This window comes from Embleya sp. NBC_00888 (genome assembly GCF_045207655.1).
GTDB lineage: Bacteria > Actinomycetota > Actinomycetes > Streptomycetales > Streptomycetaceae > Embleya.
Map to the genome: position 1 here is coordinate 2,646,791 of NZ_CP108784.1, position 57,671 is coordinate 2,704,461.

Here is a 57,671-nt window from a genome sequence, read left to right on the forward strand (position 1 = left end):
ACAGGTCGCCGGTGTCGCCGTCCATCGGCGCGCCGTAGTCGGCGGACAGCGCGACGCCGGCGCCGATCCGGTCCGAGTGCAGCATCGCGAGCTTGGCCGCGCAATAGCCGCCGGTGGAGTCGCCGAGCATGCCCCAGCCGCGTGGTCCGGGGGCGACCCGGTAGGCCTGGCTGATCGCCTCGGGCAGGTCCTGGCTGAAGAACATGCCCACCTGCGGTCCACCGGGCACGTCGGTGCACTCGGTGTCGCGGGCGACGCCGACGCTCGGTTTCATCATCACGTAGATGGTGGGCTGGACCCGGCCGGCGGCGATCTCGTTGGCGGCGAACTTGGGCAGCTCCAGGCGGGTGACCAGGTTGCGCTCGTTGCCGGGGTAGCCGGTGAGCACGACCACGACCGGGAAGCGCCGGTCCTTGTACTGGGCCTGGAAGTACTGCGGCGGCAGGTAGACCAGCGCGGGTGTGCCCAGCCCGCTGCGTCGGCCCGCCACGTCCACCTGCGTGATCTGGCCCGCGGCCTGCGGGTTCTTGCCTTGCGGGACGTCTATCGTCTCGGTCCCGTTCTCCTTGACCAGCTTGGGCACGTCACCGGGGCCGTTGGTGCCGAAGTTCACCACCGGCTTGCCCGTGTGTCCGAGCAGGTCGTCCCAGGTCGTGTAGAAGACGAAGTAGCGGTTGCCGATCACCGCGACGGTGGCCATCACCAGCACCTGCGTGCTCAGCAGGATGCCGACCCGTCCCAGGATCGGCAGCACCCCCTGGCGGGACAACTTCGGCCAGAAGTACACGGCGGCCGCGGCCGCCGCGAAGGCGACGACGCCGAGCAGGATTATCAGTTTGAGGCTGGTCAGGCCCACAGCGGCGTCCTCGGTCCTATGGATCATGGGCAGGGCACGTCCGTGGAGACGAGACCGACCCGGGGTTTGGTTGCGGGTGCCGGCGACGCTCCGGCACGACCGGCGGGGAACGCCCGAAACAGGGTGACATGCGGGAAAGATCCGATCCAAGCCGAGCCGGGTGCGTCGCTCCTGATCGAATCGGGGTCCGCGACGGGGAATCCGGACCGTTCGACGTGCCTTGTACTTTCATTGGACAACCATCCTTCGAGAGCCCCGTTCGCGGCGGCCGGATTCCCGTGAAAGTGAGCCCCGTGGCGGACAAGGTCGTGCTGCGACAAGGACTGCGCGTCATCGGCGTGGCGATCCGCGAGGAACCGCGGATCTTCGCCGCCGCGGTGGGCGCGAGCGCGGTGTACGGCGTGATGACGGTCGGCTCGGCCCTGGTGCTGGGCCGGGTCACCGACGAGGTGATCATTCCCGCGTTCCGAGACGGACGGACCACGGCCGGTGCGCTGATCGGCGCGTTCGCGGCGGTCTTCGGCATCGCGCTGCTCAAGGCGTTCGGCGTGATCGGGCGCCGCCTGTGGGCGGGCGTGATGCAGTACCGCCTCCAGGCCACCTACCGGCGCCGGGTCACCCGGCAGTACCTGCGGCTGCCGCTCGCGTGGCACCACCGCCACCCCACCGGGACGCTGCTCTCCAACGCGAACGCCGACGTCGAGGCGGCCTGGAATCCGGTCGCGCCGCTGCCGATGGCCACCGGCGTGGTGGTGATGTTGTTCGTCGCGGCGATCTCGATGGTGCTCACGGACTGGGCGCTCGCGCTGGTCGGCTTCGTGATCTTCCCGGCGATCGCCCTGCTGAACGTGATCTATCAGCGCAGGCAGGGCCCGCTGGCGATGCGCGCGCAGGAGTTGCGCGCCGACGTCGCCGAGATCGCGCACGAGAGCTTCGACGGCGCGCTGGTGGTCAAGACGCTGGGCCGCGAGACCGAGGAGACCACCCGCTTCGCCGCCGCGTCGCGCGAGTTGGCCGACGCGAACATCGCGGTGGGCCGGGTGCGGGCGCTGTTCGACCCGATCCTGGAGGCGCTGCCCAGCTTCGGTGTGCTGCTGGTCCTGGTGGTCGGCACGGTGCGGGTCTCGCACGGGGACCTGGCCCCCGGCGACCTGGTCCAGGTGGCCTACCTGTTCACCCTGCTGGCCTTCCCGGTCCGGGCGATCGGCTGGTTGCTGGGCGACATGCCGCGCTCGGTGGTCGGCTTCGACCGGGTCAAGGGGGTGCTGGAGGCCGAGGGCGAGCACGCCTACGGGCCGATCGAGGGCGGCGACGCCTCGGCCGGTCCGGCCCGCCTGCAAGCCCGCGAGGTGCGCTTCGGCTACAGCGACGACACCGACGTGCTGCACGACGTGGCCTTCGACGTCGAGCCCGGGCGCACCATCGCGATCGTCGGCCCGACCGGGTCCGGCAAGTCCACGCTGGTCTCGCTCCTGGTGCGCCTGGTCGACCCGGTCGACGGCGGGATCCTGCTGGACGGCACCGACCTGCGCGACTATCGGCGCGGCGGGATCGCGGCCACCGCGGCGCTGGTGCCGCAGCAGGCGTTCCTGTTCGACGACAGCGTGCGCGACAACATCACCCTGGGCCTGGACCTGGACGACGCGGCGGTGCACGAGGCGCTGCGGATCGCCCAGGCCGACTTCGTCACCGCGCTGCCCGAGGGCCTGGACACCCAGGTGGGCGAGCGCGGGACCACCCTCTCCGGCGGCCAGCGCCAGCGCATCGCGCTGGCCCGGGCGCTGGTGCGGCGCCCGCGCCTGTTGGTCCTGGACGACGCCACCTCGGCGGTGGACCCGCGGGTGGAGGCGGCCATCCTGCACGGGCTGCGCGACGCGGGGCCCGCCACGGTGGTCGTGGTCGCCTACCGCAAGGCCACCATCGCGCTCGCCGACGAGGTGATCTACGTCGAGGGCGGCCGGGTGCTCGACCGCGGCCCGCACCACGAGTTGCTGGACCGCTCGGTGGGCTACCGCCGACTGGTCAACGCGTACGAGCGCGCCGCGCGCGAGGGCGCGGACGAGGATCTCGACATCGACGTCAGCGAGGCCGAGGAGGCCACGGCTTCATGAGTATCGCCACCGTCCCGGCCAAGGCGCCCGAACCCGAGCCGAAGGCCGCGTCGCGGATCGGCGCCGACCCCGCGTCAACCCGACCGACCGAGTCCGGGTGGAGCGTGCTGCGCCGGGGCCTGCGGTTGACCCCGGAGTTCACCGAGGGCTGGATCGTCACGCTGTTGCTGGCCGTGGTGGGCACGGCCGGCCGGATCGTGGTGCCGCTGGCCGTCCAGCAGACCATCGACCGGGGCCTGCGCGCCGACGCCGGCCCGGACCTGACCGTGGTGCGCACGATGGCCGCGCTCGCGGCGCTGGCGGTGGTGGTCACCGCGGTGTCCGCGTACGCGATGAACGTGCGCCTGTACCGCACCAGCGAGCGCGGGTTGTCCACCCTGCGGGTGGCCGCCTTCCGGCACATCCACGACCTGTCCACGCTGCACCAGCAGTCCGAGAAGCGCGGCTCGCTGGTCTCGCGGGTGACCGGCGACGTGGACACGATCAGCCGCTTCATCCAGTTCGGCGGTCTGCTGCTGATCGTCAGCGTCGGGCAGATCGCGCTGGTGACGGTGCTGATGTTCGTCTACTCGTGGCAGCTCACGCTGCTCGTGTGGGTGTGCTTCGCGCCGCTGTACTTCTTCATGCGCGCGGTGCAGAAGCGCATCGCCGCCGCCTATTCGCACGTGCGGGTGGCGATGGGCCGGATGCTCGGCGCGATCGCGGAGCCGGTGGTGGGCGCCGCGATCGTGCGCGCGCACGGCATCGAGGACCGCACCGCGCGCCGGATCGACGCGTCGGTGGACGCGCACCGGGACGCGCAGACCCGCGCCCAGTTGTTCGTCGCGTTGACCTTCCCGATGGGCGAGTTCGTGGTCGGTCTGGCCAACGGCCTCGTGGTGGTGGTGGGTGTGTGGCTGGGCATCGACGGGCAGCTCAGCGTCGGCGAACTGGTCGCCTTCCTGTTCCTGGTCACCCTGTTCGTGGGCCCGGTGCAGATGGGCGTGGAGATCCTCAACGAGGCGCAGAACGCGCTCGCGGGCTGGCGCCGGGTGCTGGAGGTGCTGGACGCGGAGCCGGACATCGCCGACCCGGGCGACGCGGGCGAGGAACTCCCGCGCGGCCCGGTCGAGGTCGCCTTCGAGCACGTCTCGTACGGGTATCCGGGCGGGCCGCGGATCCTGCACGACGTGGACGTCACGCTCGCGCCCAGGACGAGGATCGCGGTGGTCGGCGAGACCGGCTCGGGCAAGACCACGTTCGCCAAGCTGCTCACCCGCCTCGTCGACCCGGACGAGGGTCAGGTGCTGCTGGACGGCGTCGAACTGCCCCGGGTGCGCTTCTCGTCGCTGCGCGCCCGGGTGGTGATGGTGCCGCAGGAGGGCTTCCTGTTCGACGCCACGCTGCGCGAGAACGTGCGGTACGGCCGGCCGGACGCGGACGACGCGGCCATCCGCACCGCGTTCACCGACCTGGGGCTGGCCGATTGGCTCGCCGGGCTGGCCGCCGGCCTGGACACCCCGGTGGGTCAGCGCGGCGAGTCGTTGTCGGCGGGCGAGCGGCAACTGGTCGCGCTCGTGCGGGCCTACATCGCCGATCCCGACCTGCTGGTCCTGGACGAGGCGACGTCGGCCGTGGACCCGGCCACCGAGGTACGGATCGGGCGGGCCCTGGACGGGCTGACCCGGGGTCGCACCGCGGTGTTCATCGCACACCGGATGTCCACCGCCGAATCGGCCGACGAGGTGCTCGTGTTCGACGCGGGCAAGCTGGTCGAACGCGGGCCGCACACCCGCCTGGTCGGGGCCGGCGGGATCTACTCGCGGCTGCACGCCTCGTGGACGGCGCAGCAGAAGACGCCGCGCTGAAGCCGAGCCCGGTCTTCGACCGGTCGCTCCCGAGGGCCGGACGGGCCGTGCGGCCCCGTCCGGCCCTCGGGTCCGCTCGCGGTCCCCTGCGGTCCTAGCGCAGGGGCGCCGTCAGCTTCTTGGTCTCGTCCACGTAGGACACCAGGCACTGCACCTCGCGGTCGCCGCTGATCCAGCCCGATTCCTTCGGGTAGATGTAGAGCCAGGTCAACTGCTCCGCCTCGGGCTGCCGGGCGATCACGGGTTCGGCGATCGGCTTGCACACCGCGGACGCCTGGGTGTCCATCGCCGCGTCGCCGGGCCAGGTGCCGTCCGGCAGCGCGACGTTCTGGACGTGCTGCCCGTCGTGCGGCGCCGTGCAGGCGACCTTGTCCACGTCCGTGCCGACGGCCGCGAACGCGATGCAGTCGCCCGGGCTGAGCGGGACCTTCTTGACCGCGACGCTGCCGTTGGAGTTGGTCGCCTGGGGCGTGACGGCCCGGGTGCTCGGCGGCTCGCTCGACGGCGGCTCCGGGGTGTCCGTGGGCGGCGGCGTGCTCGCCGGCGCGCTCGTGCGCCCGGTCGCGCTGTCCGCCGGGCCGGCCTCGTCGCCCTTGTCGTCGTCCCCGCCCAGGCTCAGCACCAGGGCGATCACGCCGCCGGCGATCACCAGCGCGACGACCACCACGATCGCCACCACGCGCCCGCCGCCCCGCCCGCCGGAGGGGCCGCCGGGGCCGTAGGGCGGGCCACCTCCGTACGGTGGGCCGCCACCACCGTACGGAGGGCCGCCACCGTAGGGAGGGCCGCCGATCGTCGGACCGTCGTAGGGCGGCGGCGGGTTCGTGGGCGGCGGGCCCGCGGGGCCGCCGGGATAGCCGCCCGCACCGCCGCCGTACCCACCCCCGCCGTAGCCGCCGGAACCGTGGTTGCCGCCCGGATATCCGCCGGGAGTGCTCATCACGTCGATCCCTCCCCCAAGGGCCGGGCGCTCGGGTCAGCGCAGTGGCTTGGTGAGTGTCTGCCCCGACTTGTACTTCGCGATGCAGGTCACCTTGCGGCGACCGATGTCCCACCCCGGCTGCTTGGGGAAGGTGTAGGTGAAGGTGAACTGCGAAGCGTCGGACCGGCCGCTGAGCGCCGTGCTCATCGCGGGCGTGCACTTCGACTCGGTCTGGTCGGTGATCGACGCCTCACCCGGGTAGGTGCTGCCGGTCAGCTCGTAGGTCAGGAAGACCTCGCCGGTGTGCGTGCTGGTGCAGGACGTCTTGTCGATGGTGCCCGACGTGGCGTCCAGGGTGACGCAGTCGCCCTTGGACAGGTCCACGTACCGGACCTCCGAGGGCAGGTCCGGGTCGGACGTGCCGGACGTGGTCCGCGGCGGGGTCGGGCGGCTGGTGGTCGGGCGGCCGGTGGGGGTGCTCGGCGCGCTCGTGCTGCTCGTCGGCTGGGAACTGGACGAGGTGGTCGCGCTGTTCGTGGGCCCGGCCTTGTCGTCCTTCTTGTCGTCCCCACCCAGCACCACGACCAGCGTGGCGATGATGCCACCGACCACGACGATCGCGGCGATCACCACGGCGATCAGCGGGCCCTTGCCGGAGCCGCCCTGGTTGGGGCCGGGCGGCATGCCGCCGCCGTAGCCCCCGCCCCCGTAGTTTCCGGGGTACTGCGGTCCGCCGCCGGCCCCCGGATACTGCGGCGCGCCGCCGTACGGGTTTTGCGGCGGCGGATACTGCTGCCCACCCTGTGGGTACTGCTGCCCGGGGTACGGCTGGTTGCTCGGATAACCCTGGCCGGGTTGCTGCCCGTAGCCGGGGTAGCCACCCTGTCCGGGTGATGGCGGCATCGTCATGTGCCTAGCCTGCCCGATCGGGTGAACCCACCGCTCGGCCGGGCCCAACTACTTGACTCCGGGTCAGATGATCGTTGTGGGACCGGAATCCTTCCGTGACCCGATTCCGCGTCTGCCGACCGGAGTCCGCGCCGGCGACGCCTCACGGGCGGCGGCGAAACGCTCCGCTCGCGAGCGCCAGGAGCACCCCCAGGAGCATCGCGCCGCCACCGGCGGCGAACACGACCGAGGGGCCGTGGGCCGACGCGAGCATGCCGCCGACGGGGTACAGCAGCGGGATCAGACCGACCCCGAACAACATCTGGAGCGCGGTCACCCGGCCCAGCGCGCCGGGCGCGCACGTGGTCTGCACCAGGGCGCTCCCGGCGCCGCCGACCACACCGGTGCCCACGCCCAGCGCCGCCGCGCACGCCACGCCCGCCCCCAGGCCGGGCGCGTAGCCTAGGCCGACCAGGCTCGCGGCCATCACGACCATCCCCACCGGCAACACGAGCGCCGGGCGCGGCACCCGGCCCGCGACGGTCAGTGCCAGCGCGCCGATCGCCGCGCCGATCCCCCACGTGCCCAGCACCACGCCCATCCCGCCCGGCCCCCAGCCCGCGTCGTCGGCGAGCAGCACGATGCCGATGTTCATCGGGATGGTGAAGCCCAACTCCATCAGCGCGGTGACCGCCAGCAGCGGCCCCAGCACCCGATGCCGGGCCACGTACCGCAGGCCCGCGCGCAGGCCCAACTCCGGCTCCTCCTGTCCCGGTTCCGCCTCGGGCGCGGGTCCCGGGCGAAGCCGCCACAGCAGCGCGAGGGAGAGCGCGAACAGCGCCGCGTTCAGCGTGAACGCCGCCTGCGCGCCGCCCCAGGCCAGCGTCGCGCCGCCGATCGGCGCGGACACCACGGTGGCCACCCGCTGGGACAACGAGCGCATGCCCTGCACCCGGACCAGTTGCGTACGCGTGGTCAACCGCGCCGGCAACGCGCCGACGGCGGGCATGAACAACGCGTCCACCGCGCCGAACAGCAGCGCGATCACCACCAGCAGCCCGATCCCGGGGCTGCTCGCGAGCACCGCGAGCGCGGCGACCAGCATCACCGCGCAGCGCACCAGGTCGCTGCCGAGGACCACCCGGCGCGGTCCGTACCGGTCCGCGATCGCCCCGCCGGGCAACATCAGCAGGGCTCGGGGCAGCGACCCGGCGGCCAGCACCCACCCGGTCTGCGTCGCGTCGCCGCTGCGCACCGCCGTCCAGGACAGCGCCAGGAACCAGATCTGATCGCCGATCAGCGACGCGATGTAGGCGCCGAGCCAGGCCAGTACACGCGGGTCGCGATGGGCGAGCCGCGGTGTCGCGCCGGCGATCCCGGTGATGGCCATGGTCGTCCCCGTTCCGGTGTGTGCGGTGCGTGCGGTGCGTGCGGCGCCGAGGGCGCGTGCCGGGCGGGGTCCGCGGGCTCCCGCCCCGTCCGCGGATCACAGGCGGTAGGGAAAACCGCGGTAGTAGATCTCCACGTGTTCCGCGCCGGGTGTCTCACGGTCGCGGTAGCCGTCCACGAGGTCCTGGATGGCGCCCGCGAGTTCGCGCAGTTCGGCGGCGGTCAGCCGGAGCGTGGGGGCGCCGCTGAAGGCCGCGCCGGCCCACTCCGCCCCCCACGCCTGCATCTCGTCCAGGAAGCGCCGGTAGCGGTCCTCGGACTGCGAGCCCAGCACCCGCGCGATGCTCGCGGACAGGTCCCGGCCGACCCGGTCCTCGGCGAAGTCGCCGAACGAGAAGGTGAGGTCCTCGACCACCTTCCACCAGCGCTCGCGTCCGTCCTCGGCGTGCTCGGGGTCCTCGACCACGAAGCCGTGGCCGGCCAGCGTGCGCACGTGGTAGCTGACCAGCGCCGGCGTCGCGTCCACCCGCTTGGCCAGCATCGACGCGGTGGCCGGACCGCCGGCGTGCAACATCCGCAGCAGGCTGATCCGCAGCGGGTGGGTGAACACCTTGAGGGTCTGTACGTCCTTGATCATCCGGCGCGCCGGCGGCTGCTCGCTCATGAGCCCACCGTAGATCCGAAGGAATATTTTCGCAATGGATCTTTCGAAATAACCCCTTCGTATTCGCCCACGAAAAAGCCGACCGCGTGTGCGGTCGGCTCCTCGTGGCGTACGCGCGCTCAGCGGACCGAGTGGCCCGTCGCCCGCAGCACGTCCTTGACCTGCGGGATCCGCAACAGGCCGAAGTGGAACACGCTCGCCGCGAGCACCGCGTCCGCGCCCGCGTCCACGGCCGGCGCGAAGTGCTCCAGCGCGCCCGCGCCGCCGGAGGCGATCACCGGGATGCCCACCTCGGCCCGGACCAGTCGGGTCAACTCCAGGTCGTAGCCGTCCTTGGTGCCGTCCGCGTCCATCGAGTTGAGCAGGATCTCGCCCGCGCCGAGCTCGGTCGCCTTCGCGGCCCACCCCACCGCGTCGATGCCGGTGCCGGTGCGCCCGCCGTGCGTGGTCACCTCGAAGCCCGGCGTACCGTCCCGGCGCCGCCGCGCGTCCACCGAGAGCACCAGCACCTGCGAACCGAACCGGTCCGCGATCTCGGCGATCAGCTCGGGCCGTTGGATGGCCGCGGTGTTCACGCCCACCTTGTCCGCGCCCGCCCGCAGCAGCTTGTCCACGTCCTCGACCGCGCGCACCCCGCCGCCGACGGTGAGCGGGATGAACACCTGCTCGGCGGTGCGCCGCACCACGTCGTACGTGGTCTCCCGGTTGCCCGAGGACGCGGTGATGTCGAGGAAGACCAGTTCGTCCGCGCCCTCGGCGTCGTACACCCGGGCCATCTCGACCGGGTCGCCCGCGTCCCGCAGGTTTTGGAAGTTGACGCCCTTGACCACCCGGCCGGCGTCCACGTCCAGACACGGGATCACCCGTACGGCCAACGTCACGAGGCCCTCCCCCGGTACGCGTCCACCTCGACCTCGACCAGCATCCGCGAGTCGATCAGTCCGGCCACCACCACCATCGTCGCGGCGGGCCGGGTCTCGCCGAACAGCTCGCCGTGCGCGCGGCCCACGTCGTCCGAGTCGCGGGCGTGGGTGATGAACATCCGGGTGCGCACCACGTCCGCGGCGCCGAGCCCGAAGTGCGCCAGCGCGTCCAGCGCGATCGCGAACGCCGCGAGCGTCTGGTGGTGCGGGTCGCCCTCGTGCGCGAGGTTGCCCTCGACGACCGCGGTGCAGCCCGACACGTGCACGTAGTCGCCGACCGCGACGGCGCGCGAGTACCCGAAGGTCTCCTCCCACCGCCCGCCGGACGAATACCGCTCGATATTGCCCGAGTTGTCACTGCCCGAATTGTCACTGCCCGTCACCGGGACACCGCCTCCAACGCCTCTTCGAGGGTGAACGCCTGGGCGTACAGCGCCTTGCCGACGATCGAGCCTTCCACACCCAGCGGCACCAGTTCGGCGATGGCGCGCAGATCCGCCAACGAGGACACCCCGCCCGAGGCCACCACCGGGCGGTCCGTGGCCGCGCACACGTCCTTGAGGAGTTGCAGGTTCGGGCCGGTCAGGGTGCCGTCCTTGTTCACGTCGGTGACCACGTAGCGCGCGCAGCCGTCCGCGTCCAGGCGGGCCAGCGTCTCGAACAGCTCGCCGCCCTCGCGGGTCCAGCCGCGACCGGCCAGCGTGGTGCCGCGCACGTCCAGGCCGACCGCGATCCGGTCCCCGTGCCGGGCGATCGCCGAGCGCACCCAGTCCGGCGTCTCGAGCGCGGCGGTGCCCAGGTTGACCCGCCGGCAGCCGGTGGACAGCGCCGCCTCCAGCGACGCGTCGTCGCGGATGCCGCCGGACAGCTCGACCTGGACGTCGAGCCGGCCGACCACGTCGGCGAGCAGCTCGCGGTTGCTGCCCTTGCCGAACGCGGCGTCCAGGTCGACCAGGTGGATCCACTCGGCGCCGGCGCTCTGCCAGGCCAGCGCGGCGGTCAACGGGTCGCCGTAGGAGGTCTCCGACCCGGCCTCGCCCTTGACCAGGCGGACGGCCTGGCCGTCGGCGACGTCGACGGCGGGCAGCAGTTCGAGGCGGTGGGTCTGGGTCATGACGGTGGGGATCCTCAACAGTTCGTACGGACGATGCGTTCAGGGGCGCGGCGCGAACACGGCACGGCGGGGACTGCGAAAGAGCGGGCCTACAGGGTCGCGAGCCAGTTGCGCAGCAGTTGCGCGCCGGCCTCGCCGGACTTCTCCGGGTGGAACTGGGTGGCGCTGAGCGCACCGTTCTCGACGGCGGCCACGAACGGCGTGCCGTGCGTGCTCCAGGTGACGTCCGGCGGGATGTGCGGCCCGTCCTGGACCACCGGCATCTCCCACGTGCGCACCGCGTAGGAGTGCACGAAGTAGTACCGCGTGTCCGGCGTGACATCGCGGAAGAGCACGCTGTCCGCGGGCGCCTCGACGGTGTTCCAGCCCATGTGCGGCACCACCGGGGCGGCGAGGCGCTCGACCGTGCCGGGCCACTGCGCGCAGCCCTCGGTGGCCACGCCGTGCTCGACGCCGCGCGCGAACAGGATCTGCATCCCGACGCAGATGCCCAGCACCGGCCGGCCACCGGCGAGTCGCTTGTCCACGATGGTGTCGCCGCGGACCGACTTGAGGCCCTCCATGCACGCGGCGAACGCGCCCACGCCGGGCACGAGCAGCCCGTCGGCGTTCAGCGCCGCCTTGTGGTCGGCGCTGATCTCCACGTCGGCGCCCGCGTGCGCGAGCGCCCGCTCGGCCGAACGCACGTTCCCGAAGCCGTAGTCCAGGACGATGACCTTCTTGGGCACGCGGCTATCCGATCTTCAGGACGCCGGCCGCGATCGAGAAGAACGCGCCGACGGCGAGCAGGGCGATCACACTCTTGGGCAGGCCCTGCTTGACGAACGAGATGCATCCGCCGACCAGGAACAGCCCGAAGACGATCAGGACCATCGCGCCGGTGCTCACAGCGCGCCCTTGGTGGAGGGGATCACGCCGGCCCGGCGCGGGTCGAGCACGCACGCGTCGGACAGCGCCCGGGCCAGCGCCTTGAACTGCGCCTCGACGATGTGGTGCGCGTTGCGCCCGTACGGCACGTGCACGTGCAGGCAGATCTGCGCCTGGGCGACGAACGACTCCAGGATGTGCCGGGTCAGCGTGGTGTCGTAGTCCGGGCCGATCATCGGCGCGATGTTCTCCGGCTCCGAGTGCACCAGGTACGGCCGGCCGGAGAGGTCCACGGTGACTTGCGCGAGCGCCTCGTCCAGCGGCACCGACGCGTCGGCGAACCGGCGGATGCCCTTCTTGTCGCCGAGCGCCTGGCGGAACGCGGCGCCGAGCGCGAGCGCGGTGTCCTCGATCGTGTGGTGCGCGTCGATGTGCAGGTCGCCGCGGGTCTTGACGGTCAGGTCGAACAGGCCGTGCTTGCCGAGCTGATCGAGCATGTGGTCGAAGAAGCCGACGCCGGTCGCGACGTCGACCTTCCCCGAGCCGTCCAGATCGATCCCGACCTCGACGGAGGTTTCCTTGGTGGCGCGTTCGACGCGACCGATTCTTGCCATGGCGGTGATTCCGACTCTCTCTCAGTCCTTCAGGACGCGGCGCATCGCGTCCAGGAAGGCCGTGTTCTCGGCGTCCGTGCCGGCGCTCACACGCAGCATGCCGGGGACCCCGTTGTCGCGGACCAGGACCCCGTGTTCGAGGATCCGCGCCCAGACCGCGTGCGGGTCCTCGAATCGGCCGAACTGAACGAAGTTGGCGTCCGAGGCGGTCACCTCGCAGCCCAGCGCGCGCAGTTCGACGACCAGCCGGTCGCGCTGCTCCTTGAGTTCGCGGACGTAGCCCAGCAGCGTGTCCTCGAACTCCAGACAGGCCAGCGCGGTGGCCTGGTTGACCGCCGAGAGGTGGTACGGCAGCCGGACGAGCTGGACCGCGTCGACCACGGCGGCGTCCGCCGCGAGGTAGCCCAGGCGCAGGCCGGCCGCGCCGAACGCCTTGGACATGGTCCGGGTCACCACCAGGTGCGGCCGGCCCGCCAACAGCGGCAGCAGCGACTCGGTGTGCGCGAACTCGACGTACGCCTCGTCCACGATCACCAGCGAGGGCCGCGCGGCCTGCGCGGCGTCGTACACCTTCTCGACCACCTCGCCGGCCAGCGCGGTGCCGGTCGGGTTGTTCGGCGAACACAGGAACACCACGTTCGGGCGGTGTTCGGCGATCTGCGCCAGCGCGTGTTCCAGGTCGATCCGGTAGTCCGCGTCACGCGAGCCGGAGATCCACCCGGTGCCGGTGCCGCGCGCGATCAGCGCGTGCATCGAGTAGGACGGGTCGAAGCCCAGCGCGGTGCGCCCGGGGCCGCCGAAGGCCTGGAGCAGTTGTTGGATCACCTCGTTGGAGCCGTTGGCCGCCCACACCTGGGCGGGGCTCAGCGGGTGGCCGCCGGTCCGGGTCAGGTAGGACGCGAGCGCGGTGCGCAGCTCGACCGCGTCCCGATCCGGGTAGCGGTTCAGGCCGCGCGCGGCGACGGCGACCCGCTCGGCGATCCGGGCCACCAGGGCGTCCGGCAGCGGATACGGGTTCTCGTTCGTGTTGAGCCGGACCGCGACGTCCAACTGCGGGGCGCCGTACGGCGACTGACCGCGCAGTTCGTCGCGGATCGGCAGGCTGTCCAGGTCGGTCACCGGCCCTCCTCCCACGCCACGAGCCCGGCCACCTCGCCGGCCGCGAACCGGGCCCGCACCGCCGCGCCGTGCGCGGGCAGATCCTCCGCGTCGGCGAGCACGCTCACGTGCTCGGCGACGTCGGCCAGCGCCGCGCGCGAGTAGTCCACGACGTGGATGCCGCGCAGGAAGGACTGCACCGACAGGCCCGAGGAGTGGCACGCGCAGCCACCGGTGGGCAGCACGTGGTTGGACCCGGCGCAGTAGTCGCCGAGCGAGACCGGCGCGAACGCGCCGACGAAGATCGCCCCCGCGTTGTGCACCCGGGCCGCGACGTCGGCCGCGTCCGCGGTCTGGATCTCCAGGTGCTCGGCGCCGTACGCGTCCACCACCCGCAGGCCGTCGTCCACCGAGTCGACCAGCACGATGCCGGACTGCCGGCCGGCCAGCGCCTCGGTGACCCGCTCGCGGTGCCTGGTGGCGTCCACCCGCACCTTGAGCTCCTCGACCACCGCGTCGGCCAGCGACTCGGAGTCGGTGACCAGGATCGACGCGGCCAGCGTGTCGTGCTCGGCCTGGCTGATCAGGTCCGCCGCGACGTGCCCGGCGTCCGCCGTGTCGTCGGCGAGCACGGCGATCTCGGTCGGACCGGCCTCCGCGTCGATCCCGATCCGGCCCTTGAGCAGCCGCTTGGCGGCGGCGACGTAGATGTTGCCGGGACCGGTGACCAGGCGCACCGGGGCGCACGAGCCCGCGCCGTAGGCGAACATCGCCACCGCCTGGGCGCCGCCGACCGCGTACACCTCGTCCACCCCGAGCAGCGCGCACGCGGCCAGGATGGTGGGGTGCGGCAGGCCGCCGAAGTCGGCCTGCGGCGGCGAGGCGATCGCCATCGAGGCGACGCCGGCCTCCTGCGCGGGGACCACGTTCATGATCACCGACGACGGGTAGACGGCGTTGCCGCCCGGTACGTACAGGCCGACCCGCTCGACCGGGACCCACCGCTCGGTGACCGTGCCGCCGGCCACCACCTGCACGGTGACGTCCCGCCGGCGCTGTTCGCGGTGCACGATCCGGGCCCGGTGGATGGACTCCTCCAAGGCCGCGCGCACCTTGGGCGCGAGCGTGTCCAGCGCCGAGGCGATCGCCTCGGCGGGCACCCGGATGTCGCTCAGCCGCACACCGTCGAAGCGCTCGGTGATCTCCACCAGCGCCTCGACGCCGCGATGACGCACGTCCTCGCAGATCGGGCGCACCTTCTCCAGGGCCGCCTCGACGTCGAGTTCGGCTCGGGGCAACACGTCGCGCAGTGCGGCGGGGCTGTCCAGGACAGCCCGCGAGGCGGGACCGCGCAGGTCGATACGGGAGATCACCTGCCCCAGTGTAGAGACGGTGCTCAATCGAACGTCCCCGCGTGTCGGACAGTGAGACACGCGATCATGGGGGCACTCAGCAGCCTTCCAGTGTCGGGGGACCACGGATGAGCACACCGCCAGGACATCTGACCGCAACCGAGGCGCGCCTGTGGGAGGCGTACCGGCACGGCGAGCGGCTGGATCTGAGCACGGGTGTACCGGCCGACGACGACCCGCGCGCCGGCGCGGCCTGGGGCGCGGACCGCACCGTCCGGGCCCGGGTGCTCGCCCGGCTGCTGCTCCAGCCGCCGGACGCCGAGCCCGGCCACACCGCGGCGCTGCGGCTGAGCGGGGCCCGGATCGTGGGCGCGCTGGAGTTGGGCGGCGCGCGCCTGGACGTGTACTTCTCCTTGATCGACTGCCGAATCGAGGACAAAATCGTGCTGAACGTCGCCTCGACCCGCACGATCATCCTGCGCAACTGCGTGCTCGCCGCGCTGTCGGGGCGCAACATGCGGGTGGACGGCGACCTGTCGCTGCGCTCCTGCGAGGTGGCGGGCGGCGTGCGGATACTGGACGCGCGGGTGGACAACGACCTGCGGATCGACGACTGCGTGATCGGGCCGGATCGGCACGGCGGCGCGCTGTACGGCAACGGCATCCAGGTCGGCGCGGACACGTCGATGGACAACACGGACTTCACCGGTCAGGTGAGCCTGTACGGCGGTCGCTTCGGGGGCCGGGTGACGCTGTACGGCTCGACCGTCGACCGCCCGGGCGAGTTGGCGATGGATCTCGGGCGGATCAGGGTGGAGCACTCGCTGCACCTGAGCGTGGGGTTCGCGGTGCGCGGTTCGGTCCGGATGAACGACGCGCGCCTGGGCGGCGGCATCGTGCTCAGTCGGGCGGTGGTGTGCGCCGAGCCGGGCGAGGTGTTGACCATGTGGCGGGTGGCCGCGGAGGGCCTGCACATGGCCCTCGCGCAACCGCCGCGCGGGCGGATCGTGCTGGCCAACGCGACCTTCGGCACGCTGACCGACGCGCCGAACACCTGGCCGGCGCCCGGGGACCTGGACCTGTCCGGAACCCGGTACTCGGTGCTGCGTGCCGAGCAGCCGATGACCGTGGAACAGCGGGTGGACTGGGTCGAGCGCGGCACTCCGGAGTACACCCCGCAGCCGTACGACCAGCTCGCCGGCGTGTACCGGGCGGCGGGCGAGGACGAGGTGGCGCGGACCGTGCTGCTGGCCAAGCAGCGCCGGCGGCGCGCCGGACTGGGACCGGCGGGCCGGTTGTGGGGCCACGTGCAGGACGGCGCGATCGGTTACGGCTACCGGCCCGCGCGCGCCCTCGGCTGGCTGATCGCGCTGATCGCGGTCGGTACGGCGGTCTTCGCGGCCGACCCGCCCGCGCCGCTCAAGCCCGGCGAGGCGCCGCACTGGAACCCGTTCTGGTACACCCTGGACCTGCTCCTGCCGGTGGTCACCCTGGGTCAGGACGCCGCGTGGAAGCCGACCGGCGCCGGGCAGTGGCTCGCGTACACGCTCATCCTGCTCGGCTGGGTGCTCGCCGGGGCCGCCGCGGCGGGCGCCACACGGGTGCTCAATCGCGCCTGAGATCAATGATCGACGCGGTCCGGCGGTCAGGCCCTACTCTTGGTCACCGTGACCGACCGGCTTCCGCTCTTCCCGCTCAACTCGGTGCTCTATCCGGGTCTGGTGCTGCCCCTGCACATCTTCGAGGAGCGGTACCGCACGCTGGTCCGGGACCTGGAGGTGCTGCCCCAGGCGGAGCAGCGGTTCGGGGTGGTCGCGCTGCGTACCGGGCGCGAGGTGGGCGACATCCAGGGCGATCCGCTCGAGGTCCTGCACCCGGTGGGCTGTACGGCGGAGATCGCCACGATCAAGACGCACGAGGACGGCCGCTACGACCTGGTGGCCACCGGGGCGACCCGGTTCCGGCTGGTGTCCGTGGACGACTCGGGTCCGTACCTGTACGCCGAGGTGGAGTACCTGGAGGACCCGGTCGGCGAGCGGGCCGACGTGCTCGGTCTGGCCGCGACCCGGGCGTTCGCCGAGTACCAGCGTCGGTTGCTCTCGGCCCAGCAGCGCACCCCGATGAGCCTGCCGGAGTTGCCGGACGACCCGGTGGTGCTGTCCTACCTGGTGGCCGCAGCGGTGGTGCTCGATCCGCACGACAAGCAGCGGCTCCTGGAAGCCGAGGACGCGACCGCCCGGCTGACCGCCGAGGTGGAGCTGCTGCGCCGGGAGGCGGCACTGCTGGACCGGCTGCCGTCGTTGCCGGCGGTCGAGCTGTTGCGGCAGAGCATCGAACCCAACTGACCGATCGAGGGGTCGCCGACATGGCGAAGGGCAGGACCAAGGGCGGACAGGGCACGCCGGCGACGGTGGCGCTGACCCGCGAGGGCGTCACGTTCACGGTGCACGCGTACGAGCACGCCCCGGACGCGGCGTCCTACGGCGAGGAGGCCGCGTCCGTGCTCGGCGTCCCGGCCGAGCGGGTGTTCAAGACGCTGCTGGCGGACGTGGACGGCGCGCTGACGGTCGCGGTGGTGCCGGTGGCGGGCCGGCTCGACCTCAAGGCGCTCGCGGCGGCGGTCGGCGGCAAACGCGCGGCGATGGCGGACCCCGCCGCGGCCGAACGGGCCACCGGCTACGTACTGGGCGGCATCAGCCCCCTGGGCCAAAAACGCCGACACCCCACCGTGCTGGACGACTCCGCCCTCACCCTCCCCACGATCTACGTATCGGCCGGCCGCCGCGGCCTGGAAATCGAACTGGCCCCCACCGACCTGATCCGCCTCACCACCGCAACCACCGCAAGCGTGGGCCGAACCTGACGGGTGGCCTCGAGCGCCGGCCGGGCTGAAAGCAGGGCGGCCAACCCCGGCCCCGGGCATTTTCAGCCCTCGTCCGAGTCCCGCTTGGTCAAATCCACCGGCGGCGAAGGCGCAGCCGTGTGCGCCCAAGGGAAACCGCCGCCCGGCGGAGAAGGCGGCCACCCGTACGGCCCCGGACCCGCCACCGGCTCCTCCCGATCCGCCGGCGCGAACCCCGCCGACAGCCCCAGAAAGATCACCATCGACGCAATCGGCCACAACAGCAGCACGCCCTTGGCCTTGAGGTCGAGCGGCTGGTCGAACCGCTTGCCCAGCCCGATCCGCCGCACCTGCTCCATGATCCCGTCCGGCCCCAGCCGCACGCCGACCTTGAACGCCAGATAGGACCCGGCCAGCCCGCCGACGGTCAGCGCGAGCGCGGTGGCCACGCCCTGCCGGCGAAAGCGCCAGAACGCGAGCGGCGCCAGCACGATGCCCGCGATCACGCCGCACACCGCGAACCAGCCGTCCAGCGCGATCGAGGTCTCGGTCTCCGGTGAGGTCTGGAAGACCCCCTCCTGCGTCGCGAGCAGCGGTACGCGCGGCGTGATCTGCTCCCAGATCAGGCCCACGATCGCACCCACGACCAGGCACGCCGCGACCACGACGGCGAACGCCACCGCGTCGGCGCGATAGCGCCGCCACAGCGTGGGGGGCGCCTCGGGCCCGGGCGCGAAGCCCACATGCGCGCCCTCGGGCGAGGGGTAGGGGGCGAAATCCCCGGCAGACGTCATCTGGTCAGCGTCCCATGTGCGGATCGAGCCGGCGGGACGACCCCGCGCGGCGGTGTGTCTGGTGGTCGGGGCGACGAGGGCCGGAGCGCTACGCGCGGGTACTGCGCCGGAAGGACCACGTGGCCAACGAGAGCATCACCACGCCGACCGCCGCGCACACCGCGAGGTTGCCCGCCACCGCCGCCCAGTCCGGGTCGCCGTAACTGGCGATGAACGCGTCCACGCCGTAGGAGGACGGCAGCACATCGCGGGCGAGCACGATCACGTCGGGCATCCGGTCTTCGGGCAGCACGCCGAGCAGGAGCGCGGCGGACATGCCCAGTTGGCCGAGCAGGGTGGCCAGTTCGGGACGCGGCGCGAGCAGACCGAGCACCGCGCCGATGCCCGCCAGCGCCGCGCCGGACAGCGGCACGACCAGGAGCAGCACCCACAGGTTGGCCAGCGGCAGTTGGAACATCAGCGCGCCGATGACGGCGGTGACCACGGTGCCGGGCAGCGTGAAGGACGCGTACGCGGCGGCGATACCCAGCACCACCGCGGCCGGGCGTACCGGCAGGGTCAGGTAGTAGTCGAGCGCGTTGGCCGCGCGCAGGTTGCCGAAGTGCTGGGCGAGCAGGTTGAGCGCGACGAAGGCGACCACGAGCACACTGGAGCCGGCCACCACCGCCTGGCGCGCGCTGTCGCTGCCGGTGTCCACCACGCCGCGCATCAGGATCATGATGCCGACCGACTGGAACACCGCGACGAACAGCAGCGGGACCCGGGAGACCCGCACCCGGGACAACTGCGCGCGGTAGACGGTCAGCAGCCCCGCGCCGAGCGACGTGGCCGGGGCGGGTACCACCGCCTCGGCCGGATTCGCCGGCACGGCCTCGATGCTCGCTGCACTCACCGGTGTCGACACTCTCATCCCTTGACCAGTCCCTGGTGGCGCCCGCCGAGCGCGAGGTAGACGTCCTCCAGGCTCGGCGTGGACAGCGTGAAGTCGTCGAGCGCCTCGAACGCGGGCCCGGAGGTGACGCCGGCGAGCAGTTCGCGGGCCACCCCCGGCTCCATCCGGGTGCTCCAGCGCCGGCCGGTGCGCACCGCGGTCTGCGCGAGCATGCTCACCGCCGGGTCGTCCATCGGCGGGTCTGCCCGCCAGACCAGATCGAGCCGCACCTCGTCGCCGACCATGGCCTTGAGTCCGCCGGGCGTGTCGCACGCGATCACCCGGCCCTCGTCGAGCACCGCGACCCGGTCCAGCACCGTCTCCGCCTCGATCACGTTGTGCGTCACCAGGAGCACGGTGGCGCCCTGTTCGGCCCGGCGGCGATCCACCGCGGCCCACACCGCGCGGCGCGCGACCGGGTCCATGCCGGTGGTCGGCTCGTCCAGGACCAGCACCGGGCGGGCGCCGACCAGCGCGGTGGCAACGCACGCGAGTCGGCGCTGGCCGCCGGAGAGCTTCTTGAGCGGTCGGTCCGCGATCGCGCCCAGATCGAGTTCCTCGAGCACCGCGTCCCGCTCGGCCCGGGCCCGCGCGGCGTCCAGGGCGCGCAGCCGGGCGGTGGTCTCGATCGCCAGCGCGACGGTCAACTCGTCCAGCGCGCCGGACTCTTGACCGAGGTAGGCGACCAGCCGGGCGGCGATCTCGGGGCGGCGCACCAGGTCGTGGCCGAGCAGGTCGATCGTGCCGGTGTCCGGTCGCAGCAGGCCGGTGAGTTGGCGGACCAGGGTGGACTTGCCCGCGCCGTTGGGGCCGAGCAGGCCGAAGATCTCGCCGCGGCGCACGTCCAGGTCGATCGCGTCGTTCGCGGTCAGCACGTGCCGGCTCTTCCGACGCCCGGTGCGATATGTCCTGGTCAGCCCGCGCACCGTGAAGCACGGTTCGGCCCTCGCGCGCTCGCCGGGGATGGTCACGCTCCGCTCGTCCGTTCCGGGCAGCTTGTACATCCGACCCCGCGCGTCGTCCTGAAGGTGGTGAAGATGGCGTGCGACCCGCGTCGCGTGCGCGGCCGGGTGACACACGACGAGACGACTCTACGCGGTCCCCTCGCCCGCCCGGCCGCCCGCCTCCTTGGCGAGCAACACCCGGGCCCGCTGCCACTGCTCGCGCGGGATCACCGCACGCCAGTCGATCGCCGCGAACGCGGCCTCGCGCTCCGGGTCCAGGCGGCGGCCGACCCGGGCGGCGGCCACCTTGAGCAGCGCGAGCGGCCGGCTGGGCAGGCCCACCCGTTCGGCCTCCCGTTTGAGGTTGGGCCACCACACCGTCGCCGCGTCGGTCATCTCGTTCTCCGCCGCGCCCAGGCGGTGGAAGGCGGCGAGCCGGCCGATCCCGCGCGCGATCACCCACTGCACCAGCGCGGCGAGGCCGAACAGCACCAGCAGCACGATCCCCGCCGGCGGGAACAGGAACAGCAGCGGCAGGCCCGCCACGAGCAGCAGGTACTTGAGCAGGAACACGAACTCCAGCCGGCCCAGCACCACCTTGCCCGCCAGATAGCGGATCAGCAGCGCCGCCTGACGCGGGGTCAACCGGGTGTCCACGTCCGGGTCGAACGCGGTCGCACCACCGGCGGCGGAACGTTCCGCCGCCGCCCGGGACGCGCTGCGAAAGCGTTGTCCGCGCCGCACCGCGCCGAATCCGGCCTTGCCGATCCTGGTCCACTTGGACATCGCGGGTCCTCCGTACGGTCCACTGCCTGACCCGCACGTTAGCGCCCCGCGCGGGCTGCGGTGGCCGGTGCGCGCGGGACGGACGCGTGGGTGAGCCCGGCCCGCTCGGGTACCGTACGGGTTTGACCACAAGCCCCCTAGGAGGCTCTCGACGTGGACGTGTGGCACATACTTCGCCCCTTGATCGTGCTCGTCTCGGTGATCGCCTTCACGGGTCTGGTGACCTGGGGAATGGCTCGCCTGGCCCGCGAAGTACAGACCCGCAAGCCGCTGACAGGACCCCTCTGGTCGATGATGCGGCGCGGCCGTGCGTCGATCGTGGCGACGCTCGGCACCTCGGTCCTGCTGCTCGCCGAACCCGCGGCGGCCCTGCCCGACAAGAGTCGCGGGATGATCCGGCACATCCTGGTCCTCACGGTGATCGCCGCGTGCGCGTGGCTGATCGTGCACGCGGTCACCCTGCTGGTGAACACCTCGTTCGAGCGCTACGCGGCGAACGCGACGGACACCGGCCGGGTACGCCGGATCCAGACCCAGATCGCGTTGATCCGCCGGACCGCCGTGGCGATCGTGGGCATCATCACCTTCGCGGCGATGATCATGACCTTCCCGGGCATGAAGACCATCGGCACCAGCCTGCTGGCCTCCGCCGGTCTGCTCGGCGTGGTGGCCGGTCTGGCCGCGCAGAGCGCGCTGGCCAACCTGTTCGCGGGACTGCAGATCGCCTTCAGCGACATGGTCCGGATCGGCGACTCGGTCGTGGTCAACCAGGAGATGGGCACGATCGAGGAGATCACCCTGACCTACCTGGTGGTGAACACGTGGGACCAGCGCCGGATCGTCATGCCGGTCTCCTACTTCACCTCCCGGCCGTTCGAGAACTGGTCGCGCACCGACATCCGGATGACCGGCACCGTCTTCCTGCACCTGGACCACTCCGCGCCGGTCGCCGAGCTGCGCGAGGAACTGCACCGCATCCTCAAGGACACCGGCCTGTGGGACGGCCAGGGCTGGAGCCTGTACGTCACCGACACCACGCCGACCACGATCCTGGTCCGCGCCGTGGTGACCGCGCGCGACTCCGACGACCTGTGGACGCTGCGCTGCGAGGTGCGCGAGAAGCTGCTCGACTACCTGCGCTGCGAGCACCCGTACGCACTGCCCCGGATCGCCACCGCGCCCGCGCCGCTGGGCAACGAGGCGGTCGGCCCGTACAGCGGCAACGGACGCTTCGCCAAGGCCCAGCCCGCCGTGCAGGTGCCCGCGCAGACCGGCCCGCGCAAGTACGTCGACCTGGCCAAGAAGCCTCAGTCGTTGGCCGCCGCCGCGGCCGCGGCCGAGTCGATCTCGCTGAGGAAGTCCGAGGCGATCGCCCAGGCACGCGAGGCGGCCTCGCGGTCGTAGTCCGGCAGGTCCGGATCGGTGAACAGGTGGCCGGCGCCGCGGTAGCGGTGGATCTCCACGTCCGCGCCGGCCCGGCGCATGCCCAGGTACCACGTGCCGAGCCAGTCCTCGGTCTCGAACGGGTCCGGCTCGGCCACGTGCAACTGCACCGGAACCTCGGTCGTGGCGTCCTCGCGCAGGTCGGAGGTGCCGTGGAACATCAGCAGCCCGGCCGCCGAGGAGTCCGCGAACGCGGCGTTCTGGGCGATCGAGGCGCCGAGCGAGAAGCCCGCGTAGACCAGCCCGGGACCGAGCCCGGCGGCCACCTTCACGGCACGGCGGATCAACTCGTCCGCGCCGATCTCGTCCTTGATCTCCATGCCCTCCTCGACCGACTCGGTGCGGCGCCCGTCGTACAGGTCGGGCACGGTCACCTCGTGCCCGTCCGCGCGCAGCCGCTCGGCCGCGGCGTGTACGGCGGGGCGCAGCCCATAGGCCGAGTGGAACAGCACGATGCGGGCCACGTGGGGGTCCTTCCGGGGACAAGATGCGAGCAACGATCGGACAAAGCGTCAACGGTACCGGGCGCCGGCGCCGGGTTCAGCGCATGCTGCGCAGGTCCAGGCGGCGCAGCACCCGGTCGGCGGCGGCCGGGTCCACTCCGCGCCGGCCCCGGGCCGCGATCACCTCGCGGCGCGCGGCGGCGGTCATCTCCGCCTCGATCTCGTGCAGCAGCTTGATCCGTCGGGAGCGTTCGACGACCGCGTCGGCCAACTCCTCGGTCATGCCCTCCGGCCTGAGCTCGGCGAGCATCGCCTTCTGCCGGGCGCGCAACCGCTGCACCATCTCGTCCGGGAGGTCGCGCTCCTCGTCCAGTTCCCGCAACCGGCCCAGCGCCGCCTTGGTCGCCGCGGCCACGATGGCGCGTTCCTCGCGGCCCTCCGCCTCGTCCTCCTCGGAGACCCCGAGCCGGCGCACCAGCCAGGGCAGGCTGACCCCCTGGAGCAGCAGGGTCACCACGATCACGCAGAACGCGATCGCGATCAGCCGCTGCCGCTCGGGGAACGCCTCGCCGGCGTCGGTGGTCAGCGGCAGCGCGAGCGCCAGCGCGATGGTCACCACGCCGCGCATGCCGGCCCACCACACCACGACGGTCTCGCGCGGGTCCGGGGTCTGCGTCTCGCCGGTGGTCGGCAGCCGGTTGTGCAGCCGTCGGGCCAGCGCCGCGACCGGGAACAACCACAGCCCGCGGACCACGATCAGCACCAGGACCACCGCGCCGGCCTCCCAGAACAGCCGGACCCGGTCGCCGCGCAGGTCGTGGAAGATCTCCCACATCTCCAGGCCGATCACGCCGAACGCGACGCCGGTGACCACCAGGTCGACGACCTCCCAGAACGAGCGCCCGGTGAGCCGGCCGACCACGTTGTCCGCGTCCTCGGCGACCGAGCCCAGGTAGAACGCGGTGGTCAGGACCGCGAGCACGCCGGAGCCGTGCAGTTCGTCGGCGACCACGTAGGCCAGGAACGGCACCAGCAGGGTGAGCAGGGTCTGCAGGGTGGGCTCGTCGAGCCGGCCGAGCAGCAGTCGACCGGCCAGGCCGACCGCGAAGCCGATCCCGACGCCGACCACCGCGGACAGTGCGAACATCCCCACCGCCTCGGCCGGCGAGAACGTGCCGCCGACCACGGCCGCGACCGCGACCTGGTAGAGCACGAGCGAGGTGACGTCGTTGAAGAGCCCCTCGCCCTCCAGGATCGACACCAGGCGCCGGGGCAGTCGCAGGCTCCCGGCCACCGCCGTGGCGGCCACCGGGTCCGGTGGCGCCACCAGCGCGCCCAGCGCGACCGCGCCCGCGAACGGCAGTCCCGGCACCATCGCGTTCGCCACCGCCGCCACCGCCGCCGTGGTGACCAGAACGAGCGCGACCGCGAGCAGCAGGATCGGGCGGGCGTTGGCGGCGAATTCGCGCCAACTGGAGCGCTGCGCCGCCGCGTAGAGCAGCGGCGGCAACAACAGCGGCAACAGCAGGTCGGGGTCGATCCGCAGGGTCGGCACGAACGGCAGCCAGCCCAGCAGCACGCCGTACAGGGTGAGCAGCACCGGGAAGGGCAGCCGCAGTCGCCCCGCGAGCGGCACGACCACGACCGTGCCGAACATCAACAGGAACAGCAGTGTGAGCTGACCCACTCCGCCCCCAGACCGATCGACCGCGATTCGATCTTGGAGCGTTCCCCGAATCTCCGCCGATTCACCGATCCGCGGGCATCGGTGTCACGGGGAGTCGGCCCGGGGGTGAAGGGGGGATCAGCGGTCGGTGACCCGCTCCAGGGTCGCGGTCAGGTCGGCGGGGTAGCCGCTCTCGTACTGCACCCACGTGCCGTCGCCGGGGTGCTCGAAGGCCAGGCTCACCGCGTGCAGCCACTGCCGCTCCAGGCCCAGCCGCTTGGACAGCGTCGGGTCCGCGCCGTAGGTCAGGTCGCCCACGCACGGATGCCGCAGCGCCGCCATGTGCACCCGGATCTGGTGGGTGCGGCCGGTCTCCAGCTTGATCGACAGCAGGCTCGCGGCGCGGAACGCCTCGATCGTGTCGTAGTGCGTGACGCTGGGCTTGCCGCCCATCACCACGGCCCACTTGTAGTCGTGGGTCGGGTGCCGGTCGATCGGCGCGTCGATGGTGCCGGTGTGCGGGTCCGGGTGGCCCTGGACCAGCGCGTGGTAGCGCTTGTCCACGGTGCGGTCGCGGAACTGCTGCTTGAGCAGCGTGTAGGCGCGCTCGGACTTGGCGACCACCATCAGGCCGGAGGTGCCCACGTCCAGGCGGTGTACGACGCCCTGGCGCTCGGCCGCGCCGGAGGTGGAGATCCGGTAGCCGGCCGCGGCGAGGCCGCCGACCACGGTGGTGCCGGTCCAGCCGGGGCTGGGGTGCGCGGCGACGCCGATCGGCTTGTCGATCACCACGATGTGGTCGTCGTCGTGCACGATCCGCATGCCGGGCACGGGTTCGGCGACGAGTTGCACGGGCCTGGGCGCCCCGGGCATCTCGACCTCGATCCAGGCCCCGCCGTTCACGCGGTCGGACTTCCCCGCCGCCCGGCCGTCGAGCTGCACCTTCCCGGCGGCGGCCAGCTCGGCCGCCTTGGTGCGCGAGAAGCCGAACATCCGCGAGAGCGCGGCATCGACCCGCTCGCCTTCGAGGCCATCGGGAACGGGAAGAGTACGGATTTCGGGCGAGCCGGGATTGACAGTCACGATATACGAGTATGCCCGGCATCCGGGCCGGACTCGACGGCGTGGTCGGCGCCGGCCGGGTCGACGGGCCGCGCGGACTTCGCCCGGGCCGGCTCGACGACGGCCCTGGTGGCACCGGACGGCGCGTCGGCGACGCCCCTGCTCGCGCCGTTCACGGTCTCGGCCGACGCGTCGGTCGCGGTCTCGGCCGAGACCGCGGTCGAGCTCTCGCCGGCGGCGGTCGACTCGGCCGCGGCGTCGTCCTCGCCCGCCGCCCCGTCCGCCGGCTCGCCTGCCGCGTCGTCCCTCTCGTCGCCCTCCCGGGTGCCGTCCGGCTGTAGGCCCAGGAAGGACAGCAGCACGATCAGGCAGCCGCCGACCACGATCGCCGAGTCGGCCAGGTTGAAGATCGCGAAGTGCTTGGGCGCGATGAAGTCCACGACGTGTCCCTCGAACACGCTGGGCGCCCGGAAGATCCGGTCGGTGAGGTTGCCGAACGCGCCGCCGAGCAGCAGGCCGAGCGCGATCGCCCACGGCAGGCTGTTCAGCTTGCGCGCGAGCCGCAGGATCACCACGACCACGGCGCCGGCGATCACCGTCAGCACGATGGTCAGACCCTGCCCCATGCCGAACGCCGCGCCCGCGTTGCGGGTGGCCCGGAACTGGAGCCAGTCGCCGAAGATGTCGATCGGCGCGTGGTACTCGAGCTTGGCCACCACGATCAGCTTGGTGATCAGGTCGAGGGCGTACGCGAAGGTCGCCACGCCGAGCAGGACGAGGATGTATCGACGGGTGCGCGAACCGGCGGGCACGGTCGGCTCCTCGCCGCCCGCCCCGCTCTCGGTCGCCCCGGTGTCCGGCTCCTGTGCGAGGGCCTGCGACTCCGCGTCATCCCGTCGTTCCGCTCCGGTGCCGATGGCTCGCTCCAGTCCTTCGGCGCGCCGCCGGCCGCGTGGGCGGTTACCGGCGTTCTTCGCGCTGTTTGCAGGTCACACACAGGGTCGCACGCGGGAACGCCTGCAGGCGTGCCTTGCCGATGGCCGAACCACACGACTCGCAGGCCCCGTACGTGCCGTCGGCCAGGCGGCGCAACGCCTTCTCCGACTGGAGCAGCATGCCACGCGCGTTGTTGGTCAGGGACATCTCGTGCTCGCGCTCGAAGTTCTTGGTCCCGGTGTCCGCCTGGTCGTCGCCCGCGCCCTCGCCGGAGTCGCGCAGCAGATCGGCGATGCCGTTCTCGGAGACCGCGATCTCGGCCCGAAGCTCGTGCGCGGTCTCGATCAGCCCCTCGCGCACCTCGCGCAGTTCCGCGTGCTCCCACGGGTCCTCGCCGGGTCGCACCACGTAGACCGTCGGCTCATGGAACCCGTCGGGCGGCGTCGCCAGCGTGGTCCTGGCCGTTGCGGTCACGTGTGCAGGTGCCTTCACGGTGCGTCCCGTTCCTCCCCGTACCGAGGCTCGCGGCGTCGCCGTCGTGGTCGCACGACGCGTCCGCCCGCCAGTCGCCTTCTCTGTATCCGTCATGGTCACGGCCCCCTTGTTTCGCTTAGGGATGGGTCGCCCCGGACAACCGGACGCGCCGTCCCGTCACTGATTGCGCCGGGGCGGCGACGTAAATCGGTTGTGCCCAGACGCAACCACGCTTATCCCTCTTCTACGTGTCCCGTTCGTTACCGGTTCCCGAGCGGATCGTTATGCACCTGGGGGCGGCTGAAGTCGGAGGCACGACGACCCGTTCGGGTCGTACAATCCGCAGAGCGAGACGGTGTCGATGGGGACGAGTAGCGCCGCACGCAGCCATCAGCGATCCGGGGACGGTGTGAGCCCGGGGGTGTGCGCGACGTGAAGATCACCCCGGAGCTGTCGGAGGAAAGGTCGATGCGATCCCGGATCGGCCCGTAGAACCGGCCCTCGCACACACGAGTGGGTTGTGCCCGCCCTCGCGGCGCGCGGCCAAGAAGGGTGGTACCGCGGGACCGGCGCACGGCGGTCTCGTCCCTTCGGTAGGCACGCATCACAGCCCGCGGAAGGAAGCCACATGTACCGCCCGGTACCGGCGCAGGTCGACCTGCCCGCCATGGAGCACGAGGTCCTCGCGTTCTGGCGGGACAACGACATCTTCGAGCGCTCCCTCGAACAGAACGCCGACGGCCCGCGCTGGGTCTTCTACGAGGGCCCGCCGACGGCCAACGGCATGCCGGGCGCGCACCACATCGAGGCGCGCGTGTTCAAGGACGTGTTCCCGCGCTACCGCACCATGCGCGGCTACAACGTGCCGCGCAAGGCCGGGTGGGACTGCCACGGCCTGCCGGTCGAACTGGCCGTGGAGAAGCAGCTCGGCTTCTCCGGCAAGCCGGACATCGAGCGGTACGGGATCGCCGAGTTCAACGCGAAGTGCCGCGAGTCGGTGATGACCCACGTGGGCGCGTTCGAGGACCTGACCACCCGGATGGGCTACTGGGTCGACCTGTCCAAGGCGTACCGGACGATGGATCCCGAGTACGTCGAGTCGGTGTGGTGGTCGCTCAAGCAGATCTTCGACAAGGGCCTGCTCACCCAGGACTACCGGGTCGCGCCGTGGTGTCCGCGCTGCGGCACCGGGCTGTCCGACCACGAGCTCGCCCAGGGCTACGAGACGGTCGTGGACCCCTCGGTCTACGTGCGCTTCCCGCTCACCTCCGGGCCGCTGGCCGGGCAGGCCGCGCTGCTGGTGTGGACCACCACGCCGTGGACGCTGGTGTCCAACACCGCCGCCGCGGTGCACCCGGACGTGACCTACGTGGTGGCCACCGACGGCGAGGAGCGCCTGGTGGTCGCCGAGCCGCTGGTGGCGAAGGCGCTCGGCGAGGGCTGGGTGGCCACCGGCGAGCGCTTCACCGGCCGGGAGATGGAACGTTGGGCCTACCGGCGTCCGTTCGACCTGCTGCCGCTGGAGGACGCCAACTTCGTCGTACTCGCCGACTACGTCACCACCGAGGACGGCTCGGGTGTCGTGCACCAGGCGCCCGCCTTCGGCGAGGACGACCTCAGGACCTGCCGGGCGTACGGCCTGCCGGTGGTCAACCCGGTCCGCCCGGACGGCACCTTCGAACCGGACCTGCCACTGGTGGGCGGGCAGTTCTTCAAGAAGGCCGACGAGGCGCTGGTCGCCGACCTGCGCGAGCGCGGGCTGCTGTTCCGGCACCTGGAGTACGAGCACAGCTACCCGCACTGCTGGCGCTGCCACACCGCGCTGCTGTACTACGCGCAGCCGTCCTGGTACATCCGCACCACCGCGGTCAAGGACGCCCTGCTGCGCGAGAACGAGCGCACCAACTGGCACCCGGACACGGTCAAGTGGGGCCGCTACGGCGACTGGCTGAACAACAACATCGACTGGGCGCTGTCCCGGAACCGCTACTGGGGCACGCCGCTGCCGATCTGGCGGTGCGACGAGGATCACCTCACCTGCGTCGGCTCACTGGGCGAACTGTCCGAATTGACCGGGCGTGACCTATCCGGCCTGGACCCGCACCGGCCGTTCATCGACGAGGTGGTCTTCGACTGCCGGGCCAAGAGCGGCGACGGCGCGACGTGCGGCGGGCGGGCCGTCCGGGTGCCCGAGGTGATCGACGCCTGGTACGACTCGGGCTCGATGCCGTTCGCCCAGTTCGGCTACCCGTACCGCAACCGCGAGTTGTTCGAGCAGTCCTACCCGGCGCAGTTCATCTCCGAGGCGATCGACCAGACCCGCGGCTGGTTCTACACGCTGATGGCGGTCGGCACGCTCGTGTTCGACCGGTCCTCCTACGAGAACGTCGTGTGCCTGGGGCACATCCTGGCCGAGGACGGCCGGAAGATGTCCAAGCACCTGGGCAACACGCTCGAACCGATCCCGCTGATGGACCGGCACGGCGCGGACGCGGTGCGCTGGTTCATGGCCGCCGGCGGCTCGCCCTGGTCGGCCCGCCGGGTCGGGCACGGCACCATCCAGGAGGTGGTCCGCAAGACGCTGCTGACCTACTGGAACACGGTCAGCTTCCAGGCCCTGTACGCGCGCACCGGCGGCTGGACGCCGAGCGCGAGCGACCCGGCCCCGGCCGAGCGCCCGCTGCTGGACCGGTGGTTGCTCTCCGAGCTGAACACCCTCGTGGGCGACGTGGACGCGGCCCTGGAGGCCTACGACACGCAGCGCGCGGGCAAGGCGCTCACCGCGTTCGTGGACGACCTGTCGAACTGGTACGTGCGCCGGTCCCGGCGGCGGTTCTGGAACGCGGAGCCGGCCGCCCTGGCCACGCTGCACGAGGCGCTGGAGACGGTCACCCGGTTGATGGCGCCGCTGGTGCCGTTCATCACCGAGCGGGTCTGGCAGGACGTGGTCCGTCCGGTCACCGCGGACGCGCCCGAGTCGGTGCACATGGCCGCGTGGCCGACGGCGGATCCGGCGCTGGTGCACCCGGAGTTGGGCCGGCGGATGACGCTGGTGCGGCGCCTGGTCGAGCTGGGCCGGGCCACCCGCGCGGACTCCGGGGTCAAGACCCGGCAGCCGCTGGGCCGCGCGCTGATCGGCGCGGCGGGCTGGGAGGAGTTGTCCGGGGAGCTGCGCGAGCAGATCGCCGAGGAGCTCAACGTGGTGTCCGTCGCGGCGCTGTCCGAGGCGGGCGGCGACCTGGTCGAGTACAGCGCCAAGGGCAACTTCCGCGCGCTGGGCAAGCGGTTCGCCAAGCGCACCCCGGTGGTGGCCGCGGCGATCGCCGCCGCCGACGCCGGGACGCTGGCCGCGGCGCTGCGCGCGTCCGGCAGCGCCGTCGTCGTGGTCGAGGGCGAGGAGGTCGAGGTGGTGGCCGAGGAGGTCATCGTCACCGAGACCCCGCGCGAGGGTTGGACGGTGGCCGGCCAGGACGGCGCCACCGTCGCGCTCGACCTGACCATCACGCCCGAACTGCGGCTCGCGGGCCTGGCCCGCGACGTGGTCCGGCTGATCCAGGAGGCGCGCAAGAACAGCGGCCTGGAGGTGTCCGACCGGATCCTGGTGTGGTGGGCCGCGGACGAGTCGGAGGAGACCACGTCGGCGCTGCTCGCGCACGGCGTCCAGGTCGCCGACGAGGTGCTGGCGACGCAGTTCACCCAGGGCTCGCCGGAGGACGAGGAGTTGTTCGAGCACGGCGACCCCGCGCTCGGCCTGCGGTTCTGGTTGCGCAAGGTGTGAGCCGACGGGTGGGGCGGCCCCGGCCGCCCCACCCGAACCATCCCGCCCGAACCATCCCGAGTCACCCGAAATGCCCCGAAAACCCGAGAAGCGCCCGTCCCCCCGGAGGGGGCGGGCGCTTCTCGGATGTGCCGACCGACGCTCAGTGGCCGGTCAGTTGTCGGGGTCCTCGTCGATCAGGAACCCGCGCATCGGCGACGGCTGCTGCATCTGCTGCGGCTGCGGGGCCTGAGGACGCACCGGCGACATCTGCTGCGTCATGGCCGGGCTCATCTGCTGCCCGATCGACGGCGTCATGGCCGGCGACATCGACGAAGGCTGGGACATCGACTGCGACATCGGTACCGGCGCGGACGACATGGCCGGCGGCAACGAGGCCGTGGCCGGCGTACGCGGCGGCGCGAGCGAGTCGTCGGCCTGGGACTCCAACTGGCGAAGCTGGCTCTCCAGGTACGACTTCAGGCGCGTGCGGTACTCGCGCTCGAACGCCCGCAGGTCGTCGACCTTGCGCTCGAGCGTGGCGCGGGCGCTCTCCAGCGAGCCCATCGCGACGCGGTGCTTCTCCTGCGCGTCCCGCTCGAGGGCGTCCGCCTTGGAACGCGCGTCGCGCTCCATGCCCTCTGCGCGGGTGCGCGCCTCGCCCACTATCTTGTTCGCCTCGGAGCGGGCCTCGGCGATCGCCTGGTCCGCCGTCTGCTGCGCCAGCGCGAGCACCCGGGCGGCGCTGTCGCCACCGGGGTTGCCCATCTGCTGCTGCGGTCCACCTGGACCGAGCTGCGGCGGGCCGCCCTGCAACTGGTGCTGCTGAAGCTGCTGTTGGTGCTGCGGCGGGCCCTGGAGCTGGTGTTGCCCGCTCATGCCGGAATTGCCCATCCCGGGGCCGCCCTGCAGCTGGTGCTGGCCGCCCTGGAGCTGGTGCTGCTGCTGACCGGGCAGCTGGTGCTGACCGCTCTGCATGCCGGGGCCGCCCTGGAGCTGGTGCTGCGGCGGGCCCTGGAGCTGGTGCTGACCGCTCATGCCGGGACCGAGCTGCTGCGGTCCCCCCATGGGGTGCTGCTGCGGTCCACCGGGACCGAGCTGCTGCGGGCCGCCCTGCATCTGGTGCTGGCCGCCCTGCATCCCCTGCGGTCCACCCATCTGGGGCGGCGGGGGAACCGGGGTCGGCCCGGATATGGCTGCCGGGACGGGTGCGTCGGGGCGCTCGCGCTCCTTGCGCTGTTGAGCCTGCTGCTGACTCTGCGCGGCGGCACGGGTCGCCGCCGCGAGTTTCGCTCGCAGGTCCTCGTTTTCCCGGAGAAGTCGGGTCAGTTCGCCCTCGACCTCATCGAGGAACGCATCGACCTCGTCCTCGTCATAGCCCTCACGGAGACGGACGGTCGTGAACTGCTTGTTACGCACGTCTTCGGGGGTCAACGGCATCTCTTCACCTCAGCGTGATCGTCGGCATCGGACAGACGGTACCGCTTACAGCCTGCCCACGACGGAGATCAGGATGTAGACGATGATCATCAGTACGAAGAAGGACAGGTCGAGTGCTACACCCCCGAGGCGCAGCGGAGGAATGAACCTGCGCAGCAACTTCAACGGTGGATCGGTGATGGAGTACGTCGCCTCCAGCAATACCACCATGGCCCCGCGCGGCTCGTACGACCGCGCGAACTGGAACACGTAGTCCATCACCAAGCGGAAGAACAACACGATCAAAAAGCAGTAGAGCACGATGCGGATGATCTCCAGCGCGATGCTCATGTACCTGCCCCCTCGCGTGCCGTCCTTCTGGTCAGGACCGCACCTAGCCTCAGTTTTCGCACACCTCAGCTCTGATTGAAGAACCCGCCCTCGGCGATGCGGGCCTTGTCCTCGGCTGTCACATCGACGTTAGCAGGCGACAGGAGGAAGACTTTTTGGGTGACCCGCTCGATGCTGCCGTGCAGACCGAACACGAGACCGGCGGCGAAGTCCACCAGGCGCTTGGCGTCGGTGTCCTCCATTTCGGTCAGGTTCATGATCACGGGCGTGCTCTCGCGAAAGTGCTCGCCGATCGTGCGGGCTTCGTTGTAGGTACGCGGGTGCAGCGTCGTGATGCGGTAGGGCTCACGTTCGCTGACGACTTTGTGTACGGTCACCGGTGTGCTGCTCTCGGGACGGCGTTCGGGCATGGCGGACACTGTTGCGCGGTGTTCTTCAAGGCGGCCTTCGTCGCGAAGGGCCCCCGCTTCGCGAAGGGCAGTAGCTCCACGAACGAGATCCTCGCGACGTTCCCGCGATTCCCCACGCGGTTCGCGTACTTCACGTGGCTCCTCACGACGCTCGTCCCGCCGCTCCTCGCGACGATCGGTGCGCTCGACCCGGTCGCGGCCGTCCTGGCCGATGTCGTCCTCATCGTAATCGTCATACTCGTAGACATCGTCCTCCACGAGGCCGAGGTAGACCGCCATCTTGCGCATTGCGCCGGCCATGTTCCGCTTCCTCCGGTCTCACGGTGGATCGGCTGAGGTCACCGTGGGTCGTGCGATCCACTTCACGGCGACGCTACCGGAGGGAAGGCCGGACTCCGAGCACCGCAGTACCGATGCGTACATGTGTCGCCCCGGCCTCGATGGCCGCTTCGAGGTCGTTGCTCATCCCCGCGGAAACCATGTTCGCAGTCGGATGGGCTTCGCGTAGGCGGGTTGCGATTTCTCGCAACCCGGCGAACGCGCGGGCGGGTTCCACGCCCAGCGGGGCCACCGCCATCACCCCGCCCAGGGTCAGGTTCGGCGCCCGGGCCACCACGTCCGCGAGTTCCGCCACATCGGTCGGCGACACCCCGCCGCGCGCCGGGTCTTCGTCCAGGCTGACCTGCAACAGTGCGGTGATCGTGCGGTGTTGCCGAACCGCCGCGGCGGACAGCGCGTGGGCGAGTCGGACCCGGTCCAGCGAGTGCACCACATCGGCGTAACCGGCCACCGATTTGGCCTTGTTGGTCTGGAGTTGCCCGACGTAGTGCCACGTCAGGTCGAGATCCCCGGTGGCCAGCGCCTTGGGCGCGGCCTCCTGGTCGCGGTTCTCGCCCACGTCGCGGACGCCGAGTCCGGCGAGCAGTCGCACGTCGCTCGCCGGGTGGGTCTTGGTCACCACGACGAGGGTGACGTCCTCGCGCGGGCGACCGGCCGCGGCGCACGCGGCGGCGATGCGATCGCGGACGGCGGCCAGGTTGGCGGCGAGTTCGGCGCCTCGCCCGGCGGGGTCTGCGCTCGGATGAACGTGCGTTTCCATTCGCCCATCGTCGCCGACGGCGGCCGAACGCGCCCGGGCGGGGTCAGCCCTCGGCGAGCCACACGTAGCCGGCGATCCGACCGGTGGCCCGGTCCCGCCGGTAGGAGAAATGGTCCGCCGACTCGCGTGTGCAGATGTGCGATTTCTCACCCGACCCGACCCCCTGCGCGGCGAGTTGCGCCCACACGCCGGCCGGGATATCGAGCCCCGGAGTGCCCTCACGGGTGCGTGCGCGGGCCGCCGGGACAACTGCGGACACTTCGTCGCACATCGCCTCGGGAACCTCGTAGCAGGCGCCACAGACCGCCGGGCCGGTCTCCGCGACGATCCGGGCCGGGTCGGCGCCGAGGGCGCGCATCGCCTCGATCGCGGCGGGCACGACGCCCGCGGCCAGTCCGGGCCGCCCGGCGTGCGCGGCGGCCACGACGCCGGCGTGCGGATCGGCGAGCAGTACCGGGGTGCAGTCGGCGACCAGGACCACGAGTGCCAGGCCCGGGGTCGCGGTGACCACGGCGTCGGTGGCGGGCAGCGGCTCGGCCGAGGGACCGTCGACGACGGTGACCGTGTTGCCGTGCACCTGGTTCATCCACACCACCCGTTCGGGCGGCAGGCCCAGCGCCTCGGCGGTGCGCGCGCGGTTCGCGGCGACCACGCGCGGATCGTCGCCCACATGGTCGCCGAGGTTCAGTTCGTCATACGGCGCGGCGCCCGTGCCGCCCCACCGGTCGGTGAAGGCGAAACGGGCGCCGCCGGCGGCGGCCCTTCGCGTGAACACGTCGGGCTCACCCCTTGTCCGAATTTTTTCGCTACTGCTGCAACCTGCCGATTGTCTTCTACTTCATGAACGGCGGGATGTCGAGATCCAGATCGTCCTTGATCGGTTCCGGCACCAGCGGCGTGCGCGGGCCCGGGGTGGTCGGCGCCGGGTAGCTGGTCGGCGCCGGGGTCGGGTCGTGCAGCACACCCGGGCCCGGGTTGGACGCGGGTCGACCCACCGGCTCGGGCCGCGACGCCTGGGTCGTGGTCGCCGGCTTGCCCAACTCGCTCTTGGACGGCGGCTGCCCACCGTCGAAGCCGGCCGCGATCACGGTGACCCGCACCTCGTCGCCGAGCGCGTCGTCGATGACCGCGCCGAAGATGATGTTGGCCTCGGGGTGCGCGGCCTCGCTGACCAGTTGCGCGGCCTCGTTGATCTCGAACAGGCCGAGGTCGGAGCCGCCGGAGATGGACAACAGCACGCCCCGGGCGCCGTCGATGGACGCCTCCAGGAGCGGGCTGGAGATGGCCATCTCGGCCGCCGCCACCGCACGGTCGTCGCCGCGCGCCGAGCCGATCCCCATCAGCGCCGAACCCGCCTCGGACATCACCGACTTGACGTCGGCGAAGTCCAGGTTGATCAGGCCGGGCGTGGTGATCAGATCGGTGATGCCCTGCACACCGGACAGCAGCACCTGGTCGGCCGAGCGGAACGCGTCCAGGACGCTGACCTGCCGGTCGGAGATGGAGAGCAGCCGGTCGTTGGGGATGACGATCAGGGTGTCGACCTCGTCGCGCAACTGCGCGATGCCGTCCTCGGCCTGGTTCGCGCGCCGCCGTCCCTCGAAGGTGAACGGGCGCGTGACCACGCCGATGGTGAGCGCGCCGAGCGAACGGGCGATGTTGGCGACCACGGGGGCGCCACCGGTGCCGGTGCCGCCGCCCTCACCCGCCGTGACGAAGACCATGTCGGCCCCCTTGAGGACCTCCTCGATCTCCTCGCGGTGGTCCTCGGCGGCCTTGCGACCGACGTCGGGGTTGGCGCCGGCGCCGAGGCCGCGGGTCAATTCCCGGCCGACGTCGAGCTTGACGTCGGCGTCGCTCATGAGGAGGGCTTGGGCGTCGGTGTTGATCGCGATGAACTCGACGCCCTTGAGACCGACCTCGATCATCCGGTTGATGGCGTTGACACCGCCACCGCCGATACCGACCACCTTGATGACTGCGAGGTAGTTCTGGGGTGCTGCCACGTCGAAGGCCTCTCGCCTCGAGTTCCGGTCGGCACGCCGTGGTTCCGGCATGCCGACATTTGCCGACTTGGGGAGGTCGGGACGCGATTTCCGCGAGCCACCAAAACCCTCACCCTCAGGTATAGAGTTACACCGATTCGCGTCGAACGCCGCCGATGCGAACGGTGCGGATTACTGCTTTGTCAACCTGGGGCTAGGCCGACACTAGGTCCCCATCGGACACGGTTCAACGAACACGCCGAACCTGTCCCTATTGTTTTATCGCAGTGACGGGGTGCTTTCGCTCCACGTCACACGGCGGGCGAGGTCGAAACCGCCGCCGCGGGTGCGACCGGGGGTAACGACTGCACGGGCGCCGGCGGCGCGAGCGAGGGAAACGGCTGGGTTCGGGTCACCGGCGCGTCGGGCGCGCTGACGTCGTAGAACTTGGCGGGCCGCGGCAACAGCGCCGCGAGTACGAGGGCCTTGCGGTCGGACGCGTCGGCCCCGCCCCACAGCACGGTCTCGCCCTTGTCGAGCACGAGCACGATGTCGTCGCGCGTTCGGGCGGTGATGTCGCGTACACGTTGGGCGACCGGCGGCGGCAAGGCCGATACCACCTGCACCACCCCCCGTAGCGTCTGCGTACTCACCGTGTTGGCGTCGGCCTTGACGACCGGCACCCCCGGCGGCGCGGCGTCCACCGTACCGAACCGTACGCCGTCCTTGTCGATCTCCGCATAGCGGCCCGCGTCCGGCATCACCAGTGCGGTCACCCGTTCGCGCACCGAGATCCGCACCGTGTGCGGCCAGTCCCGCTCGACGCGGACCGAGGCCACTCGCGGGATCGCGGCCACCCTGGCCCGGATCGCGTCCAGGTCGACGGAGGCCAGCGGCTCGCCGATCGGCACCGCCGCCACGTGCGCGACCTGGTCCCGGGGCAGCGTGCCCAGGCCGCCGACGGCCACCTTGCGAGTGTCCAGCAACGGCGAGTGGTAGACGACCGCCCAACCGGTGACCGCGACCAGCACGAGCAGCACCAGGACCAGGAGCGGGCGCAGGTTGGTCCAGCGCCGGCGCGGCGGTCGCCCGGCCTTCGCCGGACGCCCCGGCGCACGCTCCCTCGTGACGGGCAAGAACGCTCCCCCGGCCCGCGCTACTGGGGCAACCGCGCGGCGGCGATCGCCTCGTGGACCATCCGGACCAACTCCTCGTCCGCGTCCCGCCGGCCGAACTCGGCCGCCGCCTTGCCCATGTCGTGCAGCCTGCGCGCGTCGGTGAGCACCGGCAGCACGGAGGAGCGGATCCAGTCCGGGGTCAGGTCCGCGTCGTCGACCAGCAGACCGCCGCCCGCCTTGACCACGGGCTGCGCGTTCAGCCGCTGCTCGCCGTTGCCGATCGGCAGCGGTACGTAGGCCGCGGGCAGGCCGACCGCGGCCAGTTCGGCGCAGGTCATCGCGCCGGCCCGGCACAGCACCATGTCGGCCGCCGCGTAGGCCAGGTCCATCCGGTCCAGGTAGGGCACCACGACGTAGGCGGGTCCGCCGGGCGGCGAGGTGATCTTCAACTCGTTGTTGGGGCCGGCCGCGTGCAGCACCTGCACGCCCTCGGCGAGCAGTTGTTGCGCGGTGGCGGCGAGCGTCTCGTTCAGCCGCCGGGCGCCCTGCGAGCCGCCGAACACCAGCAGCGTGGGCCGCATCGGGTCCAGGCCGAACATCGCCCGGGCCTCGTCGCGCAGCGCGTTGCGGTCCAGCGTGGCGATCGCGCGGCGCAGCGGGATGCCGATGTAGCGGGCGCCGCGCAGCTTGCTGTCGGGCGTGCTCACCGCGACGAATCGGGTGTACCGGGCACCGATCTTGTTGGCCAGGCCCGGTCGGGCGTTGGCCTCGTGCACCACCGTGGGCACGCCCTGGCGCTTGGCCGCGAGGTAGCCGGGCAGCGCGACGTAGCCGCCGAAGCCGACCAGGCAGGACGCGTTGGTCCGCTCCAGGACGGCCGCGGCCTCGCGGATGGTGCCGCGCAGTCGACCGGGGACGGTCATCAGCTCGGGCGTGGGCTTGCGCGGCAACGGCACGGCCGGGATGAGAGCGAGTTCGTAGCCGCGAGCGGGAACGAGCTTGGTCTCCAGGCCCTTGGCCGTGCCGAGCGCCGTGATACCCACATTGGGGTTCTGGCGGCGCAGCGCGTCCGCCAATGCCAGAGCGGGCTCGATGTGCCCGGCGGTTCCTCCGCCGGCAAGGACGACATGCACCTGATTCACCCATCCCTGCGCGGCAGGATCCGCGCGAACGCTCGACGAACCGCCCCGGGCCCGCGTGCGGCGAGCGCCGCCTCGGCCTTTGGCTCACCTCGGGCGAAGGACAACAGCATGCCCACGGCGAACATGGTCGGAAGCAGGGCGGAACCTCCGTAGGACACCAATGGCAACGGCACTCCGGCGATCGGCAGCAGGCCGAGCACCGCTCCGACGTTGATCATGACCTGGGCCATGATCCACGCGGTCGCGCCACCCGCGGCGAGCCGTACGAACTGGTCTTTCGTCCGACTCGCGACGCGGATACCTGCATAGCCTAGGGCCGCGAAGAGGGTGAGTACGGACAGCGTCCCCACGAGACCCAATTCCTCGCCGATGACGGCGAAGATGAAGTCTGTATGCGCCTCGGGCAAAGTGCCCCATTTGCCGTAACTCGTCCCGATTCCACTGCCGAACCAGCCGCCCGTGGCCAGCGAGTAGATGCCCTGCGCGGCCTGCAGCGTGCTGCCGTTGGGGTCGGAGAACGGGTCCAGGAAACCCGCGAAGCGGGCGGCCCGGTGCGGCTTGAGCACGATCAGCACGGTGGTCAGCACGGCCACCACGGCGATCGCCATGGCGAACAACCGACCCGGCGCGCCGGCGATCCACAACAGCGCCAACACCAGCACGGTGATGATCATCGCGGTGCCCATGTCGCCGCCGAGCAGCACCAGGAACAGGATCACCAGGGCGCCGGGCAGCAGCGGGACGAACATGTGCCGCCACTGGCCGAGCAGCCGGCGCTTGCGGGTGAGCACGTCGGCCCCCCACAACACCAGGCCCAGCTTGGCGAACTCGGAGGGCTGGATCTGGAACGAGCCAAAGCCGATCCAGTTCCGGTTGCCGTTCACCTCGATGCCCAGGCCGGGCACCAGGACCAGGCACAACGCGCCGACGCAGCCGATCAGGAACGGGTACGCCAGCCGGCGATACCAGCGCAGCGGCAGACGTGACGCGATCCACATCAGCGGGAACCCCATGGCGACCGCGATCAACTGCTTGGTGAAGATCTCGTCGAAGGAGCCGTAGATCGTCCGAGAGGTGATCTGCGACGCGGAGAGCACCATCACCAGACCCAGCACGGTCAGCAGCAGGCCCGAGCCGAGCAGCAGGTAGTACGCGGTCAGCGGGCTGTCCAGGGCCCGGCGCAGTTCGCGGCGCGCCGTGCCGGCCGGACGCGGCGCGGGCCTCGCGCGCGGTTTGGGCAACCGCGAACCGCCCCACGGCCGCCGCTTGTCGGCGGTGGGCGTGGGGCGTGCCTCGCGCGTCTGCGGACCGGCGGCCATCGCTCGCCCGGTCAGCCGGCCGCTGTGTCGAGCCCGCGGACCGCGTCGGCGAACGCGTCGCCACGTTTGCCGTAGTTGGCGTACATGTCCATCGACGCGCACGCGGGCGCGAGCAGCACGGTGTCCCCCGGCCGCGCCAGCGCCGCCGCCTCGCCCACGACCTGTTCCATGGCCCCAGTGTCGGTCGCGGCGACCTCCACCACGGGGACATCGGGGGCGTGTCGCGCGAGCGCGTCCCTGATCACCGCGCGGTCGGCGCCCATCAGCACCACCGCGCGCAGCCGGTTCTTCGCGCCGGAGACCAGGTCGTCGAAGGACGCGCCCTTGGCCAGGCCGCCGGCGATCCACACGATGTCCCGGTAGGCGGCCAGCGAGGCCGCCGCGGCGTGCCCGTTGGTGGCCTTGGAGTCGTCCACGTAGTCGACGCCCGCCACCGTGGCCACGTGCGCGATGCGGTGCGCGTCCGGCCGGAACGCGCGCAGCCCGTCGCGCACCGCCACCGGTCGCACGCCGTAGGCGCGCGCCAGCGCGGCGGCGGCCAGCGCGTTCGCCACGTTGTGCGGCGCGGGCGGGTTCACGTCGCCCACGCCGGCCAGTTCGGCCGCGGTGCTGTGCCGGTCGGGCACGAACGCCCGGTCCACGAGCAGGTCGTCGACCACCCCGAAGTCGGACAGCCCCGGCGGGCCGAGCCCGAAGCCGACCGCGCGGCAGCCCTCCTCGACCTCGGCCTCGTGCACGAGCTGCTCGGTCTGCGGGTCGGCGAGGTTGTACACGCAGGCGATCTGGCAACCGCCGTAGATCCGGCCCTTGTCCGCCGCGTACGCCTCCGGCGAGCCGTGCCAGTCCAGGTGGTCCGGCGCGATGTTGAGCACCGCCGCGGCCAGCATCCGCGGCGCGCCGGCGTCGTCCTTGGGGCTTTCCTCCCAGGTCGGCAACCAGTGCAGTTGGAAGCTGGACAGCTCCAACGCGAGAACGTCGTAGGCCGGTTCGCCGTCACCGTCGCGGGCGAGCACCGCGTCCACCACCGGCGTGCCCACGTTGCCGGCCGCCGCGACCCGCTTGCCGGACGCCTCCAGGATCGAGGCGAGCATGCGCACGGTCGTGGTCTTGCCGTTGGTGCCGGTGATCGCCAGCCACGGCGCGGGGTTCTCCCGCGGGCGCAGCCGCCACGCCAGCTCCACATCGCCCCACACCGGCACGCCGGCCGCGCGCGCGGCGGCGAACAGCGGCTTGGTGGGCCGCAGCCCGGGCGAGGCGATCAGCACGTCCACCCGCTCCGGCAGGCTCTCGTCGTCGCCCAGGCGCACGTCGACGCCCAGCGCGCCCAACTCCTCGGCGCGCCGCCGGGCGTTGTCGTCGGCGGAGCCGTCGATCGCCACGACGCGTGCGCCGAGGCCGTGCAGCGCCCGGACCGCGGACGCGCCGGTGACCCCGGTGCCCGCGACACAGAACGACAACTCGGCCCACGGCGCACCGTGATGGGTGAAGGTGCTCAGGTCTTTCGTACTCACGTCTCTTACTGTCCCGTAACCCAGCCCGCGTAGAAGATGCCGATCCCGAGAATGGCGCACAGGCCGGCGATGATCCAGAACCGAACCACGATGAGTACTTCGGTCCACCCCTTGAGTTCGAAATGGTGCTGGAGCGGCGCCATTTTGAACACCCGTTTGCCGGTCATCTTGAAGTAGCCCACCTGGATGATCACCGACAGCGAGATGATCAGGAACAGGCCGCCGATGAGCGCGGACAGCAGTTCGGTACGGGTCAGGATGGCCAGGCCCGCGAGCGCGCCGCCGAGCGCGAGCGATCCGGTGTCGCCCATGAAGATCTTCGCCGGTGACGTGTTCCACCACAGGAAGCCGAAACACGAGCCCATCATCGCCGCGGACACGATCGCCAGGTCCAGCGGATCGCGCACGTCGTAGCAGCCCACGCCGGGGGCGTTCAGGCAGGACTGGCCGTACTGCCAGACCCCGATGAAGGTGTAGGCGCCGAAGACGATCACCGACGCGCCGGTGGCGAGGCCGTCCAGGCCGTCGGTGAGGTTGACGCCGTTGGAGTGCCCGGCGATCAGGATGTAGGCCCAGATCACGAAGAACACCGGCGTCAGGTCCAGCGCGGTGTCCTGCACGAAGGACAGGTGGGTGGACGCCGGGGTGAACCCGCGCGCGTCCTTGAACTGGATGGCCAGCAGCGCGAACGAGATGCCCACGAAGGACTGTCCGGCCAGCTTGGCCTTGGCCCGCAGACCCAGGCTGCGCTGCTTGACGATCTTGATGAAGTCGTCGACGAAGCCGACCAGGCCCAGGCCCGCCATCAGATACAGCACCAACAGCGCGGACGCGCTCGGGGTCTCCAGCGTGATCGCCTTGGCACCGCCGTAGCCCGCGAGCGCCGCCAGGATGATCACCGCGCCGCCCATGGTGGGCGTACCGCGCTTGCTGTGGTGTCCGGCCGGACCGTCGTCCCGGATGAGCTGGCCGTAGCCACGCTTGACCAGGATTCGGATCGCGAGCGGCGTACCGATCAGCGACAGCACCAGGGCGATGCCGCCGGCGATGAGGATGGCCCTCACCCGTGCACCTCCGAGTTGCTCACGTCGTCCCCGGCCGCGTCCGCCAACAGCGCGTCCGCGAGCCGTTCCAGGGCCACCCCTCGGGAAGCCTTCACCAGTACGACGTCGCCCGGGGCCAGCTCGCCCCGGAGTAGTTCGACGGCCGCCTCTACGTCGGGCACCAGCACCGACTCCTCACCCCACGAACCCTCGTTCTTCGCGCCCATGTCGATCCAGGCGGCCTCCCTGCCGCCCACGGCCACCAGCCGGTGGATGTTCAGGCGTACCGCGAGCCGCCCGATCGCGTCGTGCTCGGTCAGCGACTCCTCGCCCAACTCCCGCATCGCACCCAGCACGGCGAACGTACGCTTGCCGCCCGCCATCGCGACGAGCGCCTTGAGCGCGGCTCGCATCGACTCCGGGTTGGCGTTGTACGCGTCGTTCACGACGGTCACCCCGTCGTCCCTGCGGGTGACTTCCATCCGCCAGCGGGAGATCGTACCGGCCGCGCCGAGGGCCGCCGCGATGTCCTCGACGGTCATGCCCACTTCGCGTGCCACCGCGGCGCACGCGAGTGCGTTGGCCACGTGGTGCTCACCGTACAGGCGCAAGATCACCGGCGCACTGCCCTCCGGCACGCACAGCGTGAAGGAGGCCCGGCCCTGCTCGTCGAGTGTCACGTTCTCGGCCCGTACGTCGGCCTTCGCGCTCTCGCCGAAGGTCACCACGCGGGCCTTGGTGCGCGAGGCCATCGCCCGCACCAGCGGGTCGTCCTGGTTGAGCACGGCCACGCCGTCGGCGGGCAGCGCCTCGACGAGTTCGCCCTTGGCCCGGGCGATGCCCTCGCGTCCGCCGAACTCGCCCATGTGCGCGGAGCCGACGTTGAGCACCAGGCCGATCCGGGGCGGGGTGAGCTCGCACAGGTAGGCGATGTCGCCCACGTGGCGCGCGCCCATCTCGGCGACCAGGTACCGGGTTTCCTCGGTCACGCCGAGGACGGTCAGCGGCAGGCCGATCTCGGTGTTGAAGTTGCCGCTCGGGGCGATCGTCGGGCCCGCGGTGGCGAGCACCTGGCCGATCAGGTCCTTGGTGCTCGTCTTGCCGGAGGACCCGGTCAGCGCGATCACCGTGGTGTCGGGATGCCGCTCGGTGATCGACCGGGCGAGTCGGCCGAGTGCCGCGACCACGTCCTCGACGAGGATCGCCGGGGTGCCGGTGTCGCGCTCCGCGAGGACCGCGACGGCGCCCGCCTCGATCGCGGCGCGCGCGTAGTCGTGCCCGTCGACGCGCTCGCCGCGCACGGCCACGAACAGCGTGCCGGGGCCGACCTTGCGGGAGTCCACGACCACCTCGGCGGTGATGCGCGCCTGCGGATCCGCGCCGCCCGAAAGCCGCCCTCCGAGAGCGGTTGCGATCTCGGCAAGAGTGGTGGAAATCACTGGTTCGTCTCCTCGGCACGCGAGGTGCCGGTCGCCGGGACGCCTGGGGTCGGGGTCTCGGACGTCGGGGTGTGCGTTGATGGTGCGGGAGTGTCGATCCTCGCATCGTCGGACTGCTCCGGGGACGCGGGGCCGCCTCGCATGGTTCTGGTCAGCGCGCGACGCAGTTCGACACGGTCGTCGAAGGGGTGTTTGACCGCGTTCGCGAACTCCTGGCCCTGTTCGTGCCCTTTGCCCGCGATCACGACCGTGTCGCCCGCGCGGGCCCGCTCGACCGCGAGCGCGATGGCCGCGGCCCGGTCCGGCTCGACCAGCACGGTGCCGTGCGGTTCGGCCGGCCCCCGGGTGCCCGCGAGCATGTCGTCCAGGATCGCGAGCGGGTCCTCCGAACGCGGGTTGTCGCTGGTGAGCACGACCCGGTCGGCGAGTCGGGCGGCCGCACCGGCCATCAGCGGGCGCTTGGCCCGGTCCCGGTCGCCGCCCGCGCCCAGCACGATGGTCAGCGTGCCGGTGGTCACCGGACGCAGTGCCTCGAGCAGCGTCTGGACCGCGTCCGGGGTGTGCGCGAAGTCGACCAGGGCCAGGAACGGCTGACCCGCGTCCACCCGCTCCATCCGCCCGGGCACGCCCGGGGTCCGGCCCACACCCTCGACCGCGTCCGCGAGCGACACGCCGCCCGCGGTCAGCGCGACGATCGCCAACAGCGCGTTGCTCACGTTGAACGGACCGGCCAGCCGCACGCTCGCGTCGGCCTTGTGCCCGTCCGGGCCCACCACGGTGAAGCGGCTGCCGTCCGGACCGAAGTCGACGTTCTCGGCCCGCCAGTCGGCGTCCGGGGCCCCCGTCGCCGAGACGGTCAGCACCGGCACGCTCGCCAGCGCCGCCAGTCGGCGACCGTAGGCGTCGTCCACGTCGATCACGCCGATCCGCGAGCGCCGCGGGGTGAACAGGTCCGCCTTGGTGGCGAAGTACTCCTCCATGGATCCGTGGAAGTCCAGGTGGTCCTGCGACAGGTTGGTGAACAACGCGACGTCGTACACGGTGCCGTCGACCCGGCCCAGCGCGAGCGCGTGGCTGGAGACCTCCATCACCGCGGCGGTGACGCCGTTCTCCAGCATCGACGCGAGCAGCGCCTGGACGTCGGTGGCCTCGGGCGTGGTGCGCACGCTGGGCACCACCTCCTCGCCGATCCGGGTCTCGACGGTGCCGATCACCCCGGTCGTGCCGCCGCCGGCGCGCAGCCCGCCGTCGAGCAGGTAGGCGGTGGTGGTCTTGCCGTTGGTGCCGGTGACGCCGAACATCACCAGGTCCTCCGCGGGCCGCCCGTAGACCCAGGCCGCGATCTCACCCAGTCGGCCGCGCGGATCCTCGACCACCAGGGTCGGCAGGCCGCTGTCGGTGGCGAGTTCGGCGCCCGCCGCGTCGGTGAGCAGGGCCACCGCGCCGGCCGCGGCGGCCTGCCCGGCGAACACGGCACCGTGGAAGTTCTCACCGGGCAGCCCGGCGTACAGATCCCCCGGGCGCACGGCCCGCGAGTCGTGGGTGACGCCCGTCAGCGTCGCCTCCGGGTCGCTCGGGGCCCCGGTCAACGGAACACGGACGAACCCGGCCAGGCCGGTCAGCGGTTGGGGGCGCACCTCGGCTGGGCGGCGCAGATCACGGTTGGGCACGGCGGGCAGGCTACCGCGCTTTGGGCCGTCGGCTCGTCCTCGCCCCGGTGCCGCGACCGGCCGCGAAGCCGCGGACGCGGCCGGTCACCGTGCCGGTCACCACTCGATCGGCAGGTCTACCGGGGCGGTGCCGCTCGGGGCGATCCGGCGGCTCTGCAACGCGAAGGTCATCACCTGCTGGAACACCGGCGCGCACAGGCTGCCGCCGCCGCCGTCGATGCCCGGGGCCTGGAGCGTGACCGACACCACGACCTGCGGGTTGTCCGCCGGGGCGAAGCCGATGAACGAGGTCGTGTAGCCGTTGTAGCGGCCGGTCTTGGGATCGACCCGGTTGGCGGTGCCGGTCTTGCCCGCGACCCGGTAGCCGGGGATCCGGCCGTTCTTGCCGGTACCGCCGTCGTCGGCGACCACCGTCTCCAGCATGTCGGCCACCTGGCGGGCGGTCTCCGGGCTGACCACGACGTTCGACCTGGGCGCTGCGGCGGGCTTGAACTTCCCGTCCGGGCCGGTGCTGCCCTTGACCAGGCTCGGCTCGATCCGCACGCCGCCGTTGGCGATCGTCTGGAACACCGAGGTGGCCTGCACCGAGTTGACCGACAGGCCCTGACCGAAGGGGATCGTGTACTGCTGGGAGCCGTTCCACTTCGGCGCCGGGGCCAGGATGCCGGGCGTCTCGCCCGGGAACTTCAGCCCGGTGGGTTGTCCGACGCCGAACCGGGTCAGGTAGTCGTGCAGCTTGGCGTTGGCCTCGGCGCGGTTGGGCGATAGTTGTTCCGAGGCCAGGATCGTGCCGATGTTGCTGGACTTGGCCAGTACGCCGGCCAGGGTCAGCTGCTGGGTGGGGTGGTCGTGCTCGTCCTTGAACATCTGGTCGGCGCGGGCGAGTCGGTTCGGCACGGTCACGTGGGTGCCCGGGGCGGCCTTGCCCTCCTGGATGACCGCGGCCATGGTCATCACCTTGCCGGTGCTGCCCGGCTCGTACGCCTCCTCGACGGCCCGGTTGCCCAGATTGTGCACGTCGCCGGGGCCGATCCGGTTGGGGTCGTAGCCGGGCGCGGTGGCCATCGCCAGTATCTGTCCGCTGCGCACGTCCTGGACCACCACGGTGCCCGACTCGGACTTGGTCTCGGCGACCTTGGCGCCGATCAACTGCTCTGCGTACCACTGGAGGTCGCGCGAGACGGTCAGTTGCACGTCGGCACCGGGCACCGCCTCCCTGCCGGTGAGGTCGGAGGTGGGCACCCGGCGGCCGTAGACCATCTCCTGGGTGGTCCGGCCGTCCTTGCCCGCCAGTTGGCCGTCCAGGGTCATCTCCAGGCCGCCGCCGCCGTGTCCGGTGGCGTTGACGAAGCCGACCAGGTTCGCGCCGACCGGTCCGGCCGGGTAGACCCGCTTGCTGTGCTTGGTCGAGTAGATGCCGACCAGGTCGTTGCGGCGCACCTTGCCCAGGTCCTTCTGCACCTGGCGGATGTTGTTCCACACCGCGGGCTCGACCTGCTGGGCGAGCACCACGTAGCGGGACTTGGGGGTGCGCAGCTTCTCCTCGAGGGCGACCGGGTCGCCGTTCACCAGCGGGGCCAGCGCCAGCGCGGTGGCGTGCGGGTCGTACTTCTGCACCTGGGTCGGGTCGGCGGTGACGTCGTACGCGTCCACCGACTTGGCCAGGCTCACCCCGAACGCGTCGGTGAGCGCGCCGCGTTCGGCCGGGACGTTGACGGTCTGGGTGCGCTTGGCGGCGGCCTGCGCGGCGTACGCGGGGGCGTCCAGCGCCTGCAACTGGAGCAGTCGGCCGGCGAACAGGGTCAGCACCACGCCGAGCGCGATCAGCCCGATCCGCAGCCGCTTGCGCGGGTCGCCCATCCGGGCGGCGCTCCGGGGCCGCCGGGCGGGCCGGGGACGCCCGGCGGCGTGCGCGTCGCGGGTACGCCCGGGCCGGGCCGCGCCCGGACGCGGTCGGGCCGGGCGCGCCGGGCGTGCGCCGGCATGGTCGGCCCGCACGGCGTCCCGGGCGCCGCGCGCGGAACCGTCACCGGTGACCGGGCGCGGACGCCGGGTCCGCTCCGGACGGCCGGGCACATCGACGCCCCGCGCGTCCGGCCGCGGACGCGGGCGTACACCGGGGCGCGCACCGGCAGCACCCTCGACCGACGCCTCCGCCGACCTCGGCCGACGCGCGCCCGAACGCTCCTCGCGGGAGCGCGTGCCCTCACCCGTGCGCCGCCCGGACCCGGCCGAACCCGCACCGGACCCGTCGGCCGACCGGCCGGCCGACCCGGCATCGCCGCGCGGGCGCGGCGGGCGCCCGCCGGGGGCCCCGTCACCGGCGCGGGCCGAACGCTCGCCCGAGCCGGCGTCCCCCGCCCGCAACCGGGACCAGAGCCCACCCGAGGCGCCGCCGTCGGGACGCGGCCGGCCCGGCCGCTCACCGGACGACGCGGCACCGCCACGCGGGCGGCCCCACCGCCCTCCGGAGGCACCCGACCGGGCCGAGTCCTCGCCGCCCGACGCGCCGGCACCGGATCGGGGCCGAGTCGGGCGCCCGTCGGCCGCCGCGTCGCCGCGGGGCCGGGCCGTGCGCTCACCGGACGGGCCGCCGGCCGTGCCCGGGCGGGCCGACCGGGGCGCGTCGGGATCCCCGGGGCGGGCGCTCCGGCGTGCCGCGGGAGCCTCCCCGTCGCCCGGCCGACGCGGACGGCCGGAACGCGGGGTCCGCGCACCGGGCTCGTCCCGCTGCCCGGCACCCGCCCGTGGGCGACCCGCACCGGGCTCGGCCCGCTCCGCGTCGCCCGCACGCGGGCGGCGCGGGCCACGTGGCCCTGCCGGTTCCTCGCCCGCTCCCGGGCGCGGGCGTCGGCCCTCCGTCGCCCCGGAGCCGTCGGCCGGCCGGGGTCGGCGCTGCGAAGACGCGGCCGGGTCGGCACCGCGCTCCCGGCGGGCCCGCCCGGCCGAACGCGGCTCGTCGGGATCACGCGGATCACGGGGGTCACGGCGTCCGTCGGTCAACGCGAGGTCCCTTCACCTGGATTCGGCGGCGCGCCGCGCGCGGCGACACGTACGTACAACGAGCGGGCCGATGATCGGAGCCGACCCGCGCGCCCTCGGCGGACCGCTCGGCGCCCACCCGCCCGACGCCCGACATCACCCGGGCGATCCCGCCGCGGGCCGGCGCGCGGCGCCGGACCGGCCGCCGGCGGCCCGACGCGTCGGGATCGATCGAACGGTCCCGGGTGCGGGCCGACCCGCCGAGCCGAGGGGACCGGTCGCCGGGGTGGGCGAACCGGTCGGCGAAGGCATGCGTCAAGGGGTCGCTTCCGGCGACGTGGGGCCTGCCGAGGCGGCCGGCGCGTCGGAGGCCGGCGGCACCGCCGTCGGGACCGGGACGGCCGAGGCGGCGCCGTCGGGCCCGGCGGAGGCACCGGGCCCGGCAGGCACGGGAGGCACGGCCGGCGTCCCGGTGCCCGCCGCCGCTCCCGCCGGGTCGGACCCGGCGGCGACCGGTACGCCCGGACCTCCACCGCCCGCGGGCGGTGCGACGGGCGTCGTGGCCGCGGCGGTCGCCGGGGCCTCGGGGACCAGCGGCGGCTTGGACGTGGCCGGCTTCGGCACGCCGAGCACCTGCCCGGTCGCCGGGTCGATGAACACCGGGCTGCCACCCGGGACCAGGCCCAACTCCTGGGCACGTCGGGCGAGTTCACCCGGCGCGGCCTTGGCGTCCAGTTCGCGCTGGAGCGCCTCCCGGTCGTCGGTGAGCTGGTCCTGGCGCTTTTGCAGCCGGCTCAGTTCGAACGAGCCCTGGTTGAGCGCGGTGTTGAGCAGGAGCAGCGACAGCAGGCCGCCGCCGAGCAGGCCGACCACGAGCACCACGAACGGCGTCCGGGTCGAGCCCTTCGCCTGGTGCGCGGCCAGCCGGATGCGGGTCATCGTCCTCGCCGCGCCGCTCATCCCCGGCTCCCCCGTCCGCCGCGTCGATTCACAGGTCTTCCCGCACCCGCTCCGCCGCTCGCAGCCGCACCGAGGCCGCGCGCGGGTTCTCCGCGTTCTCCCGCTCGCTCGCCTTCTCCGAGCCGCGCGTGAGCAGCTTGAACCTGGGCTGGAGGTCCTCCGGGACCACCGGCAGGTCCGGCGGCGCCTTGCTCTCGGCGCCGGCCGCGAGCACGCGCTTGGTCATCCGGTCCTCCAGCGAGTGGTAGGACATCACCACGATCCGGCCGTGCAGCGCCAGTGCCCGCACCGCCGCCGGCAACGCGCGCTCCAAGACCGCGAGTTCGCCGTTGACCTCGATCCGCAGCGCCTGGAAGGTGCGCTTGGACGGGTTGCCGCCGGTGCGCCGGGTGGCGGCCGGGATCGCGGTGCGCACGATGTCGACCAGGCGCGCGCTGTTGGTGAAGGGTTCCTTCTCCCGTTCGCGCACGATCGCGTCGGCGACCCGGCGGGCGAACCGCTCCTCGCCGAAGTCGCGCAGGATCCGGGCCAGATCGCCCGCGGTGTAGCTGTTCAGGATGTCGGCTGCGGTGATGCCCACCGTCGGGTCCATCCGCATGTCCAGCGGCGCGTCCTGCGCGTAGGCGAAGCCGCGGTCGGCCCGGTCCAGTTGCAGCGAGGAGACCCCGAGGTCGAACAGGATGCCGTCGATCCGGTCGATGCCGAGCCGGTCCAGCACCTCGGGCAGTTCGTCGTAGACCGCGTGCACGAGCGTGGCGCGCTCGCCGAAGCCCGCCAACCGGGCCCCGGAGCGCTCCAGCGCCTCGGGGTCGCGGTCCAGACCGATCAGCCGCGCCCGGGGGAAGGCCGTCAACAGGGCTTCGCTGTGCCCGCCCATCCCGAGCGTCGCGTCCACCACGACCGCCCCGGGCGCCCGCAGCGCGGGGGCGAGCAATTCGACGCACCGTTCCAGCAGGACCGGAATGTGGGCGGGCGCCGTCACGGCCCCTCCACCATCGTCGCGTTCACTCCGGGCCCTTCGTCGTGCGGAAACCCGCAGTCTAGAGGCTGAGTCGCGACCGGCCGGGAGAACATGCCGCCAGGTCCCCGCCCGCTCGTCTGGGGAAGTGACCTCTGACACCGGGGAAGGAGTGCCAGAAAGCTCGGAGCGGGTGGAGACCTCGCCGCAGGTGCGCCACGGGCGAGATCGCGTTCGGGAGAGTACGAGGCACGGGGTGTCGCCGCCTCGGTCACAGCAGGCCGGGCAGCACCTCCTCGGACAGTTCCGCGAAGGACTGCTCCTGCTCCGCGAGGTAGTCGTGCCAGGTCCCGGTCGCCCACAGCTCGACCCGGGTGTTCGTACCGATGACGACGCAGTCGCGGCTGTCCCGGTCGAGCCCGGCGTAGTCGCGCAGCGGTTGCGGCACCAGCACCCGCCCCTGCTTGTCCGGCACCGCGTCGGAGGCACCCGCGTAGAACACGCGCATGTAGTCCCGGGCGGCTTTCGAGGTCACCGGCGCCTTGCCCAGTTGTTCGGCGATCCGGGTGAACTCCGCGATGGGCCACACATAGAGGCAGCGTTCCTGCCCCTTTGTGATCACAAGGCCCTCCGCCAGCTCGTCCCGGAACCGGGCCGGCAGGATCAGCCGACCTTTTTCGTCCAACCGGGGCTCGTATGTGCCCAGGAACACCGAGCACCTCCGGCCGCCGCGTGGAGCTTTTCAGCTCCATTTCCCGCCACTCTACTCCACCAAACCCCACGGTCAACCCTTTTCGGGCGCGTCACTCTGTCCCCATCCTCGACAAAAGCCCAGGTCAGAAGGGGTGTCTCGAAAGAACCACCCGATTGCGCGCCCCCCGCACGCCACTCCCCCACGTCGGGCGCGGGTTTCCACCTCCGCACCACTGGGCTCCCGGTACGAATCTCCCATTCGGGGATTAGCACCCATAGACCGGAAATAGTGACGAGTCATCCGCTCTTCGCCGGTGTGACTCCCCCCACGAAGCGAAACGCGGCCGAGGTCGCTAACGTCCTGACCATGGTCGATCGTCTTGTCGCAGCGAACCGGCACTACGCGGAGGGGTACCGCAACCCCGGCATGTCGGCGATGCCGGTACGCCACACCGCGATCGTCACCTGCATGGACGCACGTCTGGACGTGCACGCCATGCTCGGATTGGAGCTCGGCGACACCCACGTGATCCGCAACGCGGGCGGCGTGGTCACCGACGACGTGGTGCGTTCACTGACGATCAGTCAGCGACACCTGGGCACCACGCAGGTCGTACTGATCCATCACACCCAGTGCGGCATGCTCACCGTCACCGAGGATTTCCGCCGCGAGTTGGAGGCGGACACCGGCCTGCGCCCGCAGTGGGCGGTGGAGGCTTTCGTCGATCTCGACGGTGACGTGCGCCAGTCGATGAACCGGGTCCGCAGGTCACCGTTCCTGTTGCACAACGACACCGTGCGCGGATTCGTATACGACGTCACCACCGGCCTGTTGCGCGAGGTTTTCCCCCTCCCCGACGTGCAACCGGAAGGCGGCCCCGCGCAGTCCTAGGGTCCGTCGCCCCGATCTTGTCGACCCGGATTCCGGCTCGACACGGCACCATCGAGGAGACGGACCCGTCTCGGCCGAGCCTTTTCTGCCGACCGGATCGCCCCCACGCCGCGTCGACTACCCTCCGGAGTCGCACGACGCGTTGTCCGGGCCGTCCAACGGGGTGACGGCAGCGCACGCGACCGGGAGAATCGGCCTGTGGCCCTGACCCAGGGCGTGCACAACGCGGTTCCAGGGAGGGGCACGGGTGTCGACGTTCAACGATCAGGCCGGTCTGGGGGATCTGACGGTCACCGCCGATCGGATCCGCGGGGCCATGGAGACCGTGATCGAGGGCAAGCCCGAGGTCGTCCGCCTCGCCTTGACCGTGCTGCTGGCCGAGGGCCACCTGCTCGTCGAGGACGTTCCGGGAGTCGGCAAGACGATGCTGGCGAAGGCCCTCGCGCGCTCGGTCGATTGCGAGATGCGCCGGGTGCAGTTCACCCCGGACCTGCTGCCCTCGGACATCACCGGCGTCAGCGTGTTCGACCAGGAGAAGCGCGAGTTCGAGTTCAAGCCGGGCGCGATCTTCGCCAACATCGTGGTCGGCGACGAGATCAACCGGGCCTCGCCCAAGACCCAGTCCGCGCTCCTGGAGTGCATGGCCGAGCGTCAGGTCACCGTCGACGGCACCACCTACGAACTCCAGGCGCCGTTCATGGTGATCGCGACGCAGAACCCGGTGGAGATGGAGGGAACGTATCCTCTCCCCGAGGCACAGCGGGACCGGTTCATGGCCCGGGTCTCGATGGGTTACCCGGCCGCGGACGCCGAGCTGCGGATGATCGGCGGCCACAGCGCGGGCTCGCCGCTGAGCGACCTGACCCCGGTCGCGCACGCCGAGGACCTGGTCCGGCTCGCCGACGCGGTACGCCGGGTACACGTGTCCCCGGCCGTCGCGCGCTACGCGGTCGACCTGGTCAACGCCACCCGCCGCTCGCCCGAACTGCGCCTGGGCGCTTCGCCGCGCGCCACGCTGCACCTGGTCCGCGCGTCCCGCGCGGCCGCCGCGCTGGACAACCGCGACTACGTCCTCCCGGACGACCTGCAGACACTGGCCGTCGCGGTGCTCGCCCACCGGCTGTTGCCCACCGCCGACGCCCAGATGGCCCGGCGCACCCCGGAGCAGATCGTCGTCGACATCGTGCGCCAGGTCCCGGTCCCCGGGTCTCCCGGCCAGGCTCCGGTCCAGGGGCGGGTCGGCGCGCCGCAGATCGTCCCGGCGCCGCCCGCGCCGCCCGCCCACATGCCCTATCCGGGCGCGGCCCCGCAGCACAACGGCGGCCGCCCCTACCCGAACCAGGCACCCACCGCGCACCAGGGCTACGCCCCGGTGACCTCCGACGGCCGCCTCGGCGGCACGGGCTCCGGGGCGGCACGCTGACGTGCGTACCGCCCTGTCCGGCCTGACGACGCGGGGGCGGTCCTTCCTCGCGGCGGGGGTCGCCGCGAGCATCTGCGCGGTGATCCTGGGCCAACGCGACCTGTTGCGGGTCGGATTCCTGCTCACCGCGCTGCCCCTGGTGTCGGTGCTGATCGTCGCCCGCACCCGGCACCTGGTCACCAGCGCCCGCGCGCTGGAGCCGCCCCGGGTCGCCGCCGGTCACGAGTCCCAGGTGCGGCTGCGCGTGGACAACGTCTCGCGCATCCCCACCGGCCTGCTGATGCTCGAGGACCACGTGCCCTACGTACTCGGCTCGCGGCCCCGGTTCGTCCTCGACCGGATCGAGCCGCACGGCAATCGGCACGTGTCCTATCGGGTCCGCTCGGACCTGCGCGGGCGCTTCCCGGTCGGACCGCTGCGGCTGCGGATGGCCGACCCGTTCGGGATGTGCGAGCTGACCCGTTCCTTCGCCGCGCGCGACACGTTGGTGGTCACCCCGGCGGTCCAGCCGCTGCCCGCGGTCGACCTGGGCGGCGAGTGGACCGGGTACGGCGACAGCCACGCCCGCAACGTGTCCGCGTCCGGCGAGGAGGACGTGGTCCCGCGCGAGTACCGACACGGAGACGACGTACGCCGGGTGCACTGGCGCTCCACCGCCCGCCGCGGCGAACTGATGGTGCGCCGCGAGGAACAGGCCTGGCAGAACCGGGCCACCGTACTGATCGACACCCGCGAGGACGCGCACGTCGGCGACGGCCCGGCCTCGTCCTTCGAGTGGGTCGTCTCGGCCGCCGCGTCCGTGGGCGTGCACCTGTGCCGGCGCGGCTACACCACCCGGCTGCTCGACTCCGAGGGCGACGCGCTGGCCGGCGACCTGGAGGGGATCCGGGCCGCGCCCGGCGACCTGGAGGGCTTCCTGCTGGACGCGCTGGCCGTGGTCGAGACCGTCCAGGTGACCGGGCTGGACCAGGCCGAACCCGCGCTGCGCGACCCCAACGGCGGCGGCCTGACCGTCGCCGTGCTCGGCGCGCTGACCGAGGACGACATCAAGCGGCTCGGCCGGGCCCGCCACCGGTCCGGCCGAGGCGTCGCGGTGGTCCTGGACGTGAGCACGTGGGGCCGGGTGCCCGGCGCGCTGCCGCACGACAGCGCGGTTGCCCTGCTGCGCCAGGCCGGCTGGCGGGTGCTGTCCGCCCGCGCCGGTACCAGGTTGTCCGAACTGTGGCGCTCGGCCGGACGGATCGGCGACCCGGCCGCCGCCGGTTCGATGTCCTTCGCCGGCACCTCCCGCGCGAGCGCCCCCGCGGCGCCCGCCGCGGAGGCCGGCGGCTCGACCCCGCCCCCGCGCCCGCGTGCGGCGCCCACGGTCGGGGGCGGCACCGTCGATGAAGGGGAACGGTCATGACCGGTCGGCTCCGCCTGGCCCTGGTCGCGGGACTCGCGACCGCGCTGACGTCTTCCTCACTGCTCCCGCTGGTCGACGCGGGCGGCTGGATCGCGCAGGGACTGGGCGCGATCCTCCTGGTCGCCCTGGTCGGCGAGGGCGCCCGGCGGATCCGGGTGCCGCGCCCGGTCGTGGGACTGACCCAAATCGCCGCGCTGGTGCCCTACCTGCTGCTGGTCTGCGTACCGGACGCCAGCGGCCCGATCCCCACCCCGAGCAGCATCGACGCGTTCGTGGACCTGCTGCGGGTGGGCGGGCAGGACATCCGGGAGTTCACCGCCCCCGCGCCCGCCTCGCCCGGGATCATCGCGATCCTGCTGCTGGTCATGGGCGGCATGGCGGTGCTCGTGGACCTGATCGCGGTGACCTACGCCCAAGCCGCCCCGGCGGGCCTGCCGCTGCTCGCGCTCTACAGCGTCCCCGCGGCGCTGTCCCGGTCCGGACTGGGCTGGGCGATCTTCCTGATCGCGGCGCTGGCGTACGTCCTGCTGCTGCTCGCCGAGGGCCGCGAGCGGCTGCTGCGCTGGGGCCGCCCGCTGACCCCGCCGCCGGCGGGCCATCCGACGATGCGGCAGTACCGCCCGCCCGCGCGCGGCGGCGGCCGGATCGGCGTGGCCGCGCTCGCGGTGGCCGTCGTGGTCCCGGCGCTGATCCCGCTCAGCGCCAACCGGCTGATCGACAAGAACGACAACGGGCCCAAGTCGCGCCGACTGACCACGATCAACCCCGTGGTCAAGCTCTCCGACGAGTTGAACCGGGCCGAGAACACCGAGCTCATGCGCTACCGCACCAACGCGGCCACACCGGGCTCGATCTACCTGCGGCTCTCCTCCCTGGACCGGTTCGACGGCCGAAGCTGGCAGCCCTCCGAACGTCCGCTGACCGACGTCCCGCGCGAGTTCCCCAAGCCCGCGGGCCTGGATCCGGCGGTACGAAGCACCGAGGTGACCACCCGGGTCGAGGCCGACGACAACTACAAGCAGTTGTCGCTGCCGATGCCCTACCCCGCGACGCAGGTCCAGGTGAAGGGCACCTGGCGCTACGAGGCCGAGGGGCGGCTGCTGCTCGCCGACAACAAGCAGGACACCCGTGGCCTGGGCTGGACGGTGACCAGCCTGGACGTCGAACCGACCCCCGCCCAGCTCAAGGCCGCCCCACCGCCACCGCCCTCGCTCGCGCCGTACGTGGCGCTGCCGCTGCCGCCCGACATGGTCGACCGGGTCCGCCGGCAGGCGCTCAAGATCGGCGGGAACGGCACCTCCTACGACCGGGCCCGCAACCTGGAGGAATGGTTCGCCCGGTCGAGCCAGTTCCGCTACGACACCAAGGTCCCGCAGGGCAACGGCGCCTCCGCCCTGGAGAACTTCCTGGAGCAGAAGGTCGGCTACTGCGAGCAGTTCTCGTCGGCGATGGCGGTGATGGCCCGCACGCTCGGCATCCCGGCGCGGGTCGCGGTCGGCTTCATCCCCGGCACGCTGCAGACCGACCTGACCTACAAGGTGAGCAGCCACGACGCGCACGCGTGGCCCGAGTTGTACTTCTCCGGCGCGGGCTGGATCCGGTTCGAGCCGACCCCCTCGCGGGGCAACTCGCCCTCCTACGCCCAGCAGGACGTCGCGCCGGTGCTGCCCTCCGCGTCCCCAGACAGCGCCGGCGAACTGCCCACCAAGCAGCCGCAGGCGTCGCCGGGCGCCACGCCGTCGGCGTCCGCGTCCGCCGCGCCGGTCACCGCCGCGGGTTCCTCGAACGGGCCCTGGCTCTCCGGCCGGACGCTGCTGATCGGCACCGGGATCGCGCTGGTCGTGCTGCTCGCGGCGGCGCCGATGTTGACCCGGGGCCGGGTCCGGGGCCGCCGACTCGCGGCGCTGAGCCGGAACGCGGCGGCGCAGGGGAGCGCCCCCGAGCCCGGCGATCGCGCCGGGCCCGTGCTCGGCGGTTGGGCCGAGGTGCTGGACACCGCGCGCGACCTGGGCCATCCGGCCCCCGGCGCGGAGACCCCGCGCCAGGCGGTCGAGCGGCTGCTGGGCGTGTTGTCGGACCGGGCGGCGTCGGACACCGACGACACGAAGGCCGAACCCGTCGTGGTGGACGCCGCCGTGCTCGCGGCCCGCGAGGCGCTGCCGCGCGTCGCGCTCGCCACCGAACGGCTGCTCTACGCGCAGACCCCGCCGACCCCGCAACCGGGCCTGGGCGAGGACGTCCGGGCGGTCCGCAAGGGCCTGCTGGCCCGGACCGGCCGCGGCCGGCGACTGCGCGCGACGCTGCTCCCGTCGTCGTTGCGCCGCCGGGGCCGGCCGAGCCTGGCCGAGCGCCGGTACGCGCTCACCGATCGGCTCCGCCGGCGTCGGGGCGACGGCCCGGGACCCGCGCCGAAGCCGGCCGACGTCGGCTGAGGGCGGCGGTCGGACCGACCGCGGTCCGGACCGGTGGACGCGGTCCGGACCGGAAGCCGAAAACGCCGGTGGCGGTGACCCCTTCGAAGGGTTCACCGCCACCGGCGTTCATGCGTATGTATCGACGCGCCCGTGCCGACACTCGTCGGCATCGGGTCGGCCCCGACCGGGCGGTGACCGAGTCTCCCGCACCGTGCCCGCGGGCATCGGACGGGTCGGCCGCCGTGCTCCGCTCAGCCGCCGTTCTCCTCGCGCCGCCGGCGCCAGCGGTCCTCGATGCGGTTCATCACCTTGGCCTTGCGCCGGCGCGGTGCGCGCCCGGGAGCGCCGCCGCCTTCGCCCGCGTTGGCCGTCGCGGGTCCCCGGCGCCAGCCGGTGACCGCGAGGAGCGCCCCACCGAGCATCGCCAGAAAGCCGATGACGCTCACCCAGATCTGTTGGACCATCATGCCGGTCATCAACAAGACGATGCCGAGCAGGAATCCGAGGATCGCCTGAACGGTGCGTCGCCGGGTGTGCCGGCGCATGCCGGCTGCTTCGAGCGCTGTCGCGAATTTGGGATCTTCGGCGTAGAGCGCTCGCTCCATCTGCTCAAGCATGCGCTGCTCGTGCTCTGAGAGCGGCACGGCGTCCTCCTTCGTCGGCCGCGACGCGACCTTGCGGCCCTTTCAGGATAGGCAGGTAATCGCTGTCGTGA

General features: G+C 72.3%; 50 protein-coding genes and 1 pseudogene (1 of these 51 cut by a window edge). 11 read left to right on the forward strand and 40 right to left on the reverse strand.

Features of this window, described 5'->3' with window-relative positions:
• On the reverse strand, positions 1 to 883 hold the 5' portion of the coding sequence (locus OG948_RS10550; RefSeq protein WP_406295702.1) for an alpha/beta hydrolase. The gene continues 302 nt to the left of window position 1, outside the view; only the first 883 of its 1,185 coding nucleotides appear in the window; its start codon is at positions 881 to 883; its stop codon lies off the left edge, out of view.
• Positions 884 to 1,149: 266 nt separating this feature from the next.
• On the opposite strand from OG948_RS10550, the gene OG948_RS10555 reads away from it, so the two are divergent.
• Both OG948_RS10555 and OG948_RS10560 read left to right on the forward strand, forming a co-directional pair.
• Positions 1,150 to 2,967, forward strand: coding sequence for an ABC transporter ATP-binding protein (locus OG948_RS10555; protein ID WP_406295704.1), 1,818 nt, complete (start codon positions 1,150 to 1,152; stop codon positions 2,965 to 2,967).
• Entirely contained in the window at positions 2,964 to 4,814 is a 1,851-nt protein-coding gene (locus OG948_RS10560) for an ABC transporter ATP-binding protein (protein ID WP_406295706.1), read from the forward strand. The genes OG948_RS10555 and OG948_RS10560 overlap by 4 nt, the downstream gene beginning before the upstream one ends.
• A 94-nt stretch (positions 4,815 to 4,908) precedes the next feature.
• Here OG948_RS10560 and OG948_RS10565 read toward each other — a convergent pair whose 3' ends face one another.
• The 12 genes from OG948_RS10565 to hisD all read right to left on the reverse strand — a co-directional run bounded on the left by OG948_RS10565 (position 4,909) and on the right by hisD (position 14,666).
• On the reverse strand, positions 4,909 to 5,754 hold the full coding sequence (locus tag OG948_RS10565) for a septum formation family protein (protein WP_406295708.1): 846 nt from the start codon (positions 5,752 to 5,754) through the stop codon (positions 4,909 to 4,911).
• A gap of 36 nt (positions 5,755 to 5,790) precedes the next feature.
• Positions 5,791 to 6,645, reverse strand: coding sequence for a septum formation family protein (locus OG948_RS10570; RefSeq protein WP_406295710.1), 855 nt, complete (start codon positions 6,643 to 6,645; stop codon positions 5,791 to 5,793).
• Between the two features lie 142 nt (positions 6,646 to 6,787).
• A complete protein-coding gene (locus OG948_RS10575) occupies positions 6,788 to 8,014 on the reverse strand; it encodes an MFS transporter (protein ID WP_406295712.1) in 1,227 nt (408 codons plus the stop codon).
• A 96-nt stretch (positions 8,015 to 8,110) separates the two neighbouring features.
• Complete coding sequence (locus OG948_RS10580) at positions 8,111 to 8,677, reverse strand: helix-turn-helix domain-containing protein (protein ID WP_406295714.1); 567 nt, start codon at positions 8,675 to 8,677, stop codon at positions 8,111 to 8,113.
• Between the two features lie 119 nt (positions 8,678 to 8,796).
• A complete protein-coding gene (hisF, locus tag OG948_RS10585; protein WP_406295716.1) occupies positions 8,797 to 9,558 on the reverse strand; it encodes an imidazole glycerol phosphate synthase subunit HisF in 762 nt (253 codons plus the stop codon).
• Entirely contained in the window at positions 9,555 to 9,983 is a 429-nt protein-coding gene (locus OG948_RS10590) for a RidA family protein (protein WP_406295717.1), read from the reverse strand. Before OG948_RS10590 ends, hisF begins: the two co-directional genes overlap by 4 nt.
• Positions 9,980 to 10,714 (reverse strand): bifunctional 1-(5-phosphoribosyl)-5-((5-phosphoribosylamino)methylideneamino)imidazole-4-carboxamide isomerase/phosphoribosylanthranilate isomerase PriA, encoded by a 735-nt coding sequence (gene priA / locus OG948_RS10595; RefSeq protein WP_395862477.1) that lies wholly within the window; start codon positions 10,712 to 10,714, stop codon positions 9,980 to 9,982. Before priA ends, OG948_RS10590 begins: the two co-directional genes overlap by 4 nt.
• A gap of 89 nt (positions 10,715 to 10,803) precedes the next feature.
• Positions 10,804 to 11,442, reverse strand: a complete 639-nt coding sequence (gene hisH, locus OG948_RS10600; protein WP_406295719.1) for an imidazole glycerol phosphate synthase subunit HisH — start codon at positions 11,440 to 11,442, stop codon at positions 10,804 to 10,806.
• A 4-nt stretch (positions 11,443 to 11,446) separates the two neighbouring features.
• Positions 11,447 to 11,602 (reverse strand): hypothetical protein, encoded by a 156-nt coding sequence (locus tag OG948_RS10605; RefSeq protein ID WP_170222315.1) that lies wholly within the window; start codon positions 11,600 to 11,602, stop codon positions 11,447 to 11,449.
• A complete protein-coding gene (hisB, locus tag OG948_RS10610) occupies positions 11,599 to 12,195 on the reverse strand; it encodes an imidazoleglycerol-phosphate dehydratase HisB (protein WP_406295720.1) in 597 nt (198 codons plus the stop codon). Before hisB ends, OG948_RS10605 begins: the two co-directional genes overlap by 4 nt.
• Positions 12,196 to 12,216: 21 nt before the next feature.
• Positions 12,217 to 13,314, reverse strand: coding sequence for a histidinol-phosphate transaminase (locus OG948_RS10615; RefSeq protein ID WP_406295722.1), 1,098 nt, complete (start codon positions 13,312 to 13,314; stop codon positions 12,217 to 12,219).
• Positions 13,311 to 14,666, reverse strand: coding sequence for a histidinol dehydrogenase (gene hisD, locus OG948_RS10620; protein WP_406295723.1), 1,356 nt, complete (start codon positions 14,664 to 14,666; stop codon positions 13,311 to 13,313). Before hisD ends, OG948_RS10615 begins: the two co-directional genes overlap by 4 nt.
• A gap of 107 nt (positions 14,667 to 14,773) precedes the next feature.
• Between hisD and OG948_RS10625 the strand changes: the two genes are divergently transcribed.
• Genes OG948_RS10625 through ybaK form a run of 3 tightly spaced genes read left to right on the forward strand, consistent with a single transcriptional unit; the run spans position 14,774 to position 17,508 of the window.
• Positions 14,774 to 16,264 (forward strand): oxidoreductase, encoded by a 1,491-nt coding sequence (locus tag OG948_RS10625; protein ID WP_406295725.1) that lies wholly within the window; start codon positions 14,774 to 14,776, stop codon positions 16,262 to 16,264.
• A 39-nt stretch (positions 16,265 to 16,303) separates the two neighbouring features.
• Positions 16,304 to 16,990, forward strand: a complete 687-nt coding sequence (locus OG948_RS10630) for an LON peptidase substrate-binding domain-containing protein (RefSeq protein WP_406295727.1) — start codon at positions 16,304 to 16,306, stop codon at positions 16,988 to 16,990.
• Positions 16,991 to 17,010: 20 nt separating this feature from the next.
• Complete coding sequence (gene ybaK / locus OG948_RS10635) at positions 17,011 to 17,508, forward strand: Cys-tRNA(Pro) deacylase (protein WP_406295728.1); 498 nt, start codon at positions 17,011 to 17,013, stop codon at positions 17,506 to 17,508.
• A gap of 62 nt (positions 17,509 to 17,570) precedes the next feature.
• On the opposite strand, the gene OG948_RS10640 is transcribed toward ybaK, so the two are convergent.
• The 4 genes from OG948_RS10640 to OG948_RS10655 form a co-directional block, all read right to left on the reverse strand.
• Positions 17,571 to 18,281, reverse strand: coding sequence for a hypothetical protein (locus OG948_RS10640; RefSeq protein WP_406295730.1), 711 nt, complete (start codon positions 18,279 to 18,281; stop codon positions 17,571 to 17,573).
• Positions 18,282 to 18,369: 88 nt separating this feature from the next.
• The gene (locus OG948_RS10645) at positions 18,370 to 19,173 is read right to left on the reverse strand and encodes an ABC transporter permease (protein ID WP_406295732.1); all 804 of its coding nucleotides are present in this window, start codon (positions 19,171 to 19,173) and stop codon (positions 18,370 to 18,372) included.
• Positions 19,174 to 19,187: 14 nt separating this feature from the next.
• Complete coding sequence (locus OG948_RS10650) at positions 19,188 to 20,216, reverse strand: ABC transporter ATP-binding protein (RefSeq protein WP_395862458.1); 1,029 nt, start codon at positions 20,214 to 20,216, stop codon at positions 19,188 to 19,190.
• Between the two features lie 87 nt (positions 20,217 to 20,303).
• On the reverse strand, positions 20,304 to 20,942 hold the full coding sequence (locus OG948_RS10655; protein WP_406295734.1) for a hypothetical protein: 639 nt from the start codon (positions 20,940 to 20,942) through the stop codon (positions 20,304 to 20,306).
• 159 nt (positions 20,943 to 21,101) lie between these two features.
• Here OG948_RS10655 and OG948_RS10660 point away from each other — a divergent pair, with 159 nt between their 5' ends.
• Positions 21,102 to 22,346 (forward strand): mechanosensitive ion channel family protein, encoded by a 1,245-nt coding sequence (locus OG948_RS10660; RefSeq protein ID WP_406300224.1) that lies wholly within the window; start codon positions 21,102 to 21,104, stop codon positions 22,344 to 22,346.
• Here the strand turns inward: OG948_RS10660 and OG948_RS10665 are convergent.
• From OG948_RS10665 to OG948_RS10685, 5 genes and pseudogenes are all read right to left on the reverse strand, one after another.
• Positions 22,250 to 22,849 (reverse strand): dienelactone hydrolase family protein, encoded by a 600-nt coding sequence (locus tag OG948_RS10665; RefSeq protein ID WP_406295736.1) that lies wholly within the window; start codon positions 22,847 to 22,849, stop codon positions 22,250 to 22,252. The genes OG948_RS10660 and OG948_RS10665 overlap by 97 nt on opposite strands.
• Positions 22,850 to 22,925: 76 nt before the next feature.
• Positions 22,926 to 24,515, reverse strand: coding sequence for a Na+/H+ antiporter (locus OG948_RS10670; RefSeq protein WP_406295737.1), 1,590 nt, complete (start codon positions 24,513 to 24,515; stop codon positions 22,926 to 22,928).
• A 117-nt stretch (positions 24,516 to 24,632) separates the two neighbouring features.
• On the reverse strand, positions 24,633 to 25,577 hold the full coding sequence (locus OG948_RS10675; protein WP_406295739.1) for an RluA family pseudouridine synthase: 945 nt from the start codon (positions 25,575 to 25,577) through the stop codon (positions 24,633 to 24,635).
• 290 nt (positions 25,578 to 25,867) lie between these two features.
• A pseudogene (lspA, locus tag OG948_RS10680) lies at positions 25,868 to 26,473 on the reverse strand (signal peptidase II); the annotation flags it as partial.
• A 43-nt stretch (positions 26,474 to 26,516) separates the two neighbouring features.
• On the reverse strand, positions 26,517 to 26,984 hold the full coding sequence (locus OG948_RS10685; RefSeq protein WP_406295741.1) for a TraR/DksA family transcriptional regulator: 468 nt from the start codon (positions 26,982 to 26,984) through the stop codon (positions 26,517 to 26,519).
• Positions 26,985 to 27,594: 610 nt separating this feature from the next.
• On the opposite strand from OG948_RS10685, the gene ileS reads away from it, so the two are divergent.
• A complete protein-coding gene (gene ileS, locus OG948_RS10690) occupies positions 27,595 to 30,744 on the forward strand; it encodes an isoleucine--tRNA ligase (protein ID WP_406295744.1) in 3,150 nt (1,049 codons plus the stop codon).
• Positions 30,745 to 30,897: 153 nt separating this feature from the next.
• On the opposite strand, the gene OG948_RS10695 is transcribed toward ileS, so the two are convergent.
• From OG948_RS10695 to mraZ, 17 genes are all read right to left on the reverse strand, one after another.
• Positions 30,898 to 32,163, reverse strand: coding sequence for a DivIVA domain-containing protein (locus OG948_RS10695; protein WP_395862445.1), 1,266 nt, complete (start codon positions 32,161 to 32,163; stop codon positions 30,898 to 30,900).
• A 45-nt stretch (positions 32,164 to 32,208) separates the two neighbouring features.
• Positions 32,209 to 32,493: a YggT family protein gene (locus tag OG948_RS10700; protein ID WP_020552920.1), complete on the reverse strand. Its 285-nt coding sequence runs from the start codon at positions 32,491 to 32,493 to the stop codon at positions 32,209 to 32,211.
• A 65-nt stretch (positions 32,494 to 32,558) separates the two neighbouring features.
• Positions 32,559 to 33,203: a cell division protein SepF gene (locus OG948_RS10705; protein ID WP_026218733.1), complete on the reverse strand. Its 645-nt coding sequence runs from the start codon at positions 33,201 to 33,203 to the stop codon at positions 32,559 to 32,561.
• A gap of 73 nt (positions 33,204 to 33,276) precedes the next feature.
• Positions 33,277 to 34,002: a YggS family pyridoxal phosphate-dependent enzyme gene (locus OG948_RS10710; protein ID WP_406295746.1), complete on the reverse strand. Its 726-nt coding sequence runs from the start codon at positions 34,000 to 34,002 to the stop codon at positions 33,277 to 33,279.
• 43 nt (positions 34,003 to 34,045) lie between these two features.
• Positions 34,046 to 34,777: a peptidoglycan editing factor PgeF gene (gene pgeF / locus OG948_RS10715; protein WP_406295747.1), complete on the reverse strand. Its 732-nt coding sequence runs from the start codon at positions 34,775 to 34,777 to the stop codon at positions 34,046 to 34,048.
• Positions 34,778 to 34,835: 58 nt separating this feature from the next.
• The gene (ftsZ, locus tag OG948_RS10720) at positions 34,836 to 36,008 is read right to left on the reverse strand and encodes a cell division protein FtsZ (protein ID WP_395862440.1); all 1,173 of its coding nucleotides are present in this window, start codon (positions 36,006 to 36,008) and stop codon (positions 34,836 to 34,838) included.
• A 290-nt stretch (positions 36,009 to 36,298) separates the two neighbouring features.
• Positions 36,299 to 37,123, reverse strand: coding sequence for a cell division protein FtsQ/DivIB (locus tag OG948_RS10725; protein WP_406295749.1), 825 nt, complete (start codon positions 37,121 to 37,123; stop codon positions 36,299 to 36,301).
• A gap of 20 nt (positions 37,124 to 37,143) precedes the next feature.
• The gene (gene murG, locus OG948_RS10730) at positions 37,144 to 38,238 is read right to left on the reverse strand and encodes an undecaprenyldiphospho-muramoylpentapeptide beta-N-acetylglucosaminyltransferase (protein WP_395862436.1); all 1,095 of its coding nucleotides are present in this window, start codon (positions 38,236 to 38,238) and stop codon (positions 37,144 to 37,146) included.
• A 5-nt stretch (positions 38,239 to 38,243) separates the two neighbouring features.
• A complete protein-coding gene (gene ftsW / locus OG948_RS10735; protein ID WP_406295750.1) occupies positions 38,244 to 39,566 on the reverse strand; it encodes a putative lipid II flippase FtsW in 1,323 nt (440 codons plus the stop codon).
• Positions 39,567 to 39,577: 11 nt separating this feature from the next.
• Positions 39,578 to 41,077 carry a UDP-N-acetylmuramoyl-L-alanine--D-glutamate ligase gene (gene murD, locus OG948_RS10740; RefSeq protein WP_406295751.1) on the reverse strand — a complete coding sequence of 500 codons (1,500 nt, stop codon included), beginning with the start codon at positions 41,075 to 41,077 and terminating at the stop codon, positions 39,578 to 39,580.
• Between the two features lie 5 nt (positions 41,078 to 41,082).
• Positions 41,083 to 42,141, reverse strand: a complete 1,059-nt coding sequence (gene mraY / locus OG948_RS10745; RefSeq protein ID WP_395862430.1) for a phospho-N-acetylmuramoyl-pentapeptide-transferase — start codon at positions 42,139 to 42,141, stop codon at positions 41,083 to 41,085.
• Positions 42,138 to 43,559 carry a UDP-N-acetylmuramoyl-tripeptide--D-alanyl-D-alanine ligase gene (gene murF / locus OG948_RS10750; protein WP_406295753.1) on the reverse strand — a complete coding sequence of 474 codons (1,422 nt, stop codon included), beginning with the start codon at positions 43,557 to 43,559 and terminating at the stop codon, positions 42,138 to 42,140. The genes mraY and murF overlap by 4 nt, the downstream gene beginning before the upstream one ends.
• On the reverse strand, positions 43,556 to 45,229 hold the full coding sequence (locus OG948_RS10755; protein ID WP_406295755.1) for a UDP-N-acetylmuramoyl-L-alanyl-D-glutamate--2,6-diaminopimelate ligase: 1,674 nt from the start codon (positions 45,227 to 45,229) through the stop codon (positions 43,556 to 43,558). Before OG948_RS10755 ends, murF begins: the two co-directional genes overlap by 4 nt.
• A 96-nt stretch (positions 45,230 to 45,325) precedes the next feature.
• The gene (locus OG948_RS10760) at positions 45,326 to 47,089 is read right to left on the reverse strand and encodes a peptidoglycan D,D-transpeptidase FtsI family protein (protein ID WP_406295757.1); all 1,764 of its coding nucleotides are present in this window, start codon (positions 47,087 to 47,089) and stop codon (positions 45,326 to 45,328) included.
• Positions 47,090 to 48,526: 1,437 nt separating this feature from the next.
• Complete coding sequence (locus OG948_RS10765) at positions 48,527 to 49,171, reverse strand: septum formation initiator (RefSeq protein ID WP_406295759.1); 645 nt, start codon at positions 49,169 to 49,171, stop codon at positions 48,527 to 48,529.
• A gap of 28 nt (positions 49,172 to 49,199) precedes the next feature.
• Complete coding sequence (rsmH, locus tag OG948_RS10770) at positions 49,200 to 50,153, reverse strand: 16S rRNA (cytosine(1402)-N(4))-methyltransferase RsmH (RefSeq protein ID WP_406295761.1); 954 nt, start codon at positions 50,151 to 50,153, stop codon at positions 49,200 to 49,202.
• Positions 50,154 to 50,400: 247 nt separating this feature from the next.
• Positions 50,401 to 50,841, reverse strand: coding sequence for a division/cell wall cluster transcriptional repressor MraZ (gene mraZ, locus OG948_RS10775; protein WP_406295763.1), 441 nt, complete (start codon positions 50,839 to 50,841; stop codon positions 50,401 to 50,403).
• A gap of 348 nt (positions 50,842 to 51,189) precedes the next feature.
• Between mraZ and OG948_RS10780 the strand changes: the two genes are divergently transcribed.
• The 4 genes from OG948_RS10780 to OG948_RS10795 all read left to right on the forward strand — a co-directional run bounded on the left by OG948_RS10780 (position 51,190) and on the right by OG948_RS10795 (position 56,974).
• The gene (locus OG948_RS10780) at positions 51,190 to 51,714 is read left to right on the forward strand and encodes a beta-class carbonic anhydrase (RefSeq protein WP_406295765.1); all 525 of its coding nucleotides are present in this window, start codon (positions 51,190 to 51,192) and stop codon (positions 51,712 to 51,714) included.
• Positions 51,715 to 51,961: 247 nt separating this feature from the next.
• Positions 51,962 to 53,137, forward strand: a complete 1,176-nt coding sequence (locus OG948_RS10785; RefSeq protein WP_406295767.1) for an AAA family ATPase — start codon at positions 51,962 to 51,964, stop codon at positions 53,135 to 53,137.
• 1 nt (position 53,138) lies between these two features.
• On the forward strand, positions 53,139 to 54,542 hold the full coding sequence (locus OG948_RS10790) for a DUF58 domain-containing protein (RefSeq protein ID WP_406295769.1): 1,404 nt from the start codon (positions 53,139 to 53,141) through the stop codon (positions 54,540 to 54,542).
• A complete protein-coding gene (locus OG948_RS10795; protein WP_406295771.1) occupies positions 54,539 to 56,974 on the forward strand; it encodes a transglutaminaseTgpA domain-containing protein in 2,436 nt (811 codons plus the stop codon). Before OG948_RS10790 ends, OG948_RS10795 begins: the two co-directional genes overlap by 4 nt.
• Positions 56,975 to 57,207: 233 nt before the next feature.
• On the opposite strand, the gene OG948_RS10800 is transcribed toward OG948_RS10795, so the two are convergent.
• Entirely contained in the window at positions 57,208 to 57,600 is a 393-nt protein-coding gene (locus OG948_RS10800) for a DUF3040 domain-containing protein (protein ID WP_026218737.1), read from the reverse strand.
• Between the last annotated feature and the right edge of the window lie 71 nt (positions 57,601 to 57,671).

What these genes read in the sequence shown, in the direction of transcription:
- OG948_RS10560 (WP_406295706.1), top strand. Translation starts at nt 2,964, where the DNA reads ATGAGTATCGCCACCGTCCCGGCCAAGGCGCCCGAACCCGAGCCGAAG.
- OG948_RS10565 (WP_406295708.1), bottom strand. Translation starts at nt 5,754, where the DNA reads ATGAGCACTCCCGGCGGATATCCGGGCGGCAACCACGGTTCCGGCGGC.
- OG948_RS10570 (WP_406295710.1), bottom strand. Translation starts at nt 6,645, where the DNA reads ATGACGATGCCGCCATCACCCGGACAGGGTGGCTACCCCGGCTACGGG.
- OG948_RS10575 (WP_406295712.1), bottom strand. Translation starts at nt 8,014, where the DNA reads ATGGCCATCACCGGGATCGCCGGCGCGACACCGCGGCTCGCCCATCGC.
- OG948_RS10580 (WP_406295714.1), bottom strand. Translation starts at nt 8,677, where the DNA reads ATGAGCGAGCAGCCGCCGGCGCGCCGGATGATCAAGGACGTACAGACC.
- priA (WP_395862477.1), bottom strand. Translation starts at nt 10,714, where the DNA reads ATGACCCAGACCCACCGCCTCGAACTGCTGCCCGCCGTCGACGTCGCC.
- hisB (WP_406295720.1), bottom strand. Translation starts at nt 12,195, where the DNA reads ATGGCAAGAATCGGTCGCGTCGAACGCGCCACCAAGGAAACCTCCGTC.
- OG948_RS10625 (WP_406295725.1), top strand. Translation starts at nt 14,774, where the DNA reads ATGAGCACACCGCCAGGACATCTGACCGCAACCGAGGCGCGCCTGTGG.
- ybaK (WP_406295728.1), top strand. Translation starts at nt 17,011, where the DNA reads ATGGCGAAGGGCAGGACCAAGGGCGGACAGGGCACGCCGGCGACGGTG.
- OG948_RS10640 (WP_406295730.1), bottom strand. Translation starts at nt 18,281, where the DNA reads ATGACGTCTGCCGGGGATTTCGCCCCCTACCCCTCGCCCGAGGGCGCG.
- OG948_RS10650 (WP_395862458.1), bottom strand. Translation starts at nt 20,216, where the DNA reads ATGTACAAGCTGCCCGGAACGGACGAGCGGAGCGTGACCATCCCCGGC.
- OG948_RS10655 (WP_406295734.1), bottom strand. Translation starts at nt 20,942, where the DNA reads ATGTCCAAGTGGACCAGGATCGGCAAGGCCGGATTCGGCGCGGTGCGG.
- ileS (WP_406295744.1), top strand. Translation starts at nt 27,595, where the DNA reads ATGTACCGCCCGGTACCGGCGCAGGTCGACCTGCCCGCCATGGAGCAC.
- OG948_RS10695 (WP_395862445.1), bottom strand. Translation starts at nt 32,163, where the DNA reads ATGCCGTTGACCCCCGAAGACGTGCGTAACAAGCAGTTCACGACCGTC.
- OG948_RS10700 (WP_020552920.1), bottom strand. Translation starts at nt 32,493, where the DNA reads ATGAGCATCGCGCTGGAGATCATCCGCATCGTGCTCTACTGCTTTTTG.
- OG948_RS10705 (WP_026218733.1), bottom strand. Translation starts at nt 33,203, where the DNA reads ATGGCCGGCGCAATGCGCAAGATGGCGGTCTACCTCGGCCTCGTGGAG.
- OG948_RS10710 (WP_406295746.1), bottom strand. Translation starts at nt 34,002, where the DNA reads ATGGAAACGCACGTTCATCCGAGCGCAGACCCCGCCGGGCGAGGCGCC.
- ftsW (WP_406295750.1), bottom strand. Translation starts at nt 39,566, where the DNA reads ATGGCCGCCGGTCCGCAGACGCGCGAGGCACGCCCCACGCCCACCGCC.
- OG948_RS10760 (WP_406295757.1), bottom strand. Translation starts at nt 47,089, where the DNA reads ATGGGCGACCCGCGCAAGCGGCTGCGGATCGGGCTGATCGCGCTCGGC.
- OG948_RS10765 (WP_406295759.1), bottom strand. Translation starts at nt 49,171, where the DNA reads ATGAGCGGCGCGGCGAGGACGATGACCCGCATCCGGCTGGCCGCGCAC.
- OG948_RS10780 (WP_406295765.1), top strand. Translation starts at nt 51,190, where the DNA reads ATGGTCGATCGTCTTGTCGCAGCGAACCGGCACTACGCGGAGGGGTAC.
- OG948_RS10795 (WP_406295771.1), top strand. Translation starts at nt 54,539, where the DNA reads ATGACCGGTCGGCTCCGCCTGGCCCTGGTCGCGGGACTCGCGACCGCG.